Source organism: Pedobacter jaeyakensis (genome assembly GCF_054461315.1).
Window position 1 is genome coordinate 518,381 of the sequence record NZ_CM136921.1, and the last position, 57,671, is coordinate 576,051.

The 57,671-nt window shown below is 42.2% G+C and carries 51 protein-coding genes and 1 pseudogene (2 of these 52 running past the window's edge); 26 read left to right on the forward strand and 26 right to left on the reverse strand.

Annotated features, from left to right (window positions below):
* From ACXZ1K_RS02405 to ACXZ1K_RS02420, 4 genes are all read right to left on the reverse strand, one after another.
* Window positions 1-3,172: the 5' portion of a TonB-dependent receptor gene (locus tag ACXZ1K_RS02405; RefSeq protein WP_458971788.1), read on the reverse strand. 230 nt of this gene lie to the left of the window's left edge; 3,172 of the gene's 3,402 nt are visible here — the first part of the coding sequence; it begins with the start codon at window positions 3,170-3,172; the stop codon falls past the left edge of the window.
* Between the two features lie 125 nt (window positions 3,173-3,297).
* Window positions 3,298-4,425 carry a FecR family protein gene (locus ACXZ1K_RS02410; RefSeq protein ID WP_458971789.1) on the reverse strand — a complete coding sequence of 376 codons (1,128 nt, stop codon included), beginning with the start codon at window positions 4,423-4,425 and terminating at the stop codon, window positions 3,298-3,300.
* Between the two features lie 75 nt (window positions 4,426-4,500).
* The gene (locus ACXZ1K_RS02415; protein WP_458971790.1) at window positions 4,501-5,052 is read right to left on the reverse strand and encodes an RNA polymerase sigma factor; all 552 of its coding nucleotides are present in this window, start codon (window positions 5,050-5,052) and stop codon (window positions 4,501-4,503) included.
* 340 nt (window positions 5,053-5,392) lie between these two features.
* Window positions 5,393-5,758: a DUF3127 domain-containing protein gene (locus tag ACXZ1K_RS02420; protein WP_458971791.1), complete on the reverse strand. Its 366-nt coding sequence runs from the start codon at window positions 5,756-5,758 to the stop codon at window positions 5,393-5,395.
* 71 nt (window positions 5,759-5,829) lie between these two features.
* Between ACXZ1K_RS02420 and ACXZ1K_RS02425 the strand changes: the two genes are divergently transcribed.
* From ACXZ1K_RS02425 to ACXZ1K_RS02460, 8 genes are all read left to right on the forward strand, one after another.
* Window positions 5,830-7,005 carry a THUMP domain-containing class I SAM-dependent RNA methyltransferase gene (locus tag ACXZ1K_RS02425; protein WP_458971792.1) on the forward strand — a complete coding sequence of 392 codons (1,176 nt, stop codon included), beginning with the start codon at window positions 5,830-5,832 and terminating at the stop codon, window positions 7,003-7,005.
* A gap of 208 nt (window positions 7,006-7,213) precedes the next feature.
* On the forward strand, window positions 7,214-7,477 hold the full coding sequence (locus tag ACXZ1K_RS02430; RefSeq protein WP_458971793.1) for a helix-turn-helix domain-containing protein: 264 nt from the start codon (window positions 7,214-7,216) through the stop codon (window positions 7,475-7,477).
* Window positions 7,461-8,120: an HD domain-containing protein gene (locus ACXZ1K_RS02435; protein ID WP_458971794.1), complete on the forward strand. Its 660-nt coding sequence runs from the start codon at window positions 7,461-7,463 to the stop codon at window positions 8,118-8,120. The genes ACXZ1K_RS02430 and ACXZ1K_RS02435 overlap by 17 nt, the downstream gene beginning before the upstream one ends.
* Before the next feature lie 68 nt (window positions 8,121-8,188).
* Complete coding sequence (locus tag ACXZ1K_RS02440) at window positions 8,189-9,445, forward strand: putative DNA modification/repair radical SAM protein (protein ID WP_458971795.1); 1,257 nt, start codon at window positions 8,189-8,191, stop codon at window positions 9,443-9,445.
* A gap of 10 nt (window positions 9,446-9,455) precedes the next feature.
* Window positions 9,456-10,220 carry a TIGR03915 family putative DNA repair protein gene (locus tag ACXZ1K_RS02445; protein ID WP_458971796.1) on the forward strand — a complete coding sequence of 255 codons (765 nt, stop codon included), beginning with the start codon at window positions 9,456-9,458 and terminating at the stop codon, window positions 10,218-10,220.
* 24 nt (window positions 10,221-10,244) lie between these two features.
* Window positions 10,245-11,270 (forward strand): sensor histidine kinase, encoded by a 1,026-nt coding sequence (locus ACXZ1K_RS02450; RefSeq protein WP_458971797.1) that lies wholly within the window; start codon window positions 10,245-10,247, stop codon window positions 11,268-11,270.
* 87 nt (window positions 11,271-11,357) lie between these two features.
* Entirely contained in the window at window positions 11,358-11,999 is a 642-nt protein-coding gene (locus tag ACXZ1K_RS02455; RefSeq protein ID WP_458971798.1) for a DUF47 domain-containing protein, read from the forward strand.
* A gap of 12 nt (window positions 12,000-12,011) precedes the next feature.
* Complete coding sequence (locus ACXZ1K_RS02460; protein WP_458971799.1) at window positions 12,012-13,022, forward strand: inorganic phosphate transporter; 1,011 nt, start codon at window positions 12,012-12,014, stop codon at window positions 13,020-13,022.
* On the opposite strand, the gene ACXZ1K_RS02465 is transcribed toward ACXZ1K_RS02460, so the two are convergent.
* Window positions 13,019-14,419, reverse strand: coding sequence for a carboxypeptidase-like regulatory domain-containing protein (locus tag ACXZ1K_RS02465; RefSeq protein ID WP_458971800.1), 1,401 nt, complete (start codon window positions 14,417-14,419; stop codon window positions 13,019-13,021). The genes ACXZ1K_RS02460 and ACXZ1K_RS02465 overlap by 4 nt on opposite strands.
* Window positions 14,412-14,990, reverse strand: coding sequence for an RNA polymerase sigma factor (locus ACXZ1K_RS02470; RefSeq protein WP_458971801.1), 579 nt, complete (start codon window positions 14,988-14,990; stop codon window positions 14,412-14,414). The genes ACXZ1K_RS02465 and ACXZ1K_RS02470 overlap by 8 nt, the downstream gene beginning before the upstream one ends.
* A 98-nt stretch (window positions 14,991-15,088) precedes the next feature.
* Between ACXZ1K_RS02470 and ACXZ1K_RS02475 the strand changes: the two genes are divergently transcribed.
* From ACXZ1K_RS02475 to ACXZ1K_RS02505, 7 genes are read left to right on the forward strand one after another with little or no spacing between them, the layout of a single operon-like run.
* Window positions 15,089-17,086: a YfbK domain-containing protein gene (locus tag ACXZ1K_RS02475; protein ID WP_458971802.1), complete on the forward strand. Its 1,998-nt coding sequence runs from the start codon at window positions 15,089-15,091 to the stop codon at window positions 17,084-17,086.
* Entirely contained in the window at window positions 17,073-17,810 is a 738-nt protein-coding gene (locus ACXZ1K_RS02480) for a DUF4197 domain-containing protein (protein ID WP_458971803.1), read from the forward strand. The genes ACXZ1K_RS02475 and ACXZ1K_RS02480 overlap by 14 nt, the downstream gene beginning before the upstream one ends.
* Window positions 17,811-17,851: 41 nt before the next feature.
* Window positions 17,852-19,099, forward strand: a complete 1,248-nt coding sequence (locus ACXZ1K_RS02485) for a DEAD/DEAH box helicase (RefSeq protein WP_458971804.1) — start codon at window positions 17,852-17,854, stop codon at window positions 19,097-19,099.
* A 21-nt stretch (window positions 19,100-19,120) separates the two neighbouring features.
* Window positions 19,121-20,401, forward strand: coding sequence for a replication-associated recombination protein A (locus ACXZ1K_RS02490; protein WP_458971805.1), 1,281 nt, complete (start codon window positions 19,121-19,123; stop codon window positions 20,399-20,401).
* A 58-nt stretch (window positions 20,402-20,459) separates the two neighbouring features.
* Window positions 20,460-21,932, forward strand: a complete 1,473-nt coding sequence (locus tag ACXZ1K_RS02495; protein ID WP_458971806.1) for a DUF5687 family protein — start codon at window positions 20,460-20,462, stop codon at window positions 21,930-21,932.
* Window positions 21,933-21,934: 2 nt separating this feature from the next.
* A complete protein-coding gene (locus tag ACXZ1K_RS02500) occupies window positions 21,935-22,633 on the forward strand; it encodes an ABC transporter ATP-binding protein (RefSeq protein WP_458971807.1) in 699 nt (232 codons plus the stop codon).
* Window positions 22,634-22,690: 57 nt separating this feature from the next.
* Window positions 22,691-23,371 carry an OmpA family protein gene (locus ACXZ1K_RS02505; RefSeq protein WP_458971808.1) on the forward strand — a complete coding sequence of 227 codons (681 nt, stop codon included), beginning with the start codon at window positions 22,691-22,693 and terminating at the stop codon, window positions 23,369-23,371.
* A 64-nt stretch (window positions 23,372-23,435) separates the two neighbouring features.
* On the opposite strand, the gene ACXZ1K_RS02510 is transcribed toward ACXZ1K_RS02505, so the two are convergent.
* The gene (locus ACXZ1K_RS02510; RefSeq protein ID WP_458973224.1) at window positions 23,436-23,780 is read right to left on the reverse strand and encodes a hypothetical protein; all 345 of its coding nucleotides are present in this window, start codon (window positions 23,778-23,780) and stop codon (window positions 23,436-23,438) included.
* Between the two features lie 81 nt (window positions 23,781-23,861).
* Between ACXZ1K_RS02510 and ACXZ1K_RS02515 the strand changes: the two genes are divergently transcribed.
* Complete coding sequence (locus tag ACXZ1K_RS02515; RefSeq protein WP_458971809.1) at window positions 23,862-24,878, forward strand: Gfo/Idh/MocA family oxidoreductase; 1,017 nt, start codon at window positions 23,862-23,864, stop codon at window positions 24,876-24,878.
* On the opposite strand, the gene ACXZ1K_RS02520 is transcribed toward ACXZ1K_RS02515, so the two are convergent.
* From ACXZ1K_RS02520 to ACXZ1K_RS02530, 3 genes are all read right to left on the reverse strand, one after another.
* Entirely contained in the window at window positions 24,864-25,865 is a 1,002-nt protein-coding gene (locus ACXZ1K_RS02520) for an alpha/beta fold hydrolase (RefSeq protein ID WP_458971810.1), read from the reverse strand. The two genes, ACXZ1K_RS02515 and ACXZ1K_RS02520, sit on opposite strands and share 15 nt — an antisense overlap.
* Window positions 25,866-25,980: 115 nt before the next feature.
* Window positions 25,981-28,317, reverse strand: coding sequence for a TonB-dependent receptor (locus ACXZ1K_RS02525; protein ID WP_458971811.1), 2,337 nt, complete (start codon window positions 28,315-28,317; stop codon window positions 25,981-25,983).
* A gap of 88 nt (window positions 28,318-28,405) precedes the next feature.
* Window positions 28,406-28,747 (reverse strand): hypothetical protein, encoded by a 342-nt coding sequence (locus tag ACXZ1K_RS02530; protein WP_458971812.1) that lies wholly within the window; start codon window positions 28,745-28,747, stop codon window positions 28,406-28,408.
* Between the two features lie 128 nt (window positions 28,748-28,875).
* Here ACXZ1K_RS02530 and ACXZ1K_RS02535 point away from each other — a divergent pair, with 128 nt between their 5' ends.
* From ACXZ1K_RS02535 to ACXZ1K_RS02545, 3 genes are all read left to right on the forward strand, one after another.
* The gene (locus ACXZ1K_RS02535) at window positions 28,876-29,526 is read left to right on the forward strand and encodes a TetR family transcriptional regulator C-terminal domain-containing protein (RefSeq protein WP_458971813.1); all 651 of its coding nucleotides are present in this window, start codon (window positions 28,876-28,878) and stop codon (window positions 29,524-29,526) included.
* A 3-nt stretch (window positions 29,527-29,529) separates the two neighbouring features.
* A complete protein-coding gene (locus ACXZ1K_RS02540) occupies window positions 29,530-30,828 on the forward strand; it encodes an ABC1 kinase family protein (RefSeq protein WP_458971814.1) in 1,299 nt (432 codons plus the stop codon).
* Between the two features lie 211 nt (window positions 30,829-31,039).
* The gene (locus ACXZ1K_RS02545) at window positions 31,040-31,432 is read left to right on the forward strand and encodes a response regulator transcription factor (RefSeq protein WP_458971815.1); all 393 of its coding nucleotides are present in this window, start codon (window positions 31,040-31,042) and stop codon (window positions 31,430-31,432) included.
* 75 nt (window positions 31,433-31,507) lie between these two features.
* Here ACXZ1K_RS02545 and ku read toward each other — a convergent pair whose 3' ends face one another.
* The gene (ku, locus tag ACXZ1K_RS02550; RefSeq protein WP_458971816.1) at window positions 31,508-32,203 is read right to left on the reverse strand and encodes a non-homologous end joining protein Ku; all 696 of its coding nucleotides are present in this window, start codon (window positions 32,201-32,203) and stop codon (window positions 31,508-31,510) included.
* Window positions 32,204-32,295: 92 nt separating this feature from the next.
* Here ku and ACXZ1K_RS02555 point away from each other — a divergent pair, with 92 nt between their 5' ends.
* Window positions 32,296-32,763: a nuclear transport factor 2 family protein gene (locus ACXZ1K_RS02555; protein WP_458971817.1), complete on the forward strand. Its 468-nt coding sequence runs from the start codon at window positions 32,296-32,298 to the stop codon at window positions 32,761-32,763.
* Here ACXZ1K_RS02555 and hisS read toward each other — a convergent pair.
* The 3 genes and pseudogenes from hisS to pdhA all read right to left on the reverse strand — a co-directional run bounded on the left by hisS (window position 32,753) and on the right by pdhA (window position 36,916).
* Window positions 32,753-34,143 (reverse strand): annotated as a pseudogene (hisS, locus tag ACXZ1K_RS02560) (histidine--tRNA ligase). The gene ACXZ1K_RS02555 and the pseudogene hisS sit on opposite strands and share 11 nt — an antisense overlap.
* A gap of 85 nt (window positions 34,144-34,228) precedes the next feature.
* Entirely contained in the window at window positions 34,229-35,890 is a 1,662-nt protein-coding gene (locus ACXZ1K_RS02565; protein ID WP_458971818.1) for a pyruvate dehydrogenase complex dihydrolipoamide acetyltransferase, read from the reverse strand.
* 30 nt (window positions 35,891-35,920) lie between these two features.
* Complete coding sequence (gene pdhA, locus ACXZ1K_RS02570) at window positions 35,921-36,916, reverse strand: pyruvate dehydrogenase (acetyl-transferring) E1 component subunit alpha (RefSeq protein WP_458971819.1); 996 nt, start codon at window positions 36,914-36,916, stop codon at window positions 35,921-35,923.
* 325 nt (window positions 36,917-37,241) lie between these two features.
* Here pdhA and ACXZ1K_RS02575 point away from each other — a divergent pair, with 325 nt between their 5' ends.
* Complete coding sequence (locus ACXZ1K_RS02575; RefSeq protein WP_458971820.1) at window positions 37,242-37,796, forward strand: C40 family peptidase; 555 nt, start codon at window positions 37,242-37,244, stop codon at window positions 37,794-37,796.
* Window positions 37,783-38,892 carry a CapA family protein gene (locus tag ACXZ1K_RS02580; protein WP_458971821.1) on the forward strand — a complete coding sequence of 370 codons (1,110 nt, stop codon included), beginning with the start codon at window positions 37,783-37,785 and terminating at the stop codon, window positions 38,890-38,892. The genes ACXZ1K_RS02575 and ACXZ1K_RS02580 overlap by 14 nt, the downstream gene beginning before the upstream one ends.
* Here ACXZ1K_RS02580 and ACXZ1K_RS02585 read toward each other — a convergent pair.
* Window positions 38,889-39,074, reverse strand: a complete 186-nt coding sequence (locus tag ACXZ1K_RS02585) for a hypothetical protein (protein WP_458971822.1) — start codon at window positions 39,072-39,074, stop codon at window positions 38,889-38,891. The genes ACXZ1K_RS02580 and ACXZ1K_RS02585 overlap by 4 nt on opposite strands.
* A 99-nt stretch (window positions 39,075-39,173) precedes the next feature.
* Here ACXZ1K_RS02585 and ACXZ1K_RS02590 point away from each other — a divergent pair, with 99 nt between their 5' ends.
* Window positions 39,174-40,097 (forward strand): SPFH domain-containing protein, encoded by a 924-nt coding sequence (locus ACXZ1K_RS02590; protein ID WP_458971823.1) that lies wholly within the window; start codon window positions 39,174-39,176, stop codon window positions 40,095-40,097.
* Window positions 40,098-40,128: 31 nt separating this feature from the next.
* Here the strand turns inward: ACXZ1K_RS02590 and ACXZ1K_RS02595 are convergent, their stop codons facing one another.
* The 4 genes from ACXZ1K_RS02595 to ACXZ1K_RS02610 all read right to left on the reverse strand — a co-directional run bounded on the left by ACXZ1K_RS02595 (window position 40,129) and on the right by ACXZ1K_RS02610 (window position 44,807).
* Window positions 40,129-42,282: a carboxy terminal-processing peptidase gene (locus ACXZ1K_RS02595; RefSeq protein WP_458971824.1), complete on the reverse strand. Its 2,154-nt coding sequence runs from the start codon at window positions 42,280-42,282 to the stop codon at window positions 40,129-40,131.
* 104 nt (window positions 42,283-42,386) lie between these two features.
* Window positions 42,387-43,064, reverse strand: coding sequence for a tetratricopeptide repeat protein (locus tag ACXZ1K_RS02600; RefSeq protein ID WP_458971825.1), 678 nt, complete (start codon window positions 43,062-43,064; stop codon window positions 42,387-42,389).
* A gap of 22 nt (window positions 43,065-43,086) precedes the next feature.
* A complete protein-coding gene (locus ACXZ1K_RS02605) occupies window positions 43,087-43,929 on the reverse strand; it encodes an isoaspartyl peptidase/L-asparaginase (RefSeq protein ID WP_458971826.1) in 843 nt (280 codons plus the stop codon).
* Window positions 43,930-43,931: 2 nt separating this feature from the next.
* Window positions 43,932-44,807 carry a cyanophycinase gene (locus ACXZ1K_RS02610; RefSeq protein WP_458971827.1) on the reverse strand — a complete coding sequence of 292 codons (876 nt, stop codon included), beginning with the start codon at window positions 44,805-44,807 and terminating at the stop codon, window positions 43,932-43,934.
* Window positions 44,808-45,008: 201 nt separating this feature from the next.
* Between ACXZ1K_RS02610 and cphA the strand changes: the two genes are divergently transcribed.
* Window positions 45,009-47,624, forward strand: a complete 2,616-nt coding sequence (gene cphA, locus ACXZ1K_RS02615; protein WP_458971828.1) for a cyanophycin synthetase — start codon at window positions 45,009-45,011, stop codon at window positions 47,622-47,624.
* 16 nt (window positions 47,625-47,640) lie between these two features.
* On the opposite strand, the gene ACXZ1K_RS02620 is transcribed toward cphA, so the two are convergent.
* The 3 genes from ACXZ1K_RS02620 to fumC all read right to left on the reverse strand — a co-directional run bounded on the left by ACXZ1K_RS02620 (window position 47,641) and on the right by fumC (window position 50,340).
* Window positions 47,641-48,429: a S1/P1 nuclease gene (locus ACXZ1K_RS02620; RefSeq protein ID WP_458971829.1), complete on the reverse strand. Its 789-nt coding sequence runs from the start codon at window positions 48,427-48,429 to the stop codon at window positions 47,641-47,643.
* 9 nt (window positions 48,430-48,438) lie between these two features.
* Entirely contained in the window at window positions 48,439-48,792 is a 354-nt protein-coding gene (locus ACXZ1K_RS02625; RefSeq protein WP_458971830.1) for a fumarate hydratase, read from the reverse strand.
* A gap of 150 nt (window positions 48,793-48,942) precedes the next feature.
* Window positions 48,943-50,340, reverse strand: a complete 1,398-nt coding sequence (gene fumC / locus ACXZ1K_RS02630; protein ID WP_458971831.1) for a class II fumarate hydratase — start codon at window positions 50,338-50,340, stop codon at window positions 48,943-48,945.
* 192 nt (window positions 50,341-50,532) lie between these two features.
* On the opposite strand from fumC, the gene ACXZ1K_RS02635 reads away from it, so the two are divergent.
* Window positions 50,533-51,753 carry a serine hydrolase domain-containing protein gene (locus tag ACXZ1K_RS02635; RefSeq protein WP_458971832.1) on the forward strand — a complete coding sequence of 407 codons (1,221 nt, stop codon included), beginning with the start codon at window positions 50,533-50,535 and terminating at the stop codon, window positions 51,751-51,753.
* Here the strand turns inward: ACXZ1K_RS02635 and recG are convergent, their stop codons facing one another.
* The 4 genes from recG to ACXZ1K_RS02655 form a co-directional block, all read right to left on the reverse strand.
* On the reverse strand, window positions 51,754-53,859 hold the full coding sequence (gene recG / locus ACXZ1K_RS02640; RefSeq protein ID WP_458971833.1) for an ATP-dependent DNA helicase RecG: 2,106 nt from the start codon (window positions 53,857-53,859) through the stop codon (window positions 51,754-51,756).
* A 4-nt stretch (window positions 53,860-53,863) separates the two neighbouring features.
* Window positions 53,864-54,775, reverse strand: a complete 912-nt coding sequence (locus tag ACXZ1K_RS02645) for an EamA family transporter (RefSeq protein WP_458971834.1) — start codon at window positions 54,773-54,775, stop codon at window positions 53,864-53,866.
* Between the two features lie 2 nt (window positions 54,776-54,777).
* The gene (locus tag ACXZ1K_RS02650) at window positions 54,778-55,158 is read right to left on the reverse strand and encodes a RidA family protein (protein ID WP_458971835.1); all 381 of its coding nucleotides are present in this window, start codon (window positions 55,156-55,158) and stop codon (window positions 54,778-54,780) included.
* A 94-nt stretch (window positions 55,159-55,252) separates the two neighbouring features.
* Window positions 55,253-56,587, reverse strand: a complete 1,335-nt coding sequence (locus tag ACXZ1K_RS02655) for an OmpA family protein (protein ID WP_458973225.1) — start codon at window positions 56,585-56,587, stop codon at window positions 55,253-55,255.
* A gap of 303 nt (window positions 56,588-56,890) precedes the next feature.
* Between ACXZ1K_RS02655 and ACXZ1K_RS02660 the strand changes: the two genes are divergently transcribed.
* Window positions 56,891-57,671, forward strand: the 5' portion of a protein-coding gene (locus ACXZ1K_RS02660) for a glycosyltransferase (protein ID WP_458971836.1). 746 nt of this gene lie beyond the right edge of the window; 781 of the gene's 1,527 nt are visible here — the first part of the coding sequence; its start codon is at window positions 56,891-56,893; its stop codon lies beyond the right edge, outside the window.

Here is a 57,671-nt window from a genome sequence, read left to right on the forward strand (position 1 = left end):
GTACAAACGAAGCATCTTCAATCACCCGGCTCGAATACGCATAAGGACCCCAACCGCCTGTTCTAAAGTATTTATTGTTCTGGTTTTCCGGTGTCCACCTGTCGGCATACGTGGCAAACATATTTTGTGAGGCCCTTCCATGCCCCTCAAATACATACCGGTTCGCGTTGAGCACGTCGTTACCTACCGACCACTGGAAAAACACATTCAGGTCGAAACCTTTGTAGGAAAAGTTGTTGGACAAACCACCGATAAAATCCGGGTTTGGATTACCGATGATGGTGTAGTCGTTCGTATTGGTGATCCCATCGCCATTCAAGTCACGGTATTTGATATCCCCCGGTTTAATATCCGTCCTGTCGTTACCATTTGACGGCACATCTGCTTTCAGCAGGTATTTTCCTGAAGGGAGCAGGTTGAAATCCGACAACTGGTAATTCCCTTCCCAGATCAAACCATAGAACATCCCGATAGGCTCACCGATCTTTGCCATAAAGGCCGGTAAGTTCCTGTAGTTGGTGTCCCAGTTGATCTGGCTGACCAGCGCCTGCTGGTTTTCCGTAAGGGCAAGGACTTGATTTCGGTTAAACGCAATATTGAAATTGGTAGACCAGCTAAAGGCCTTGTTCCTGATATTATAGGTTTCCAGTGTAAATTCCAATCCGTCGTTTCTCACTTTACCTATGTTTTTATAAGAGCGTGAAAAGCCCAGTGTGGGCGGGAGACTCGCATTCAGCAATAAGTCCTTTGTAATTTTACGGTAGACATCTACGTTGAGGTTGGCGCGGCCATTGAATAAACCCAGCTCTAAGCCCAAATCTGTCTGTACTGTAGTTTCCCAGGTCAATTCCTCGTTACCTAGGGCAGTGGGCACCAGTCCCCGCACAATTCCGTTGTTGAATGCATAAATGGCACTGTTGGATAGGTTTAAGGTAGACATATAGGCAAAATCATTTACCCGGTTGTTCCCTGTTGCCCCGATAGTTGCTTTCAGTTTAGCATCAGATACCACCGCCTGCAAAGATTTCATAAACTTTTCTTTGCTGAAGCGCCATGCCAGTCCCCCTGCCGGAAAATAACCCCATTTGTTGCCCGGGGCAAACTTGGAGGAACCATCTGCACGCATAGAAAATGTAGCCAGGTATTTCGATCCGTAGTTGTATTGCACCCTACCTAAAAAGGAGGAAAGCGCAGAGCCGGATGAGGCCGAAGAGATGCTGTTTGGAATACCCTCATCCAATCCGGAAACGCCCAGCAATTCATTGGGCACAAAATTCGCGAATGCCCCAAAAGCATTGGAGGTTTTTCCCTGTATGGTGAAACCCGCCACCGCATTGATCTGATGATAGCCATTAAATTTTTTGTTGTACGTCAGTGTGTTCTCATTCAAATAATCGTTGACTTCCGTAAAGGATACCCCTCCACTCACACCGTTGGCCTGACCTTGTGGAGTGAGCGGACTCCCTGCGCGGGTATTTGAACCATCGAAGGAATTAAACTTGAGCAAATTCCTGGTGATACCTCCGGATACACGAAGGGTAAAATCACTCAATTTGTATTCCCCATAACCGTTTGCGGTCAGCACACTCCCCAACTGGTCGCGCTGCATGTTCTCATAATTCTTTAGCGGGTTGAAGCGCTGGTCATTTTGAATATCAATCGAAAGATCAATATCATCTTCTCCCACATCAATTCCTGGATTTCCATTTACAGGCCTGTATCCCCAAACACTGTACATCAATGCTTCTGACAGGAAGGACCCCGCTGCCGGAATTGGTGAACTTCCGAACCGCTTGGTGGCGCTGTAGTTCACATTTCCACTCAGGGTGAAATGATCGTTTACAGCTTGCGTTACGCGCAACCGGCCCTGATAGCGGTTAAATCCTGAGGAAACCATAATTCCCTGCTGGTCTAAATAATTTCCTGAGAAGGCATATTTGGTGCCTTTGTTCCCACCGTTTATAGATAGACTGTGACTTTGCTGCGGAGCATCCTCAAACATCCTGTCCTGCCAAATTACCGGCGTAACACTACGATAGGCTTCCAGGTTTGGTCGTGCAGGATTGAAATACAAGGTATCTGCCAAAACCGGCCCCAATCTTTCCACCTGGTATTTCACAAACTCATAGGAATCAAAGACTGCGATGCGCTGCGTAACCCTTTGGTTGCCATAACTGCCATCGTACGCAATTACCGGTGATCCGATTTTCCCGGATTTGGTGGTCACGATAATTACCCCATTGGAACCTCTTGCACCATAAATCGCAGTTGCAGCCGCGTCCTTTAGCGTCTCAATCGATTCAATATCATTCATGTTGATGGTATTGTTATCGGGATTCTCAATAGGAAAACCGTCGATGACATAAAGCGGCGCATTGGTGCCGGTAATGGAGTTTGCACCCCTGATCACAATGTTAATGGCAGAGCCAGGCTGACCGTCAACCGAGGTCACCTGCACCCCGGCAACGCGACCGGCCAGCGCCTCTTCGAACGAGCGTACCGGAGCCTTTTTGATGTCGTCCATATTTACTGAACCTACAGAACCTACCAGGTCCCTTTTCGCGCTCGAACCATAACCGATCACTACCATTTCTTCCAGTTGCGACACCGCTTCTTTCAATATGATATCGAAATTTTTCTTCCCGGCCAGGCTGAGCTCTCTTGTTTCATAGCCAATGAAACTAAATACCAATATATCGTCTTCACCAGGAACGGTGATCGTGTATTTACCCTCTCCGTTGGAGGATACTGCATATACACTTCCTTTGATTTGTATTTTAACACCGGGTATGGGCCTTCCGGCAGTATCGGTAACCATCCCTTTAATTTCAGCCGGTGGCAATGCCGTTACTTTTTTCTCTTTGATAATCACTGTTTTTTCATCAATGATGAAGCTGTAAGGCTGATTCTTAAAGCATTTATCCAGCACCTCTGTGATGGTGCTGTTCTTTACCTCAATATCTACAAGACTGGCTTTTTCCAGCATCTTAATGTTGTAGATGAAATGGTATCCTGTTTGCTTTCTGATATCGGTTAAAATGGTACCCAGCGAAGCTTGTTTATGGGATAATGTTACCTTTTGCGCAAAGCCTGCTGCGGAAACCTGCATGAGACAAACGATGACGAACAGGAATGTTAATTTAATGCGCATAATTTCTCTATGAAAATTCATACTTTTGATATGTTTTGTCTGGTTTAAAATTGTTATGATGGCAATATTTAGGGCTTCCAAAGCATTTGCCGGGGGTGGGTCCAATCACTTCCGGCTATTTTTTTGGTAAGCAGTCTGGTGTAGCACTACGGCATAACTGTTACCCTCCTTCCATTGGTATTAAAGTGTACGGTACCAGTAAATTCCAGCATGCGAAGAACTTTTGAAGCCTCCTCAAACCGGGATACGGATCCTGAAAAGCGCTGGTCCACAAAGTTTTTGGTATAAGTAACATCCAGGTCATACCAGCGGGATAGTTTCCGCATGATGCTCCTGATGTCTTCGTTGTTAAATTGGAAATACCCTTGCCTCCAGGCCAGCACATCATCTGCATCAAAGTTCCTCAAACTGATTTCCTTGCTGCTATGGTTAAGTACAGTCTCCTGTCCGGGCACAATGACCACTGTCTTTTTTGCACCAATTACCTTTACTGAGCCTTCCAGCAGGGAAGTCCTTGTCAGTTGTTCGTCGGGATACGCAGTCACATTGAAATGGGTACCCAAAACAACGATGGTTTGTCCCGCACTTTCAACTTTAAAGGGCTTGTGCTTATCTACCGCCACCTCAAAATAGACTTCTCCCGAAACTTCCACTTTTCTTTCCGTACCATTAAAGGCCGTAGGATAAGTTAAAGACGAAGCTGCATTTAACCATGCCCTGGTTCCATCGGGGAGATCTACCTGATACTGTCCGCCTTTTGGCGTCCTCAACGTATTGAACCTCACGACAGCTTCCGGTTTGGAATGCGAGGCATCGTAGCTTAACCCTCCACCGGATAATTTGGTGATGGCAACGCCACCCTGCTTAGTGAGCATTCCGGAGGTGGTATCGACAAGCGGAACCACAGAACCATCTTCCAGTACCAACTCTGCTTTGTTACTTCCCGGAAGGATCCGAGCTGCGCTAAGTTCTGCTGCCTTATGTATGGCGCTATCCGTACTTATGCGGTTTGTGTAGTAAAATACAGAACAAACGACAATCAGCACCGCAGCGGCAGTCATGGCCGGCCAGTTTATCCTTTTAGGTGGAACTGTGGAAGATTTGAGTTGGGCCCAAACATCCGTTTCAATTTCGCTGTAATCAGGTGCTCCAGCAGGATTTTGAGCATCACCGGCCTGTTGGTTATACCAGGATTCCAGCAGCGCCCGCTCCTCGGGTGTGCAAGTATTATTCAGGTATTTCTTAATTAATTCTTCTGGCTTACTGCTGCTCATATCCTGTTCGCGTTGCTGCGTTTATGGATAAGTGGGTTTCCTAAATGAAAAGTGGTAGATGAAAAAGTATTTTTTTTAAATACTTCCAAATTTTAGGCGCAGAATTTTCACGGCATTATAGATTTGCTTCTTTACCGTCTGATCGGAAATCTTCATTTGCCGACTGATTTGCTGGTAGCTCAGGTGAGATTTCCGGCTGAGCTCAAATACTTCACGCATTTTTGCCGGCAGCACTGCAATTTCCCGTTCAATCAGCCTGCTCAATTCATTTTCCCTAACCGTATTGTCCGTAGTGCACTCCGCATGCTCCAGAAATGTGCCAAGCGATTGGATGTGTTTTTCGCGCACTTTACGCTTATCAAAAAGGTTAAATACCTTATAACGTACGCTCCCATACAAATAAGCAGACAATGAACCTTGTATGTTAAGGTCTGCCGACTTCTGCCAGAGGTTTACAAACAAATCCTGCAGCAAGTCTTTTGCCTCCTCATCGCTAGAGAGCATCTTCCTGGCGTGGCAAAAAATAATTCCCCAGTAGCGTTTGTAAATCTCTTCGAATGCAGCATGATCACCGAATTTAAGCAATTCCAGCAAGTCCTCATCCAGAAGATCTCTATAAGCAGTCATAACTATCAACTTAGCCCTTTGTGTATGCTAACAAAGATAATTTGGCTATGTTAAGTTATAATTAACATGATGTGACGCGATCGTTTATAAAATAATCGTCTTTGCAATGCGATTTTTTATTCGATCAAAAGATAGGGTTGGTTAGTCCTTGATAGGTCCTTGGTAGGTCCTTGGTTAATCCTATGTTCGATGATTATCGAAGCAAAGTCTTACTAAGGACTAGACAATGTTGGTAAATATCAGGATATAATTTAGGTAGTGATTTAGTGGAGATCCATAAAAAAAGCCGCCTTCTTTTGGAAGGCGGCTTAGCTACAATTTGTTTATTTAAAAAAGATCTTTAGAACGGCAAATCGTCATCTTCTCCAGGAGCACTGCTCAAATCTGCAGGAGGTGCGTATTGTGGTGTAGCTGCTGCGGCCGCACTGGTCAATGCATTGATACGCCATACCACAAGGCTGTTGAAATAAGAAGTTTTACCTGTTTTATCTGTCCATGGACGACCACGAAGATTAAATGAAACTTCAACATCATCACCTTGCTTTAAGCTATCGAACAAAGCTGTTTTATCTTGTAAAGCCTCGAACCTGATGTACTCAGGGTAAGTTGGGTTTTCTGCGTATTCTATAATAAGATCGCGTTTCTTGAAAGTCTCACTCACCTGTTGTAATGCACCAATTTCATGCACTTTTCCTTTAATTTCCATATCAAATACTATTTTATTCTACTACGAAGTTCAAATCTCTATATTTTTATTGATAACTTCGCAAAATTACTATGCAAGTTTTCCACACAAAAAGTAAGGTGATCATCACCTGTAATAAACGTCTTTCACCTTATTTACAGGATGAAGTTTCTGCCCTGGGCTATACCATAGTACGGGATTTCCCGACCGGTGTGGAACTGAATATCACCCTTTCTGAATGTATAAAACTTAACCTCAACTTGAGGTGTGCTAGTCAGATCCTCTACTGTATCAAAAGCTTCAAAGCAGCCGATCCTGAGGAACTTTACCGCGAACTGGTGGAAATGCCATGGGAAGAGCTGATCGACTTCTCCGGCTATTTTTCTGTAACTTCCAATGTAGATAACCCAACCATTACCACCCCCCTTTTTGCCAACCTAAAGGTTAAGGATGCGATAGTGGACCGCATCAAGGATAAAAAAGGGATCAGGCCAAATTCTGGCGCTGATGCCAATAAAGCCGTCGTGCATTTGTATTGGAAAGACAGTGAGGCTGATGTATTCCTGGATACCTCCGGAGAAACACTGGCTAAACACGGTTACCGCAAAATACCGGGAAAAGCCCCGATGCTGGAAGCCCTTGCTGCAAGCGTAGTGATGAGCAGTCGCTGGGACCGCAAATCACCTTTCATTAATCCCATGTGTGGTTCCGGGACACTTGCCATAGAGGCTGCTTTACTGGCCACAAACCGCAGACCTGGATTGTTCCGCATGAATTATGGTTTTATGCACATTCTTGGCTATGACGAAGAGGTATTCTTTGCAGAAAGAAGGATCCTGAAAGATCAGGTGATCAAAAATATCGACCTGCAGATCATCGCAACCGATATTTCTGAAGACGCAGTTGATGTGAGTCGCAAAAATGCTAAAACAGCTGGTGTAGATACCCTGATTACATTTGAGGTATGCGATTTTGCAGATACGCCGGTGCCGGAAGGCGGTCAAGGTGTAGTGATGTTCAACCCTGAATATGGAGAGCGGTTAGGTGTACATTCTAAACTGGAGCTGACCTATAAAAGAATCGGCGATTTCATGAAGCAGCGCACCAAAGGTTACTTTGGTTACATCTTTACCGGAAACCCGGACCTGGCTAAAAAAATCGGGCTGAAAGCCACACGCAAGATTGAATTCTATAACGGAAAACTGGATTGCAGGATGCTGGAGTACGAGCTGTACGATGGTACCAGAAGGCCAGATCCAAAACCTTAAACCATTTGGTTGTACCAACCTCTTCCACAACTTTTTAGAATGCTTTCTTCTAAAGGTTTTTACACAGTTATCGAGATTAACATTTAATTTTCCGCTGTAAATCGAATACGCATTTGTTTACTGACTCCCCCCGGGTTAGGATTGGATTAAAATCCAACATTTTGAATATTTCGTTTATTAAAAACAAAGAGGGACTAAAACAGAGGATATGGTTGACCAGCAGGCGTCGAGGACAAAAACAGTAGCGGGGAATATTAGAAAAATTAGGGAGTTTAGAAACTACACGCAGGATTACCTTGCAGCGAAACTCGGGATTTCGCAAAATGCTTACAGCAAAATTGAACTGGGCTATAGTAAGCTCACCCTGGAAAGAGTTTTCCAGATCGCTATCATTCTTGAAGTAGAAGTGATGGAGATTATTACTCCTTCTGGCGAGATCAATGTATCTTCGCTGCATGAAGGACATCGTTGATCAAACCATACAATTTGTAAAGGCCAAACTTGCTGAAGCAGAAGCCGGGCACGACTGGTTTCATATAGACCGGGTGTATAAAAATGCATTGAAGATCAATGCAGAGGAACATGGGGATTTGCTCATCGTTTCTTTAGCCGCTTTACTACATGATATTGCCGATAGTAAATTCAATAATGGCGACGAAGAAATCGGACCTAAAATAGCAGGCGACTTTTTATCATCGGCCGGTCTTGAGAAAGCGCAGGTGCTTCATGTTCAGGAAATCATCCGGAACATGAGTTTCAAAGCTTCCTTTAACCCAATTGATTTTGCATCAAAGGAACTGGACATTGTGCAGGACGCCGACAGGCTGGATGCGATTGGTGCAATCGGCATTGCCAGGGCCTTTACGTATGGAGGTTATAAAAACAGGGTGATGTATGACCCGGAAATCAAGCCGGCTTTGAACCAGAGCAAAGAGGAATACAAAAATTCAGTTGCCCCGACCATCAATCATTTTTACGAAAAACTACTTTTGCTCAAAGACCTGATGAAAACTGCTGCGGGCAGCGCAATGGCCTTAAAGCGGCATGAGTTTATGCTCAGCTACCTGGAGCATTTTTATGAAGAGGCGGGACAGCCTCCTTTTCTATTTTCATAGCCAGAAGGAATATTCATTTAGCTAATATGATTAGTTTATTTACTATTTTTGTTAGTAAATAAATTGAGATGTCTGAACGCCTGAGAGAGAAATTAAATATTTTAGCGGATGCCGCCAAGTACGATGTATCCTGTTCTTCGAGCGGCGGAAAGAGGAAAAACGACAATAAAGGCCTGGGCGACAGTCACTCTTCAGGCATCTGCCACACTTATACAGAAGATGGTCGCTGCGTTTCCTTATTAAAGATCCTGCTAACCAACCACTGTATTTTTGATTGTGCTTTTTGTGTTTCGCGCAAAAGCAATGACATAGAGCGGGCTGCATTTACGGTAGAAGAAGTGGTGTCTCTGACGATGAACTTTTACCGCAGAAACTATATTGAAGGTTTATTTCTAAGTTCGGGCATATTTAAGAATGCGGACTTTACCATGGAGCGCTTGTTGAAAGTGGTAAAGAAACTTCGCTTGGAAGAACGGTTTAATGGCTACATCCACTTGAAAACCATCCCGGGCGCAAGTGAGGAATTGATCATGGAAGCCGGATTGTATGCCGACAGGATGAGCATTAACCTGGAAATGCCCACAGAATCCGGCCTGAAGTTATTGGCACCGGAAAAGAACCATTTGGAGGTGATCAAGCCATTGGATTTTGTACAAAACCAGATCGTTAAATTTAAGGACGAGAAAAAACTAATTAAAAGCGTACCGCAATTTGTGCCTGCCGGGCAAAGCACCCAGATGGTGATTGGTGCAACCCCGGAAACCGATAAAGAAATCATGCACACGGCAGCGGCGTTTTATAAAAACTATTCCCTGAAGCGTGTATACTATTCGGGCTACATCCCGATCAGCAACGACAGCCGCTTACCGATTATTGGCTCACAACCTCCGCTGATCCGGGAAAACAGGTTGTATCAAACAGACTGGCTGATGCGTTTCTACGGCTTTCATGTCAACGAATTGCTGAACGATGCCAATCCACATCTGGACATTGACATCGATCCAAAATTGAGCTGGGCATTGAGGAACCTGCAATTCTTTCCGGTCGACATCAATGTTGCGGCCTACAAAATGATCCTGCGCATTCCCGGAATTGGCGTGACTTCGGCACTCAAAATCGTTCAGGCCAGGAAGTTTGGAAAATTGCGGATCGACCAGCTTAAAAAAATTGGCGTAGCCTACAACCGCGCCAAATATTTTATCACCTGCGCAGATACCCCTTTCCAGTTAAAGGACTATCAGAACACACAAATCAAGTCGTTTATTTTAGCGGGTAGCCAGGGTAAGTTCTCAAAATCGGGCAATACCCAAATGGCATTGTTTTGAAATTGCAAATATGATTTACATTATAGATGGTAGTTTAGAAGGCCTGCTCTGTGCGGTATTTGAATGGTTTGAAAGAAAACCCGGCAAAATATTACTACAACTGGAAAAACGATACCAGCCCGATGCCTTTACGGAAACACTGTCGATTTTCAATGATCCGGCTAAGGCCGACCGGGTTTGGAAAGGCTTGCAGCAGCGATTGGACAAGGCATGGATGCGGAGGTATTATTGTGCCTTTCTATCGGAAAGGCCGGAAGCCTTTAGCCATTTATTTGAATTCACCTGTTACCTGTTTGTGAATGGTGCAGGTGCCGAAACCAATTACGGAAATGAACATGTACTGGCCGTAGCACAGCTGGCCCGTAAAGTGGAGCGGGAAAAACACCGGATGGAAGCATTTATCAGGTTTAAGGAATCGGCCGACGGACTTTTTTATTGCGGCATTGACCCGGACTTCAACGTGATCCCTTTGATCATGAAGCACTTCAAAGACAGGTATGCGGACCAGAAATGGATCATTTACGACCTGACCAGGCATTATGGAATTTACTATGACCTGGAAAAAGTGGAGGAAGTGTACTTCGACATGGAGACACAAAAGAACCTGAATAAACCGGTAAGCGGACAAATCCCGGAAAAGGAAAACCAATATGCCACACTATGGTCGGATTACTTTACAAGCACCAACATTGTGGCCCGGAAAAATATGAAATTACACGTTCGGCATGTACCAAAAAGATATTGGAAATATCTCACTGAAAAACAGGGTAAATAGCAATTAATCCCGTATTTTGGGGACATGAAATTAAGTGTACTGGTCCTCATCACCTCCCTCGCCGTTGCCCTTTCTATTGGCCTGGTGAACTTTTATTTCCAGCAGAGCTGGTACTACATGCTCATCTCCTTCGGGGTTTCTTTTTTCACCTGCTTTATTGTATTCTATTACCTGCTGGAAAAGTACATCTATTCCAAAATTGTATTGATCTATAAAATGATCCACAACCTGAAGCTGGGCAAGGATTTGAAAGATGCACTCGGAGAATATGTTAGCGCAGATCCGATCAATGATGTGGAGCATGAAGTAAAAGAATGGGCAGGCGCTAAAAAACGGGAAATAGAGCTTTTGAAAAAGCAGGAACAGTTTAGAAGAGAATTCCTGTCGAACGTTTCCCACGAGTTTAAAACACCATTATTTGCCATACAGGGATATATAGACACGCTGCAGGATTGCATGGAGGATGACCCGGAAACGGCAAGCAAGTTTTTGAAAAAAGCGGCCAACAATGTAGAGCGGTTGAGTTACCTGATCAACGATCTGGATTCGATATCAAAACTGGAGTCGGGCGAGATTCCGATCAATTACCAAAAATTTGATTTTGTGACCCTGACCAGGGAAGTCATGGAAGGCCTGGAAGACAATGCCAGGATGAAGGGCATTAAGCTGTCGTTCAAAGAAAAGTACACTTCCCCTGCATTGGTCAATGCCGACCGGGAAAAAATACGCCAGGTGATGATCAACCTGATCCAGAACTCATTGAAATATGGCAAGAATAACGGCTCTACCGCGATAAAGATCTTTGAACTCCACGACCAGTATTTAATAGAAGTGACGGATGACGGAATTGGCATTGACGAGAAACACCTGCCAAGGTTATTTGAACGTTTCTACCGCATAGACACCCACAGATCGAGAGAAGAGGGCGGGACCGGATTAGGCCTGGCCATCGTTAAACACATTTTAGAAGCGCACCAGCAGATCATTTCGGTAAGAAGTACCCTGCAAATCGGGACTACTTTTGCTTTCACCCTGCAAAAGAGCAATTAAGCCGTATTAAGAAAAGCCAAAAAAATTAACACTTAACATTAAGTTAACATTGTACTCATACTTTTGCATGATATTATATTTAACAAGATGAACAGTATTTTCAACTTCTTTACTCCTAAGGATAAAAAATTCCAACCATTATTTGAACAGGCAGGCAGTAATGTTTTAAAGATCTCAGAGGCGTTGCTTTCGGCATTGACCGCAACTGATGCTGAGAGAAGAAAAGAGCAAATCAAAGAAATTGAGCGCCTGGAGCATGTTGGTGATGACATTACCCATTCGATCTTCCTGGAATTGAGCAAGAATTTCATTACCCCGTTTGACAGGGAAGACATCCATGCATTGGCAAGTGCGGTAGATGACATTGCCGATTACATCCATGCTTCTGCAACCAACATCGAGTTGTATAATATTACCAACATCAACGACGCCATGATCAAACTGGCAGAATTGCTGGTAGAAATGTGTACTGACCTTGAAAAAGCCATCAAAGAATTGAGAAGCTTTAAAAATATCCGCGTAATTGCTGATGCTTGTGTACGCATCAACAGCGGTGAAAACCAGGCTGATTATGTTTGTAACCTGGCTATTGCGCGCTTATTTGAATTTGAAACAAACGCGATCGAACTGATCAAACAAAAAGAACTGCTTCAAACGCTGGAAATGGCAACAGACAAATGTGAAGACGCAGCAAATGTGCTGGAATCTATTTTGGTAAAGAACGCTTAAACCGCTAAAAAAATGGTAACTACCTTACTGGTTGTTGTAATTGTTCTCGCCATTGCCTTTGATTATATCAATGGTTTTCATGATGCTGCGAACTCAATTGCGACAATTGTATCTACAAAAGTGCTCTCTCCTTTTCAGGCCGTACTTTGGGCCGCCCTTTTTAATTTTGCTGCTTACTTCTACTTTACAGACCATAAAGTTGCAAACACGATTGCTAAAACCGTAGTAGAGAATTTCATTACGCTGGAGGTGATCCTATCCGGGCTAATCGCCGCTATTACCTGGAATTTATTTACCTGGTGGTTTGGTATCCCTTCCAGTTCATCCCATACGCTGATTGGCGGTTTTGCGGGTGCCGGAATGGCAAAAGCAGCTTCTTTAGGAGTAAATGTGATGTCGGCCATTAACCTGGCCCCGATCCTGAAAGTAGTGGCATTCATTGTGCTTGCCCCGGTGATCGGTATGTTCATCTCTGTGATCATATCCATTATCATCCTCCACATCTCGAAAAATGCCAGACCTTCTGTTGCGGAAAAATGGTTTAAACGCCTACAGCTGATCTCATCTGCTGCCTTGAGCTTTACCCATGGTGGTAACGATGCACAGAAAGTAATGGGTATCATCTATGTGGCCATGGTGGCTTCCAATGTACTGCATACCGGCGATGCCATGCCGGAATGGATTCCAATTTCCTGCTACGCAGCGATTGCATTGGGTACCATGAGCGGGGGCTGGAAAATTGTTAAGACCATGGGCTCCAAAATTACTAAAGTAAATGCCTTTGAAGGTGTTGCTGCAGAATCGGCAGGTGCGGTTACTTTAGGTATCACAGAACACTTCGGAATTCCTGTTTCTACTACACATACCATTACCGGCTCTATCGTTGGTGTAGGCTTGCTGAAAAGGGTATCTGCAGTGAGATGGGGTGTAACCGTAAGCTTGTTATGGGCATGGGTGTTGACCATCCCGGTATCTGCTACATTAGCTGGGATCGTTTATGCGATCGTTCACCTTTTCTTTTAGAAATTTACAGTAAAAATATTGGCCGGGGAGTCTGGTTTATCCGGACTCCATTTAGGTCCTTCAGCAATCAGCCTGATCGCTTCATTATTGTATTTCTTAGCAATCCCTTTAAGCACTTTGATTTTTACAGGCGTACCATCTTCAGCAACTTTGAAAGATAGTTGTACCGCCTTGCCTAGCCTGGGCTCTTCTTTGAATTTATTGTTATTGGTGATGTACATGTACAGGTGGTCCCAGCCGTCTACAGGGTGACTGGTCAATGTATCCAAACCCCGTTTATTGACACTGGCTCTTTTTCCCGGCGCACCAGTATTGTTCTGGATGTTTAAACCCGCAACCTTACCTTGCAACAGCTGCTCGGCCTTGCCAACCGGAACATCCTGCACTTCTTTTCCACTTACGACATAGCTGGCCCCAGCGGAATCCTTCTTTGCCCTTTTTACGTAACCCCGCACGACAACTTCATCACTCAGCTGGTTTTTAGTTTCTGTCAGCACTACATTTCTAATATTTCCCGCGGCGGCGAAGACTGCATTCTCATAAGAGATATAGCTGACGGTGAGCTCCTTTCCAAGGATGGTACTGTCTTTCTTTATCTCATACTGACCTAACTTATTAGTAGTCGCGATAACCTTAAGTATCCCATCGGCGTTCTTAACAGAAATATAGGCGCCCGCCAAAGGTTGTTTGGTCGTGGCGTCAATTATTGAGCCCCTGAGGAATGCAGAAGTATCAGCCGTGCTACTTGTCGTCATTTTGCTCAGCTGCACTTCGCTTAGAGCCGCATTGGCCGGTGCAGAAAATGCGGTAGCGGCAGTTGCGACATTCTGGTCGCCCGAGGCAACAACTGTACCTGGCACAGTGCGCGCACGCATTCTTGCCTTTTTTATACTGTTGTTGACGGCCAAATCCTGACTGCCGGCAATGATGGCTGCTTCTACCGAATTTGAAGCAGGGGTTTCTTTTTTATCAGCAAGCACTTCAGCTTCCGGCGCTGGTAGTGGAGCCGTTGTTTTAGGCGCTGGCTTTGGTGCCAGCACGACCTGAACCTCTTTATTTTTATCTTTTAACTGCTGGTAATTGGCTTGCTTCATCCAGAATACGATCCCTGCAGTAATGAACATCACCGCAGCGGCAGAGCCAATACTTAGTCGCTGCCAGGTAATGACCGAACGCTTTTTAGTACTTTGCTGCGCTGCAATCCTTTCCTGCAGCTGTCGCTGCAAGATGGAAATAGAATCCAGAGAGCGGCGCGGCGAATTGCTGAGCCCCGCCAATGCTTCTGCCACAAACGGATCCTCCAGCGCTTCGCGCTCCACCCTGTTCATGGTTTTGGCATCAAGCTTACCATCCAGGTAGTCTTCTAAAACCGCTATATCTAACCAATCGTTATTCACCACTATTCTTTTCTATACAAATCTTCAAGTTCCTTTTCCCGTTCTGGATGTAGCTCTTTACTTTGAGCATGTCATAGCCCGTCATATCAGCCACTTCCTTATAGCATTTCTCCTGTAAATAAAAGAGATCTACCGTTACCCTTTGCTCCTCCGGAAGCTTTTCCATGCACTTTTCCATAACGGAAAGTTTCTGCTCCTTTGTATCATCAAGATCAAGATGCACAAAATCCGTATTTTCCACAAAAGTTTCTTCTAATGAGACCGTTTCATTTTTGGATTGCTTGCGGATGGCCATCAGGCAATGGTTGCGTGTGAGCACGTGCAGCCAGCTTTTAAAATTCTGCACTTCATGTACCTTGACTTTTATGATCAGCTCTTCAAAGATCTGCATGACGGCATCCTTGCTCTGCTCCTCGTCTTTCAGGTAATTGATGCACACCCCAAACACCAGGTGCATGTACTTATTGTACAACTGGCCCAATACATCCAGACTGCCACTTTTTTTGTAGCTGGCGATCAGTTCTGCATCGTCCTGTTCCTGGATCCGGGAGTTGTTCTTAATAAATTTCAAGCCTGCCTAAGGGGATATTTGCCCAAGTATAAAAATATTTTCTGACACTCTTATGGAAATTAAGCAAAGCCGACATCCTCTTAGCAAATATAACTCGTATGAAAAATCTCAAACTATCGCTATTCATCTTCCTGCTGATCAGCAGTTTTACCGTATCGGCACAGGACAGAACAATTACCGGAACCATAACCGATAAAAAAACCGGCGCCGCCATGACAGGTGCTTACGTATCCGCAGCAGAACCGGGCAGTCCGTTGAAAGTCAGGGCAACCGCAGATGCTAAAGGCAGGTATAGTGTAACTGTTGGCCCCTCCATAAAAGAGCTGGTGTTCTCCTACATCTCTTACAACAACGTTAGGGTGCAGCTTAAAAAGCAAAAGGTAATTGATGTGCAGCTGGAAGAAACGCCAAACCAGTTGAATGAGGAGATTGTGGTAAGGGGTTACGTAAAAAGGGACAAGCAGGCCCTAACCGGTTCCAGCTATGTGGTAAGTGGCAAGGAAGTACAGGATGTGCCTGTTGGGCAGGTACAACAGTTGTTGCAAGGAAAGGTAGCAGGGTTGAACATCCAGAACAACACCGGTTCACCGGGCATGCGCGGCTCCGTTAATATAAGAGGGCTGGAAAGCGGAGAAAGCTACGCAGCCAGCAAGGAAAATAAATTTAAGAATGCGGTGGACAACCCGCTATCGACCTTCTCCATCGATGTGGACGCGGCATCCTACAGTAACCTGAGAAGATTTATCAATAATGGCGTCTTGCCTCCGGCGGATGCCGTTCGGATTGAAGAGATGGTCAACTATTTTGATTACGACTACGAGCAGCCGAAAGGTGAAGACCCAATTCATATCAGCACAGAAATTGCTGACGCTCCATGGAATACAAACCACAAACTGGTAAAGATCGGATTGCAGGGCAGGAAGGTGTCGACAGATAAGCTTCCTGCATCCAATCTTGTGTTCCTGATAGACGTATCCGGCTCGATGAGCGACGCCAACAAATTACCGCTACTGGTCTCCTCATTAAAAATGCTGGTAGACCAGCTTAGGGAAACTGACCATGTTGCCATTGTGGTATACGCCGGAAATGCAGGTCTGGTCCTGCCATCTACCCCAGGCAATGAACGTGCAAAAATTAAGGAAGCACTAAACGAACTAAGTGCCGGGGGCTCCACTGCGGGCGGACAAGGTATAGAACTGGCTTATAAAGTAGCCGGAGAAAACTTTATAAAAGGCGGCAAGAACCGGGTGATCCTGGCCACCGATGGCGATTTTAATGTGGGCGCATCCAGCGACAGCGATATGGAAAGCCTAATTGAACAGAAAAGGAAAAGCGGCATTTTTTTAACGGTACTGGGATATGGCATGGGAAACCTGAAGGACAGTAAAATGGAAAAACTGGCCGACAAAGGCAACGGAAACTATGCCTATATCGACAACATCAGCGAAGCCAGAAAAGTGCTGATCAATGAATTTGGAGGTACGCTTTTCACCATTGCCAAAGATGTAAAACTACAGGTAGAATTTAATCCGGCCAAGGTACAATCCTACCGCCTGATTGGTTACGAGAACAGGATGCTAAAGGCCCGTGATTTTAATGACGATTTGAAAGATGCAGGAGAGCTGGGGGCAGGACATACCGTGACCGCTTTGTACGAGGTGATACCCGTTGGTGTTAAAAGCATTTTCGATGGAAATATAGACGAACTTAAATACCAGCAGCAGCCGGCAAAAGCACCTGTACTGAAAGGTAACGGACAAGAATTGATGACGGTAAAACTCAGGTACAAACAACCAGATGGAGCGCTGAGTAAACTGATCTCGACCCCGGTGCTGGACAAAAAAGTAGCATTTGACCAGACCTCAGACAATTTTAGGTTTAGCGCTGCAGTTGTAGAATTCGGCATGCTGTTGAGGCAATCAGATTACAAACAGCAGTCGAGCTATGCACACCTGATTGGTGTGGCAGAAAAAGCAAAGGGCGAAGACAAGGAAGGATATCGCTCCGAATTTATCAAGTTGGCAAAATCTGCAAGATTATTGGCCAAAGATTTGCTTACTATTGAGCAGACAAATAAACTCAATGAGAAGAATTAACTTTTTTATAGCCATTATCATCATCGCGACCCTGAACAGCTGTGATGTACAGAGTCAGGCGCAACTTGGAAATATATTGAAACAAATTCCAATGGGCAATCCAACCACAACAGAGATTGGCCTGGGATTAAAACAAGCATTAGAGATCGGCACCACAAATGGTGCCGATCTGCTTTCTGCAAAAGACGGCTTTTTAGGTAACCTGGCGGTGAAGATCCTGTTTCCGCCGGAAGCACAGAAGGTAGAAAAAACCTTGAGGAGCATAGGGCTTTCCTCGCTGGCCGACAATGTGATTCTGACCATTAACCGCGCGGCAGAGGATGCGGCGAAAGAAGCAAAACCCATATTTATATCTGCCATTAAGCAGATGACCATTGCGGATGCGACCAATATCCTGCTGGGTAATAAAGATGCGGCAACCACCTATTTTAAAAGAGTGACTACAGCGCAGCTGATGGAGAAATTCAGGCCGGTAATTTCCAATAGTCTGAGTAAAGTTGGCGCTACCAAATACTGGGGCGATGCTGCAAATGCGTACAATAAAATTCCGCTGGTGAGTCCGATCTCTACTGATCTTTCTTCTTATGTGGCACAAAAAGCGATAGATGGCATGTTTATACAAGTGGCACAGGAAGAACTAAAGATAAGGGAAAACATCGGTGCAAGAAGCTCTACCCTGCTTCAAAAAGTGTTCGGTTATGCGGATAAGTATAAAGCGAAATAAAAAGGTTACTTTTATCGCATAAAACTAACAATAAAAGTAGATTGGATTTTAAAGATTTTAATTTCAACCCCGACCTTTACGAGGGGTTACTGGCAATGGGATTTCGCAATGCCACACCTATACAAGAACAGGCTATCCCACTTATTCTGAATAAAAAAGACCTGATTGCCTGTGCACAAACAGGGACCGGAAAAACAGGAGCTTACCTGTTGCCGATCATGAACATGATCAGTGAAACCCCCGAACGACATAACAATACGCTGATACTGGCCCCGACAAGGGAACTGGCACAGCAAATAGACCTGCAAGTAGAGGCCTTATCTTATTTCACCAATATCAGTTCCTTAACTGTTTATGGAGGAGGTGATGGCATTGCCTACGAACAGCAAAAACGCTCCATGCGCGAAGGAGTGGATATCATTATTGCGACCCCTGGCCGACTCATCTCGCATCTTTCATCCGGGGTATTGAAACTGGACCAGCTTAAACACCTGGTACTGGACGAAGCCGACAGGATGCTGGATATGGGATTCTATGATGATATCATGAAAATAGTGGGCTATTTGCCGAAAGTAAGACAAACGGTACTCTTCTCTGCAACGATGCCGCCAAAGATCAGGAAACTGGCCTCCACCTTACTGTTGAACCCGGAGCAGATCAGTTTGGCGATTTCCAAACCGGCGGAGGGAATCAATCAGCAAATCTATATGGCGCATGACGATCAGAAAGTGCCATTGCTGACACAGATCCTTAAATCAGGCGATTATAAAAGTATTATCGTTTTTGCCTCCACCAAGGACAAGGTAAAGAACCTGGGTAAAGTATTTAGAAACCTGGGCTTAAAAGCGGAGGCTTTCCACTCTGACCTGACGCAGAAAGAAAGAGAAGCAGCACTGCTTAAGTTTAAGAACAAAGCACTTCCGATCTTAATAGGTACAGATGTACTGAGCAGGGGAATTGATGTGGAAGGAATTGACCTGGTAGTGAATTTTGATGTACCGCATGATGCAGAAGACTATGTACACCGCATCGGAAGGACTGCAAGGGCATCTACTAAGGGCACCGCGATCACTTTGGTTAACCAAAAAGATAAGAGAAAACTGGAGAACATTGAAAAGCTGATCGAGAAAAAGATAGAGCGCATGCCGATGCCTGAAGGGCTGGGAACAGCTCCGGTGGAAACAGCAGCTACGACAACCGCTGACAGGCCAAAACCTGCAGGTGCACCTAAGAAAAAATTCTGGAAGAAAAAGCCAAAAACAGCAGGAGGCGCCCCGAAGACAGAATAAATATTCTGTATATTTACTTTCATGCAAAATTTGCCTCCATTAGCAGAACGGATGCGTCCACAGAACCTGGATGAATATGTTGGGCAAAAACATATTGTTGGTCCGGATGCCGTGTTGCGCAAGGCCATACAAAGCGGGCAACTGCCATCCATGATTTTTTGGGGGCCGCCCGGCGTGGGCAAGACCACACTGGCTTATATCATTTCGCAAACGCTGGACCGCCCTTTCTTCAATTTAAGCGCAATTAACTCCGGGGTTAAAGACATCCGTGAGGTGATTGATAAAGCAGCGCAGCTGAAGGACAGTTTCCTGGGTTTGCCCATCTTGTTTATTGATGAGATTCACCGTTTTAGTAAGTCGCAACAAGACAGCCTGCTGGGTGCAGTAGAACGCGGGCTGGTGACCCTGATTGGTGCAACTACTGAAAATCCTTCATTTGAAGTGATCTCCGCTTTACTTTCCCGATCGCAAGTCTACATCTTAAAATCGCTTACTGAAGAAGAACTTTCGGGTTTACTGGACACTGCCATTAAACAGGATGTGATCCTGAAACAAAAAAAGATCACCATCAAGGAGCATGAAGCATTGATACGGCTTTCTGGCGGTGACGCGAGAAAATTACTGAATGTGCTGGAAATTGCTGTGAACGGCATTGGCGGAGATCAAGTGGTGCTGACCAACGAAACCGTGTTGGCACATGCCCAGCAGAACCTGGCCATGTACGATAAGGCAGGAGAACAACATTACGACATCATTTCGGCCTTTATAAAATCCATTCGCGGAAGCGATCCAAATGCTGCAGTGTATTGGCTGGCAAGGATGATTGCTGGTGGTGAAGACCCGTTATTTATTGCGAGGAGACTGGTGATCCTTTCTTCAGAAGACATAGGAAACGCCAACCCGAATGCGCTGCTGATGGCAAACAACTGTTTTTCGGCAGTGAATGTAATCGGCTTTCCGGAATCACGGATCATCCTTTCGCAATGCGTAACTTACCTGGCCAGTTCTGTGAAAAGCAACGCCGCTTATGAAGCCATCAACGCGGCGCAGGCATTGGTTTCGAAGACGGGCGACCTGCCTGTTCCACTACACATCAGGAATGCACCGACCAAATTGATGAAGAACATAGGCTATGGAAAAGATTACCAGTACAGCCATGGCTATGAAGGGAATTTCTCTGCGCAGGAGTACTTTCCGGATGAACTGAGCGGTACAAAATTATACGATCCGGGTAAGAATCCGGCAGAAGAAAAAATGCGGGAAAAATTAAGATCGAACTGGAAAGAGAAATACAATTACTGATGTAACAATACCCGTAAAAGTAAATCTATTATATATTGAAGAATAACTACTAAACTATATGCTAAGCACCTTTTTAAGTCACCAGTGGAAATCATTTTGGCGGTCTAGAAACAAAAACGGCAGTATTGCCGCACAATTAGTTCTGGGCTTCTTTATGCTCTACTTTTTAGCAATTGCCATTTCCATAGGCATATTCATGTCGCAATTTCTGGAGCAGGTTTTTCCCGGCAAGAATGCGCTAAACAGCTTTAACGGACTGATCCTTTATTATTTTGCGCTGGACTTTGTGATGAGGTTCCAATTGCAGGAGCTGCCGACACTGAGTATTGTGCCCTACCTGCATTTGAATGTGACCAAAAACCAGATCATCAAATTTTTGAATGTAAAGGCACTTTTTTCGGCCTTTAACCTTTGGCCATTCTTTATTTTCTTCCCTTTTTGTTTTATCAAGGTGATGCCGGCATATGGAGGATTCGCTACCTTAATGTACATTGTATCCATCCTGTCGCTATCCTTTTTTAACAATTACCTGGTGCTGTATTTAAAAAGGAAGTCGATCTCCAATGTGCTCTACACAGTTGTGGGATTGGTCATTGTTGCTGCATTTGCGGCACTGGAATACTATAAGATCATTTCTATTATGGCAGGCTCTGACTTTATTTTCAGGGGAATAGCCAAATACCCATACCTGGGTTTTCTTTTTACTTTGGCCGGAATACTGGTCTTCTTCGTGAATTCAGGATACCTGCGCAGGAACCTGTATGTAGAAGAACTAAGCAGTGCCCAGGAGAAAAAAGTGAGTACCGATTATGCCTTTTTAAACAGGTTTGGCAAGGTGGGAGAATTGGCTGCACTGGAGCTAAAACTAATCTTGCGCCATAAAAGATCACGATCGGCGGTGATTATGGGTTTCTTCTTTTTATTCTACGGCTTCCTGTTTTACAAAGAAAAGCCACTTGAAAAAGACGCGTTTGGGCAGATGATGTTCGGCGCAATATTTATGACCGGCATATCGATCATTATTTATGGGCAATTCATGTTTGCATGGCAGAGCGCGCACTTTGACGGACTGTTGGTGAGCAAGATCAATTTTAAGGATTTCATCAAAGCAAAATTCCTGCTGTTTACCATTGGCTGTACGATAGTGACCTTGCTGGCTAGTTTTTACGGGTTCTTGAGTCCGAAATTACTGTTGCTGCACCTGGCCGCTTACCTGTACAACATTGGCTTTGGAACGGTAGTAGTATTGTACCTGGCCACCCTGAATTACAAAAGACTGGACATTACCAAAGCTGCCACTTTTAATTACCAGGGTACAGGGGCCACACAATGGTTGCTGATGTTTCCATACGCGTTGACGCCCATTTTGATTTACGTGCCTTTTGGGATATGGAACAAGCCATATGTAGGATTGCTGGCGGTATCTATATTTGGATTGGTGATGCTGGTGATGCGTGGATTTTGGGTGAATTACATTACAAAAAGGTTTGAAAAACAGAGATATAAAATTGCTGAGGGCTTTAGAGAATAATTATGATTTTAGAAATTAAGAATTTAAAAAAGGTTTATGGCGATAAAACCGTTGTAAACATTGCAGATTTGCAAATCCAGGAAGGTGAAACAGTTGGCCTTGTTGGAAACAACGGAGCCGGTAAAACAACTTTTTTCAGAATGCTGCTGGACCTGATCAGACCAACTGAAGGCGAAGTGATTTCTAAAAATGAAAATGTAATGAGCAGTTCCAACTGGAAGAACTATACGGCTTCATACCTGGATGAGGGATTCCTGATCGACTATCTTACCCCTGAAGAATACTTTGTATTTATTGGTAGTTTGAACAACCTGAGTGTAGCGGATGTGACCGCCTACCTGGAAAAATACAAGGAGTTCTTTAACGGGGAGATCCTGAATAGCGGAAAATACATCCGCGATTTTAGCAAGGGAAACCAAAATAAGATTGGTATTGCCGCAGCGCTGATGCAAAACCCGGAACTGCTGGTATTGGATGAGCCGTTTGCCAACCTGGACCCTACCACACAAATTAGGCTGAAGACCATCTTGAAATCCTTAAAAAGCGAAAGAAAGATGACCACTTTTATTTCGAGCCATGACCTGAACCATGTTACCGACGTGTGCGACCGAATTGTCCTGGTGGAAAAAGGCTTAATAATTAAAGATTTCCATACCGACGAAAATTCGTTGAAGGAGCTGGAAGAATATTTTTCTGAGTAAAAACTAAAACTGGCATTACGTTTGAGTTACTGACTTTGAAAATAAACTTATATTATTATGATGACTTCAAAATTTAAAATAGCAACGTTCAGTATAGCATTATCAATGAGTGCAATGGCATTTCAGGGATGTGACAGTTTAACAAAAACACAAAAAGGTGCAGGTATTGGTGCAGCAGCGGGTGGTGTGATTGGCGCTATTATAGGCAAGAAGGCTGGTAACACTGCAGTTGGAGCTGTGATTGGTGCCGCAGTAGGTGGTACTGCCGGTGGTTTTATAGGAAAAAGAATGGATAAGCAGGCTGCAGAAATACAGAATGCGATCCCAAATGCAGAAGTGATCCGCGAAGGTGAAGGTATTATTGTGAAATTTGACAGTGGTATTCTTTTTGGATTTGATAAGGCAGAATTAACTGCACAAGCAAAAACGAATGTGAAATCTTTAGCAGGTTCATTAAACCAATATCCAGGAACAGACATTAAAGTAATTGGCCATACGGATAATAAAGGTACTGAGGCTTATAACATGAGTCTTTCTGAAAGACGTGCTGCAGCTGTAAAAGCCTATGCAGTTTCTCAGGGAGTTCCATCTTCACGTTTGTTGACGATCGGTAAAGGATTTTCTGAGCCAATAGCTGACAATTCTACTGACGAAGGCAGAGCTGCAAACCGTAGGGTTGAGGTAGTAATTGTTGCCAACGATGCTTTGAAGAAGGAAGCACAAACACAAGGAAAATAATACCTACCTATAATTTAGAAAGTCTGGCTGAGCGATCTGCCAGACTTTTTTTATGGGAAAAATTTTACTGGTAGATGTCGTCAAAATACTGGATGGCGAGCGACTTGAGCAACAATTCCTGCTCCATCATCGCAAAGGATGGCACCGGTTTTACGAGCGTCCAGTGCGGCCAGCCATCCTGGTCCAGCCCTTCTAATTCATAAAAACCCATCTCGCTCAGCAGTCGGCAAGTAGCGATGTGCATCAATTCTTCTTTTTGTCGCTTGCTGTATTTACCAGGACCTTTACCCAGCTCCTGAACCCCGATCAGAAAAAGTATGACCTTGAGATCAGGAATATCGGAATCAAACTCGGTTGCGATTTTGGTTTGCAATAACTTCCATCTCGCATGTACTTCTGCAGGTTTCATAGCACAAAGATACAATTAGAGGGGCATCTTTATTGAAATTAGTTGTAGGCTTTAGTCAAGTGTTTTAGTATTTTTATCGGTATGAATAAAGAAATTATCACCGGTATATTGGCCTACGGAATGTCTGGCAAGGTTTTTCATGCCCCATTCATCAACGCACACCCCGGCTTTAAGCTGCATGCGATAACAGAACGCAACCACAAACAAGCTGCAACTGATTATCCAGGCATTATCAGTTATGACACCATTGACGAAAATATTAATGATCCGGCAACAGAGCTGATCATTATCAATACACCAAACTTTACCCATTACGATTATGCTGCCAAGGCGTTAAGAGCTGGAAAACATATCCTGGTAGAAAAACCATTGTGTGCCACTGTTGAAGAAGCAAAAGAATTGTTTAAGCTATCGGCCGAGACCGGTAAAAAAATATTTTTTTACCAGAACAGGCGTTGGGACAGTGATTTCTCTGCCGTACGCAATGTGATCCAGAGCGGGAGACTAGGAAAATTGAACGAAGTACACTTTAGGTATGACCGTTACCGCACGGCAATAGGCCCAAAAACATTTAAAGAAGAACCTTATGCAGCCAGTGGTTTAATGTATGACCTTGGTCCGCATTTGCTTGACCAGGCCATCAGCATATTTGGAAAACCAGATACTTTCCATAAAATATTAGGGAAAAACAGGAAGGGCACTAAAGTGGACGACTACTTTTCCATCCACCTCGGATATCCAAACAGTGTAAATGTTTTCGTACATGCCAACTTGTTATTGGTTGATCCGCTACCTGCCTTCGTATTGCATGGCGAAAATGGATCATTACATAAAAAAAGATCAGATATACAAGAAGAACAACTGTTGAAAGGCATGAAGCTGACTGACGAAGGCTATGGTATTGAATTGCCGGGCAACGAAGGGAAGCTAACCTTAATTGATGCAGAAGGCAACCGCACTGTTGAAGAGATCCCTTCCTTGGAAGGAAGCTATTTACCGCTGTTTGATGCGGTATATGACAGCATTGTGAACGATGCGAGCTATCCTGTTAGTCAGGAACAAGTACTGATCCAATTAGAAATTCTAGAGGCTCCCTAAAAGGGCCACTGTAAACTCTGTTGGTACCTCGATATGAGGTATGTGTCCGCATGCCTCAAATTCGATCAGCTTTGCCCCAGGTATCTTGGCGGCTGTTTGCTTACCAAGCAGCTTATACTGCCCATGGAGCGCTTGCTGATCAGGACTTAGCAATGCCTTGCCAATGATTGTTTTATCTTCCTTACCAATAAACAATACGGTAGGCACTTTTAAATTGTAAAATTCGTAGACCACAGGCTGCTCATAGATCATGCTGTACGTCATGGCCGCTACCTTTGCTGCCCTTGGATAATCACCGCTATTGGTCATTCCGCCAGCGATACGCACCAATTCTTCGTATTCTGGCTTCCAAACTGTAAAGTAGGAAGTTTGGTAATACTTACGGATGCTTTCGGGCGTAGACCTAAGTTCAGTACGGTATTGTTCTTCTGTAGTGATGTAAGGAACAAAACCCCTGTAATCTTCCAGTCCAATCGGATTTTCCAATAAGAGTTTTTCAGTGGTTTCAGGATATAATAGGGCAAACCTGGTGGCCAGCATGCCACCCATAGAGTGGCCAAGAATACTGGCTTTTTTAATCCCAAGGGTATCTAAAAGTGCCTTATTCCATTTGGCCAGCTGATGAAAACTGTAGTGGATGATGGCTTTGGACGACTTGCCAAAACCAATCTGATCTGGTACGACCACCCTAAAGCCGCGACTGGTTAGTGCTTTGATCACGTTTGTCCAATAGTAGCCAGCGAAATTTTTTCCATGGAAAAGGACTAAGGTTCTGCCATTGGCGAGCTGGGTAGGCAGGATGTCCATATAGGCCATTCTGAGGTCCTGTCCCTCTGCACGTACCGGGTAATACTTAACCGGATAGGCATATTTAACCCCTTCTAAAGTGGTGGATATGGTATCTGCTTTTTGGGCAAACGAAGTAGAAGCTAAGGTAAAAGAAAGCGATATGGCGAGCGATAACTGGAATAAATTTTTCCTAAACATGAAATAATGACTTTAATTTAAAACAAAGACAAGGCACTAAAGTTCTAAGCTAACCATTATTTAATACAAATCCCGCCCTGATGATGGGCGGGATTTGTGTGTAGCAACGATGTGACTATTTTTTAACCGTAAATGGGATATTGAGCCCAAATGTGATGGATCTGCCTTGGTTATAAATGCCAAGAGTTGGATCCTCATCGCTCAGACGACCAGGTTTGAACCGGCTAAGGTGATCGTAATAAGCTTTATCTAGCAGGTTACGACCAGCAACGTATACGGTAATGTTTTGAGATTTCCCCAAGCGGAGTGTGCTACCTAAGGACGCATTTAACAAAGTATAACCACTGGAGGTGCTTTCAAAGCTATCAATCTTATCCTGTTTGAAAAAATTGTCTATACCTACAGCCACATAAGAATTATTGGTACCCTTTATCTTCGGTTCAAATCGCAGTTCATTCCTTAAGGTTGCTGCGGGAATGAAAGGTAAAGAGGTTTTGGTGCTGCGGTTGGTAGCCCTCGTGTAAGAAAACCCATTTTCGAAATGAATAAAACTAACCGGATGCAGGGTTAACGAAGCTTCTATACCACGAAGGAAAGCATTGTCCTGCACAAAATTATAGACCGGGAAATCCCTGGAACTGCCATCTTCATTATCTACGGTGATCGTGGTACCATCCGTATTGTAGTAAATATAATTGTTGATGAGGTTAGCGAAGCCGCCCAGTGTAGCGCTGATGTATTGGTTCTGATAATCAAACGATGCATCGAGCTGATAACTTTGCTCTGGCTTTAGCGAAGGATTTCCTACTTCGTAGCGGAAGGCACCTTCATGCACGCCGTTAGAAGAAAGTTCTGCAATGTTTGGTGCCCGGAATGCGCTTCCAACATTTGATTTAAAACTCAATGCATCATTAAACTCATGGGTATAACCCAGGGCTCCTGTAACGTGTGAGAATTTATTGGAAAAGGCAGAGAATTCAGAATCGCCACTGAATGCTTTACCATCCATTTTCCGGTAGTCTACCCTTGCACCTGCATTAAAGCTGTCGTTTTCCCAGGATTTCTTGATGAATACAAATCCTCCCAGAGCACTGGAAGTGTAGTCGGGTATGAGCTGCTCTGCTCCAGTAGTATTATCGCTATTGATGAACTCACCGGAAACACCTATAACAGGCGCCCATCCGTTGAATTCCTTTAATGAATACTTAAGATCGTAACTGTAAGTATGGCTGTTTAAAAATAAGGCTAGTCCGTCGGCCCCCGCAGCTTCCAATTCCCGGCGGAGGTTATGCTGATAGCCAAGTGTGGCTTTAAGGCTGCCTTCGCCAATAAGGATATTGCTGTTTAAGGCAATTTTGTAATGGCGAACATCCTGTTGAGGATAAGCCAGGGAGCGGTTTTGGTTTTGTGCATCAGTGAAGAGATTGCCGTCCTCATCGGTAAGTTGTCCGCCGGCGTTCCGCAAAGGCTCATAAAATCCGATGTTGTTCCGGAAACTTGAGGCATCTAAATGGGCGTAACCCCATTTGCGGTTGATACCTACCTGTGCTTCGAAATTGGTTTCATTGAAACCGGAATTGGGCACGTATTCTGTTGGCGTTTGGTAGGAATAGGCATTTTTGTAGGTGCCGCGAACCTTGTAGATAAAGCCGTTCTCATTGCCCTGTAACATCAGGGAATTGCCCGTTAAACCGTTATTGGTGGCATAGTTGGTCAGAAATTCTCCTCTTAAGGTACCTTCCGGGGCAGGCAAACCGTCAAGAATATTGATAACGCCACCCAGGGCATCAGAACCATACATTAAACTGGCAGGCCCTCTTAATACCTCTACATGATCTGCACTGTACTGATCGATCTCTATACCGTGCTCATCGCCCCATTGCTGTCCCTGTTGCTTAACACCGTTGTTTAAGGTAACTACACGATTATAGCTTAAGCCCCTGATTACGGGCTTAGAAATTGAAGGGCCTGTAGTGATTTGCGCTACCCCCGGTAACCTGGAAATGGCATCCATCAGGTTGGTAGAGGGGTGCGATAACAATTGAGATTTGTTTAAGGTAGCTACAGAAGTGCTGTTCTTCCGGTTGTCGGAGCTTGAGGCCGATCCGGTAATGACCACTTCCTGACCTTCAATAACACTTGGCTGCAGGGCGAAATTCAGTTCGGCAGGGATTGCAAAATCTACCATTTTGGTAATGGTCTTGTAGCCAACATAACTTACCTGCACCAGGAGTTTACCGCGGACCGGGAGGTTTTTGATGATGAATTCGCCATTTTCATTTGTTAAGGCGGATTTGCGAAGATCAGGAATGGCAACTGTAGCACCCGCCAGCGCGGTATTGCTTTGTGCATCTGTAACTTTACCGGTAACATCTGCCAGTGATGCGGCAAATCCAGTACCTGAAAATAATATATAGAGTAAAAGAACCAGTGAAAATTGTATCTGTTTCATAAAATGAATTAAATAAATAGCCGGACAGGGCATTGCCCCTCCATAAAAAATTGAGTGAAGAATGCGGCATTTGAGCCGCGACGGGAAATTAACTTAGTGGCGGACCACGAAGTGAGGTACCAATGAGTTCTGTGTAAGAACCGGCAAGCTCATAAAAATGGGGGGTGTGCTGCTTGTTTTGCAGGAAAACATGAAAATAGTAATCGTTGTGGCAATAGGTTTTTTCGAAATGAAGTGCACAGATAACGCAGTTGTCAGCTCCGCTTTTTACGTGCTCTTTATGCATGCATTTTACCTCGCCACTGGCACAGCTTGCCTTGGTTTCTGAATGGTGGTTATGGAATATACTTAACGGAGTAAGCGCAAACATAAATACTGCGAGCAGTAAGTATGCAGATACTTGTTTGATATGTTTCCATTTGTGTTTCAATGCAGGGCAAAATTATAGATTTCTTTGACAAATCGGGCTTAAGTCGCGAATTAATGACAGAAGATTGCGTTAACTTTACATTTAATCAGAACTAAGTATTTCATTATTACGTTCATAAAACAAAAAGAATGGCAACTGCAGAACAAATCAAAACCGGGTACATCAATTACTTGCTGACGAATGGAGAACAGCCTAAGTCGGTTTATAGTTTCTCTAAAAAACTAAAAATAGAGGAGGCTGATTTTTATGATTTTTACGCGTCGTTTGACAGTATTGAAAAGTTGATATGGGTGGATCTTACTGTTGAAACTATTGACACCCTGCAACAACAGGAGGTTTGGCAGCAGTACAGCTCCAGAGAAAAGATACTGGCCTTTTTTTACAGCTATGTAGAAGTGCTGAAGAAGCAGAGGAGCTTTATTCTTTTTAGTTTGAAATCTTCAGGAACTGGCTTTTCTACACCGTCGATCTTATCCGGCGTAAAGCCGATTTTTGAAAACTTTGCAGAAGACATCATCAATAATGGTATTGAAAGTGGTGAACTTGCGGAAAGAAAGTTTTTAAGTAAAAGATATAAAGACGCGCTGTGGTTGCAATTTGCATTTATAGTGAAGTTTTGGGTGAAAGATGAGAGTGCAGGCTTTGAGAAAACTGACGAGGCGATTGAAAAAGGCATTAATGTTACGTTTGATCTGTTTCAGCACTCCCCACTTGATAACCTGATTGACTATGGGAAGTTTTTGTCCAGAAATGGATTTAAAGAAAAGATGAGGTTTTAATAAATGAAGGAACAAGAAAGTATTCCGGTTTCAAAAACACAACGCTCTGCAAAATTTGTAAAGACGGGAATCCAGATAGGCGGAAATTACCTGAAGCATTATTCAAAGAAATTGTTCAATCCGGACCTGAACAGGGATGAGTTGAACGAAGACAATGCAACGGACATTTATAAGTCATTAAGTGAGTTGAAAGGCAGTGCCTTGAAAATTGCACAGATGCTGAGTATGGACAAGAATATCCTGCCAAAATCTTATGTAGACAAATTCTCACAATCGCAATACAATGCCCCGCCGTTATCAGGTCCACTGATTGTACGGACTTTTACCAAGAATTTTGGAAAGACGCCTGAACAGATCTATGATCAGTTTAACCTAAAATCTAACAATGCCGCATCCATCGGCCAGGTACACCAGGCAGAGTTGGGCGGGAAAAAACTGGCGGTGAAGATTCAATATCCGGGAGTTGGCGACAGCATTTCTTCGGACTTAAAGCTGGTAAAGCCCTTTGCTTTCCGGTTACTTGGAATGAGCGAAAAAGAACTGAACATTTACATTAAAGAAGTAGAAGAAAGGTTGTTGGAGGAAACAGATTATGAGCTGGAAGTGAAACGCTCTATCGCTTTCTCTGAGGCCTGCAAAAACATTCCGAACGTAGTGTTCCCCAAATATTATCCGGAACTGTCTGGCAGGCGAATCATTTCCATGGATTGGATAGATGGTTTGCATCTGAAAGAATTTTTAAAGACCAACCCTTCTCAGGAGTTGAGGAATAAAATTGGTCAGGCGCTTTGGGATTTCTATAACTTTCAGCAACATGAGCTGAGGGCAGTGCATGCTGATCCGCATCCGGGGAATTTTCTGATTACCCCTGATGAAATGCTGGGAGTGATTGACTTTGGATGTATAAAAGAATTGCCAGATGACTTTTATGTTCCTTTCTTCTCCCTGGTATCAAGCGACGTCATGTTAGATAAAGAGAAAACCATTGATGCCTTTAGAAAGCTGGACATGATTCATAAAGAAGACACCGAGCGGCAAGTTGAGTTTTATTATAAAGCCTACCTGGAAATGATCAAGTTGTTTGCCATGCCTTATACCAGTAAAACCTTCAACTTCGACAATCCGGAGTTTTTCCAGGAATTATATAACTATGGGGAGAAAATAGCGAAGATGCCGGAGTTTAAACAGGCCAGGGGCGTAAAGCATTTTATCTATGTAAACCGTACCAATTTTGGCTTATACACGATACTGCAGGACCTAAAGGCTGTTGTGGATACGACCACGTATCAGCCTCAAATATAAAAGGGTACGATCGCCACAATCATACCCTTTTAACCTAAAACTAAAACTACTATTAAGACTATATTAAATTGAAAAGGTTTCATCAAAGTGTGATTATTTTTTCACTACCCTCTAAAACCACTTAATTGTAAAAATCTGTTTATAAATTTTAAAAAATGTATGAACAAATCAAACTACTTAAATATATTTGCACTCTACAAAGCATTCTATTTTGACAAAAGGCGCAGCGGTTTATAAAAACATACTTGTTATAGAGGATAATCACGCCATACTTGATGTGATCACTTTGATTTTACAAAGTGAGGCCTATAAGGTAACTGGTCTTAACAAGAGCGCAGACATGATGCAACATGTAGAGTCTTTTAACCCGGATTTGATTATTCTTGACATCATGCTTCCAGACGCAGATGGAAGAGAATTGTTAAAGCAATTGAGATCTGACGTTAAGACTGCCGACATCCCGGTATTGATGATCTCAGCAAGATACACTGCTGAAAATGTAGAACATGGGGAATTTAAGCCAAACGGATTCCTTGCCAAACCCTTTGATATAGATGAGCTGTTAGACAGAATTGAAGGTATACTGGCAGGAAAAGTATACTAATTTAGGCCCCCTTCTTGCTGGACAAGCTTTTCATCAGCTGACCGTACAAATCATCACTCAATTCTTCTCTAGGTTTTAATTTCTTGACAACAGCACGCTTGCCTTTGGCTTTTGCCTTGATGATCCGTAGCAATTCTTTGCTGTACTCATCATGAAAACCATTAATATCAAATGCCGAGGCATATTGTTTGATGAGGGCCATACCCACATCGATCTCTTTTTCCCAATGGCATCACCGTTAGGTATATCCAAATCTGAATGGCTTCTCACTTCCTCTGCAAACCTGATCTTGGTGACCACAAGAATATTATCTAAAGGGTGAATAAGACAGAGGTTTTCTGTACTTCGTAAAACAAACCTGGCGAGACCGGCCTTTTTGGACTTGACCAATGCTTTTTGAAGCAAAGCATAAGCTTTTTTACCTTGTTTTTCAGGCTCTGCATAGTAGGAGGTTTCATAGTAGATTGGGTTTACCTCACTGATATCTACAAAGTTCTCCAACTCTATCATTTTCGTTTTTTCGGGACTGGCATCCTGAAAATCAGTATCTTCTAGAATAACATAATGCTCGTTTAGCTGGTATCCCTTAACAATCTTTTCGTAAGGTACTTCTTTGCCGGTGGTTTCGTTTACCCGCTTGAACCTGATTTTTGAATGGTCTTTCTCATCAAGCATATCAAAATCCAGTCCGCTGTTCTGCACCGCAGAAAAAAGCCTGACCGGAATATTTACCAGTCCGAAACCTATTGAACCCTTCCAGATTGCCCTCATGTTTTGTAGTTTATAGCTACTTAACAGTTCATCTGTTTTATTTGTTTTTTATATATATTAGAAGCTAATTGGCTTAACCAATGCCGGAAAAAATGAACGCGAACGAAAACCTGATCAACAAATTTTACACTGCTTTTAAAAATAAGGATTGGGCAATGATGCAAACGTGCTATGCTGACGATGCCACCTTTACTGATGCGGTATTTAACAATTTAAATGCCCTGGAAGTAAGAAAGATGTGGGAGATGCTGGTGAAGAACGGTAAAGATATGGAGCTGATCTTTAAGGATGTTTGGGCGGATGACGATAAGGGCGGGGCCTACTGGGAAGCTACCTATACCTTTTCGCGTACAGGCAATACAGTGGTCAACAAGATCAACGCTTCATTTACCTTTAAAGACGGGAAGATTACTTCCCATCGTGATGCGTTTGATTTTTACAGCTGGGCCAAGCAAGCATTTGGAATTACAGGCCTGCTAATGGGGTGGACGCCGTACTTTAAGCGCAAGATTAGAAAAGTTGCTGCAGATAATTTAGCTAAATTTATGGCTACGCATTAACGAAAAGCAACTCTATGATGCCGGCAACTGACAGTTTCTGTTGATCGCCCGACTTCATGTTCTTCAGCGTCAACTCGCCACTTTGCATTTCATCACTACCAATCAAGATTACATAAGGGATAGCTTTTACATCGGCATAAGCCATTTGTTTCTTCAGTTTTGCGGAAGAAGGATAAAGCTCAGCAGCGATTCCGGCATTACGCAATTGTTGCAAAACGGGAAGGGCATACTTTTCTGCTTCCTGGTCAAAATTACTGATGAGCACGATGGTACCTGCGACAGCTGAATCAGGGAAAAGCTTCAATTCCTGGAGCACGTCGTATATCCTGTCGGCCCCAAAAGAAATACCTACACCCGTCAATCCTTTTAAGCCGAACATGCCGGTCAGGTCATCATAACGACCTCCCCCCCGATACTGCCCATAGCTACTTCATTGGTTTTCACTTCGAAGATACAGCCAGTATAGTAATTTAGTCCGCGTGCCAGTGTAATATCCAGTTCCAGATCAGGTGTAACTGATCCATCAGGGCCAAGCATTCCGGACACATAGGAGAAAACAGATTCAATTTCCTCAACACCGGCAAGTCCAGTAGCCGAGCTGGAAAGTACAGTCTTAAGACTTTTTAACTTTTGCTCATTAGTGCCCTGCAGGAGGATTACCGGCTTGAGCATATCCACATCAGCAGCAGTGAATCCGCGTTCAATAAGTTCATTGGTAACACCCTCCAGTCCGATTTTATCCAATTTGTCAATTGCCACTGTCATGTCGATGATCAATTCCGGTTTACCGATCACCTCGGCAATACCCGTAAGAATTTTGCGGTTATTGATTTTGATGGTAAAATCCTTTAGGCCCAGGTTACTTAATGCTTCCTGGTAAATGAGGACAAATTCAGCTTCGTTAAGCAGGCTTGGCGAACCAACTACATCTGCATCGCACTGATAAAACTCCCGGTAACGACCTTTTTGAGGCCTGTCTGCCCGCCACACAGGCTGTACCTGGAAGCGTTTAAATGGCAAGGTAATGTCGTTCTGGTGCATGACCACATACCTTGCAAAAGGGACAGTAAGGTCATATCGCAAAGCCTTCTCGCTAATTGAGCTGGTTAAAGCATTAGAATTTAAAGCGGCCAGATGAGTGGAATTGGCTTTAGAAAGGTAATCTCCGGAATTCAGAATTTTGAAGATCAGTTTATCCCCTTCATCACCATATTTCCCGGTTAGGGTAGATAAGTTTTCCATGGCCGGAGTTTGTATCTCTGAGTAACCATATTTTTTAAAGACTGCTTTGATGGTATCAAAAATATAATTGCGCCTGATCATCTCCTGCGGAGAAAAATCCCTGGTTCCTTTAGCTAATGAAGGCTTAATATTCGACATGGGTGCAAAAGTACGAAACTAACGGGCATAAAAAAAGGATGCCTGCAGTTGAGCAGGCATCCTTTTATCAATATGATATGGGCTGTTAGATTAATAACCTTACAGGCTCCTCTAATAGCGCTTTAAGCGTTTGAAGGAAAGCCGATCCGGTAGCGCCATCAACAACACGGTGATCACAACTTAATGTAACTTTCATCACGTTACCTGGTACCACTGCACCGTTCTTAACAACTGGTACTTGAGAAATACCGCCTACCGCAAGAATACATGCATCAGGAGGATTAATAATGGCTGTAAATTCATCGATGCCGAACATACCAAGGTTGGATATGGTAAAGGTTGAACCTTCCCAATCAGCCTGCTGTAGTTTTTTGGCTTTAGCACGTTGTGCAAAATCCTTTACTTCTGCCGAGATCCTGGAAAGTGATTTACCATCAGCAAAGCGCACAACAGGAACAAGTAGACCATCTTCTACCGCTACTGCCACACCGATGTTCACATGCTCATTGTAACGAATTTTATCACCTAACCAAGACGAGTTTACGTTAGGATGCTGTTTAAGCGCAATGGCTACTGCTTTTAATACAAGATCATTAAACGATATTTTAACCGATGCGAACTCGTTCATTTTGGTACGGGCAGCGATAGCGCCGTCCATATCGATACTCATGGTTAGGTAGAAATGAGGAGCTGTAAACAAGCTTTCAGATAAGCGTTTGGCGATTACCTTACGCATCTGGGTTACTGGTTTCTCAGTAAATTTCTCTTCTCCTACATAGACAGGAAGCGGAGCAGCGGTTTTCTCTGCTGTTGCAGCAGGTGCGCCTTTAGCTTCTGCTGCGGCCGGAGCGGCAGGCTTATAGTTTTCGATATCTTTTTTAATGATACGGCCACCATCGGCACTTCCGGAAACCTGACTTAGGTCTATCCCTTTATCTTTAGCTATTTTCTTTGCCAGTGGAGAGGCTTTAACACGATCACCTGAGGCAGAAGATTCTTCTTCTTTCGCTGGGGCAGCTTCTTCTTTAGCCTGGGTTTTTTCTGCTACAGGCGCATCAGCACTTTTATCTGAAACTGCTTTTGCAGGAGCATCACCCTGATTTAATATTCCGCTAATATCTGTTCCTTCCGGACCAACGATTGCGATAATACCATTAACCTTTGCGGCTTGTCCCTTTTCAACACCAATGTGCAATAAAGTACCTTCAGCATAACCCATCACTTCCATGGTTGCTTTATCGGTCTCTACATCGGCAAGGATATCATCGTTTTTAACTTTATCACCAACCTTTTTGTGCCACTCTGCAATAACACCTTCGGTCATGGTATCGCTTAATAGCGGCATACGAACGACAGTGACACCGAGCTTCTCGATATCGGCATCTGTAAGCGCTGCGCCTTTAGGTGCCTCTTCTTTCGTTTCAGCAGGTTTACTTTCTGCTTTGTCTTCCTTTGCAGGAGCCGGAGCAGCACCACCTTCAGCATCTAAAGCAGCTTTATAGTCTTCGCCTTCTTTTCCGACTACAGCAATAATTGCGTCAACAGGAACTGCCTTACCTTCTTCAACACCAATGTATAATACGGTACCGTCCCAATAAGATTCAAGATCCATGGTAGCTTTGTCGGTCTCAACCTCAGCCATCACGTCACCGCTTTTTACTTTATCGCCAACTTTTTTATGCCACTTTGCCATCACCCCTTCGGTCATGGTATCGCTCATTTTGGGCATTCTAACTATTTCAGCCATTCTATATACTATCTATTGAATACGTTCAAATTAATCTTTAACATATGGGTAGTCCTGCTGCACGTATACATCAGTATACAATTCTGAAGCTTCCGGCCATGGAGATTCCTCTGCAAATTTCACAGAGTCATCAACGATTTGCTTTACCTTGGCCTCGATTTCCTCGATCCAGGACTGCTCTGCATATTTTTCTTTCAAAATGATTTCTCTAACCATTTCGATTGGGTCTTTTGCTTTGTATTCTTCTAATTCATCTTTGGTGCGGTACTTAGCCGGATCAGACATGGAATGTCCTCTGTAACGGTAGGTACGCATTTCAAGGAAAGTTGGTCCCTCGCCTTTTCTTGCACGTTGTGCAGCTTCATCCATCGCATTATGAACAGCTACAGGATCCATACCATCAACCGGTGCACATGGCATATCAAAACCTAAACCGATTTTATAGATATCCTTCATGTTGGTGGTACGCTCAACAGAAGTACCCATTGCATAACCATTGTTCTCGCAAACAAAGATGACAGGCAGCTTCCAAAGCATCGCCATGTTAAATGCTTCGTTTAAAGCACCCTGACGAACTGCGCCATCACCCATATAGCAAACATTAAGATTGGTAGTACCCTTGTATTTTTCTGCGAAAGCAATACCAGCACCCAATGGAATCTGACCGCCTACAATACCGTGGCCTCCATAAAAATGATGCTCTTTGCTAAACATGTGCATAGAACCACCTTTTCCTTTGGAACATCCGGTTGCTTTACCATACATTTCTGCCATGATCTCATTAGCACTAACACCTAAAGCCAAAGCATGCGCATGATCACGATATGCAGTAATCATGGAATCACCTTTCTGCATTACAGAAATCGCTCCGGCAACTACAGCCTCCTGACCAATATATAAATGACAGAACCCACGGATTTTTTGCTGTCCGTAAAGCTGTCCTGTTTTCTCTTCGAATTTGCGCATCAGCAACATCGACTCAAACCACTTCAGATAGGTATCTTTATTAATTTCTACTGCACTCATTGTTGGGGTGTTGATTTTATTTATGAGAGCAAATCTACTTTTTTATTGTAATATATCGAAGAAAATGATGGAAAATGAACAGTAAGGTTACAGAGCCCAACAAAGTACTGAGCTTGTACCTGAACACCTTATATTATTTTACTTTTTTGACCAGTGTTAACATGTGTTTATGATCCTTTTTTATACAAAATGTTAATAAGTATTGATAATGACCCCTGTACATTTGCATAAAATGACTAAAATACATATGTTTGCTTCTCAAACAATAAGCCACGGTGGCGTACGTTTAAGTGTAAGTCTTATCACCCAAACTTAACAGTATAACATGATTAAAAAGTTTTTGTTGTCTACTTTGATTGTATTATGCAGCCTTGCTGCTTTAAACGCACAAACCAAAGCAAAAGAAACCAGTAAACTGGAAGATCCTGACAACTTAGCATCACAATACTTTTCCCAGGTTATGGGAGTTGCAGTGGACGCGACATCTAATATTAAACTTTATAAATTTATATATGAGTGGATTGGAACTCCATATAGATTTGGGGGGAATACTAAGAAAGGCATTGATTGTTCTGCTTTTACCAAAGCGATTTACGATAAAGTTTTCAACACCACGATCTTAAGAAATTCGCGCGATATTTTTAGCATGGTCAACCCGCTTCCAAAGGATGAACTTAAAGAAGGCGACCTTGTATTTTTTAAGATCAAAAGCAGAAGCATTACCCATATTGGAATTTACCTTGGCGACAACCGTTTTGCTCATGCATCATCCACACGCGGTGTAGTGATCAGCAACCTGAACGAACCCTATTACTCCCGTTATTTTTACAAGGGCGGCAGAATAATGGAAGGACTTAAAGAAGAGCTTGTCGAAGAATAAATACCTGATCTATGTAGTTCTTTTACTACTGGTCTTCCTCAGCTGTACAATTGGCAACAGCGCCGAAACTACGTTGCAGAAAACATTACCTGATACGCCTTTCAGCAGAACTAAAAGCACAGATACGCTTTCCATCACAGCAGTTGGCGACATCATGCTGGGTTCAGCCTACCCTTCAAAATCAAACCTGCCAAAAGATGATGCCATCCATAGTTTTAGCAGCGTTATCGATCATCTAAAAGGTGATATCGTATTTGGAAATTTAGAAGGCTGCCTCTTAGATACCGGCAAATCTACGAAATGTAAAGATACCTTGAGCAACAGCTGTTTCGCGTTTCGAATGCCTGAACGCTACGCAAAAATTATTAAAGACGCGGGTTTCAATGTTTTGAGCATTGCAAACAATCATATTGGAGATTTTGATAACACCGGCAGAAAACGGACTATTCAGATACTTGACTCCCTTGACATCAAGTTTGCCGGACAGCAGTCACACCCTTACAGTATTTTTGAGAAGGATAGCATTAAATATGCATTTTGTGCGTTTGCGCCCAATGAGAACACCCTTCAAATTACAGACATCGCCGCAGCAACAACACTCGTTAGCAAATTAAAAACACAGGCAGATGTTGTAATTGTATCATTCCATGGTGGAGCCGAAGGGTCCAAATTTGAACATGTACTTAAAAAAGATGAAATCTTTTATAAAGAGAACAGGGGTAATGTATACCAATTTGCACATGCGGTGATTGACGCAGGTGCCGATGTAGTACTAGGCCATGGTCCTCATGTTACGCGTGCTGTGGAAGTCTATAAAAACAGGTTCATAGCCTACAGTCTGGGGAACTTCTGTACGTATGGAATGTTTAACTTAAGTGGCCCGAACGGAATTGCTCCTTTATTGAAGTTAAAGATTAAACCAAATGGCGAGTTCATTGATGCTTTTGTTGTCTCGGTAAAACAAGATAAAATCAACAGGCTAACTGTTGATCCAACCCATGCAGCATTTAGAAAAATAAAACTGCTAACAGGGCTGGATTTTCCAGGCAATCGCCTGGTATTTGAAGGAACAACAATTAAAGAAAGAAAAGACTAAGCTTCGTCTTTCGTATTTCTTACCAAGCCTACTCCTGTAAAAAAGAATATTGCCCCTATTATACCAAATACAATTAATTGTCTGGTTGCAGCGTCATGCTGTGTAAAGCCATAACCGGCATAGATTAGTCCTATTACTCCCAATACAGTTAAGATGGTTCCGAAGGTGCGTTTTACATTCATAAGTCAATTTTTATTAGATGTAAATTGTTAATACAATATCTGTGCCTAATACAAATTAGTTTGTACCTTCAATGTTTATCACTATAAACATTAACGATCATGGGATACTTTCTCTACGCTTTATTATTCTTTGCACTGGTAGTGCTATTCAGTTCTTTCGTAACGGTAAAACAAGGCACCATTGCTGTTGTAACCATTTTTGGAAAATACCGAAGGCAGATGGGGCCAGGGCTAAACCTAAAAATACCTTTGATTGAAAATATTCATTCCAGGATATCCATACAAAACCGGTCAGTAGAATTATCTTTTCAAGCTGTAACCTTAGATCAGGCAAACGTTTATTTTAAAGCGATGCTCCTTTATTCTGTACTTAACCATGATGAGGAGACCATAAAAAATGTCGCCTTCAAATTTGTTGATTCTACCAATCTTATGCAGGCACTTATCAGAACGATTGAAGGCTCTATCCGGGCGTATGTAGCAACGCAAAAACAGGCGAACGTATTGGCTCAGCGAAACGAGATCGTATTGCACGTAAAAGAGCAAATTGACATCGTACTTGAAAGCTGGGGATATCACCTGCAAGATCTTCAGCTCAACGACATCACTTTTGATGAGGAAATTATGCGGTCAATGAGCCGGGTTGTAGCATCAAATAACCTGAAAGCCGCAGCGGAAAACGAAGGACAGGCTTTGTTGATTACCAAAACCAAAGGAGCAGAAGCTGATGGTAATGCCATTAAAATTGCTGCCGCAGCTGAACGGGAAGCTGCCCAGTTAAGAGGTCAGGGTATCGCCTTATTCAGGGCAGAGGTTGCTCATGGTATGTCGAAAGCAGCACAGGAAATGGAACAGGCAAACCTGGACATCTCTGTTATACTATTTACCATGTGGACGGAATCCATCAAGCATTTTGCGGAGAACAGCGATGGAAACGTAGTCTTCCTTGATGGATCTACTGAGGGAATGAATAAGACAATGAAAGAAATGATGTCGATGCAAATCGGCAAAAAACAGCAATAAAGAAAGGGGGCTAATCAGCCCCCTTTCTTTATTATTTAGTTTTTAACGCCTTTAGCTGCATCAGATCTGCCATGACTTTCATGCTCTCATCCTGAACAAAATCGAAGCTTTCCTCTTTCGTTATCTTATCACCTTTCTTTACAGGGGCTAAGCCTCTAGAGGCCCTAAGCATATTTGTTTTCGCCAACGCTTTAGCTTCCAGGCTATCTCGCTCCTTTTTAAGCTTTACCTCATTCAGGCTAACAGAATTCTCTGTATCCCTTTTCTTTACATCAGCAAGATCTTGTTGAAGAATTTTGTAATCTAACGAAGACGCCATTCTCTGATCATGCAATTTGATCAATTCTGCCTTGGTAGCCGAAAGGTCTGACACCGGGGTAAAATTTGATTTATCTACCGTATCCCATGGCAATGCAGATTTTTCAGTATCCTCTCCAATCTTGTCCATTGGATAAAGTGAAGGAAATTTAATATCGGGCATTACACCTTTATGCTGCGTGCTACTACCATTGATACGATAGAATTTCGCCATCGTTAAATTGATGATACCCAACTGTGGCTGCTCCGGTGTATCTTTACCGGCAGCTTTTCCGGTTTTACCAACCAAAGCGGCTAAGCGCTGCAGAATTGAAGGATTAACCAGATCGTCCATCTTAATGGAAGATTGCACAGTTCCTTTACCGTAGGTTTGAGTTCCAAAGATAATTCCGCGACCATAATCCTGAATTGCTCCGGCAAATATTTCAGAGGCCGAGGCACTCAGCCTATCCACCATTACACCGAAAGGACCGTCCCATGCTACACCAGGATTGGTATCTTCATTCACTTCAACCTCATTTCTAAGATCTTTAATTTGAACAACGGGCCCCTTATCAATAAACAGACCTGTGAGGTTAATTGCTTCTGGCAACGACCCCCCGCCATTTGAGCGCAGATCCATCATAATTGCATCAACCTTATCTTTATTTTTAAGCGTATCAATCAAAAGTGCTACATCCCTTGTGGTACTTTTATAATTTTTATCTCCTTGCTTGGCCGCAGCAAAATCTGCGTAAAAGGCCGGAAGGGTGATGATTCCTATTTTATAGGTATTGCCATTGGATTTAACGGTTTCTACCTTCTTTTTTGCCGACTGATCTTCCATGATGATCTTTTCTCTCACAAGAGCAATCACAACCGGTTTTGCAGAAAGTTCCTGGCCAACAGGAATAATCTTCAACCTTACTGTAGTGCCTTTCGGTCCTTTGATCTTAGATACAGAGTTTTCAATTCTCCAGCCTGTGATGTCTTCAAACTCAGCATTGCCCTGAGCAACGCCAATGATCCTATCGCCAGTATTGAGTAATTTACTTTTAAATGCTGGTCCTCCAGGTATAATTTCACCGATTTTAAGGACTTCGTTTTCCAATTGTAACCTTGCTCCGATACCTTCAAAGGACCTGGCCATATCTTCACTAAATGCCTGGGCATTAGATGGATTAAAATAATTAGTATGTGGATCAATGCTCTCGGTAAATGCATCCATAATGGTTTGGAATACATCCTGATTGTTGATTTTAGAAACTTGTGATTTTAAGTTTGCATAACGCTTATCCAATACTTCTACATTCTTAGCATCAGTACTGCCTGCAATTTTCAAATTCACTAGTTCATACTTAACCCTTTTTTGCCAAAGTGAGTTCAATTCAGTTGAAGATGCTGCCCAAGGCATTTTCTCGCGGTCGTACACGTACGTGTCATTACCGTTAAAATCGTACTTGGCTTTAATTTGAGCTACACTATAGTCGATCCATTCGTTATATCTTTTCAAATAAACATTAAAAATATAAAAAGGGGCACTCAGGTCGCCATTACGAAAATCATCGTCCAGTTTGAATCGAAATTTCTCAAAATCCTTGATGTCAGCTGATGTGAAATAGTTGCGAGAAGGATCAAGGTCCTTAATATATTTATCAAGCACTACAGAAGAGATAGAATCATTTACTTTAATTTTCTTGTAGTTATAATTCTCTATGAGGGTTACGATTTCCTTACATACCAGTGCCTGCTTGGCATCTGGCATAATGTTGCTAATCCCCTTCACCATTTCCTGAGGTTTAGGCGATGCCTGGCATGCGAGGACGGCGGCGGTAAACGTTACCATTAATATTCTTCTCAACATCTCTTTAACTGATTTAAAATTCATTTTATAATTACACACTAATATGATACCAATTTCAATAATAACCAGAAAGAGACAGTATTATTACTGTCTCTTTTCTGTAAACTTACCAAAGTTAACCAATTACATCACTTTTTTATTACCTTTTTAACAGGTATCAATGCCCTGGCTTCTCTTATTTTAGCTTTATACTGACTGGCGTTGGCACCGGAAGCGAGCAACTCTGCCCTGTCCAAATCCACCTTGGCCATCGCGTATTCTTTTTTACGGATTTTAACATTCGCAATACCTATTACAGAATCTATATAGGCCCGGCTACTTCCAATTTGTTTAGCCAGTATGCCCTGCTGCGTATAGAACCACATGGACTGGGTATATTTATTTACAGCCAGGTAAATCTTACCAAGTTGGCTGTAGCTGTCGATCAGTCCGTCTTTACTACCCAGCTTTGCATAATTTTTTATTGCTACGTTTAAAACAACTTGTTCAGCTTCTGTATAATGCTCTAATAGATAATGAGCATTGCTTAGGCGCAGGAGCGCAGTGCCGTAATGATTGAGCTGGTTGACGCTATTGTACTCGAAAGCAGCTTTACCGAAGAGCGTAATCGCCTCATTAAGTTCGCCTTTACGTTCGTTTCGCTCTGCTTCAGCGAAATAAGTATTTCCTTCGCTCTCATCCAAACTGGAAGAAACAATATTGATAGCAGCACCGCCTGGTGATGGCTGTGGCAAGAAATGGTTGGTTTGCGCATTTGCCCCTAATGCAAAACAAAGCATAACAAAAGCTAACAAACTCTTTCTCATGCCATAAAGATATGGAAAAATATTAATCAAAGACCTTTATCTCCCCGTCATTTGAGGCCCAAACCATATAAGGATAAGAGTCCATGGAAAATATCTCTCCTGTTTTCGATATGCCAATAACGCCAGCGAAACCATCAAAACGTTTCAATTCCTCAAAAGATTTTTTACAGGATTCACTAAGGGACATGCCATCCGTAACCCTGGTCACAATTTTTGCCGCTAGTGCCGCATTGACGATATCTTCGCCAACCCCGGTACAGGAGATCCCGGCAAAATCATTTGCAAAATTACCAGCTACAGTGGCCGAATCGCTAACGCGACAAGGAATTTCAAAACCTTTTCCTCCTGTTGACGTACCCGCTGCGATATCACCATTTGAGTCTAACGCAACACATCCAACTGTTCCTTTACGCGCTTGCTGATCTCGCTTCATTTCAAACTCGTTCTGCCGCTGTGGTGTAACGGGATTGAAGTACCCAAATCCTTGTTGCCTGGCAAAATTAAGGGCACCCTCTCCGCTAAGCACCCGATCATCATAGCTAAGCAGTTTTCCTGCAATTTGAATTGGGTTTTTAACATTTTCTATATTGATTACCCCACTAAACTTTTGGCTTTTGCCATCCATTAATGAAGCACTTAGCCTAACTTTACCGTCACTCTGTATTTGTGAGCCAAGACCGGCATTAAAGAGTTCATTGTCTTCCAGCAAACTCACTGCATATACTACAGTTTCGATCGCATTGTGGTGTTGTAAGTAATCAAAAGCTTTTGCTGCTACTTCAAGTAGTGCATCCTGCTTCGCCTTTTTCATTTCCTGATTAGTTGCCGATTCGCTAAAAAACCCGCCATGAATAATTATCTTCATTATTAATCTACTGAAATAACTTTTGGATGATGAATGGTTAGTTTGTGGTCCGACAGATCGTATATATCCCCGTCGCACATCACATGTACCACCATATTTTTAATAGATACAGGTTGTCCCATTTCTACATCAGTGAGATTGGTATCAGCCATGTCGCGCCCATCCACTAAAATGACCATCCCACTCCCGATAGCTTCCATTCTTGTTCCGTTAGAAATATATAAACCAGTATCTTCACCTAGTCCGATTCCGAGAATTCCTGGATTACTTGCTGCAGCATATAACAGGCGACCAATACGTCCACGCTGTACAAAGTGAGTATCTACAATAACGTCGTCAATAAATCCAAGTCCGCCCGTAATCTTCACTTCACCTTTCAACAATGCATCCTTACTGCTTCCCTGATAAATCATATTTTTAGAGCTCGCCGCCGCGCCAGCAGAGGTACCAGCAATTACGATCTCTTCGTTTTGATACTTGTCCAGCAGTATGCGATGGAAGCCTGTACCACCGAATATGGACGACAACCGCAATTGATCTCCACCAGTAAAGATGATGACATCGGCAGCCTTTGCGCGGTCACAAAATTCTTGTGAATTGGCTTGCTCACGACTGCTAATGGACAGCACACCAACATTATGTACGTCGAGCTGTGAAAATGCTTTGATGTATTCTTCGCCCACCTTTTCAGGTATTAAAGATGCAGTAGTGATAATCTCAAACCTGGACTCAGTATTTTTAACAGACTCGACGGTGATTTTCTTCAATATACCCCGCTCGAAAAAATTCATATTTTGAGGCAGGCCAAATTGAGTTTCTGTAAAACTTCCGGTATTTATGGCGCCACCTATAATAATTAACTTACCCTTTGGAGTCATTTTAAGCTTTTAAATTTCCAATTATGCCAAATATATAGTCATTAGTGTAATAATTAAGATTTTTTGTGAATATTACACCATAATTCGCAGGTACGGGGTCAATTGATATTTTTCTGATAATTATTGGCTTCATTGATCAAAATTGGCTGGTAATTTGTCTAAATTGAAACCTGAAAGCGCTGACTAGAAAAATCTGTTCCAATGAAAATTTTAAGCATTCAGGCCCTTAGAGGACCTAACATATGGTCTATTAACCGAAAAAAATTAATACAGATGAGGCTCGATTTGGAAGAGCTGGAATTGTTGCCAACAAATCTGATTGATGGTTTTAGAGAAAGAATAGAAAAACTGATTCCATCCTTACAAACGCACCGATGCTCAAAAGGTGCCCCCGGAGGCTTTTTAGCAAGGGTGGATGAAGGTACCTGGATGGGTCATGTGATTGAACATATTGCGCTGGAAATACAAACACTTGCAGGTATGGACACCGGATTTGGCAGAACAAGGCAAACCAAAACGGAAGGAATTTACAATGTTGTATTTAGCTACCTGGAAGAAAAGGTAGGTATGTTTGCTGCAGAATCTGCTGTGCGGATAGCCGATGCGCTAATCAACAATAAGGAATACGACCTGGAGGGGGACGTTCAAAAAATGCGTGAACTGAGGGAGCTAGAGCGCCTCGGGCCAAGTACCGGATCAATAGTTGATGAAGCAATTGCAAGGGATATCCCCTGGATAAGACTTAATAAAAGTTCACTTGTGCAATTGGGTTATGGCAAGAACCAGGTCAGGTTTAGGGCTACTATGACAGAGCGTACCAACAGCATTGCTGTAGACATTGCCTGCAATAAAGACGAGACTAAAAGGCTGTTACAAGATGCTGCGATTCCTGTAGCCAAGGGGGTTACCATATCGAACATCGAAGACCTGCCTGATGCAATAAGAAATGTAGGATATCCACTGGTATTTAAGCCACTTGACGGAAACCACGGCAAAGGTGCATCAATAAACGTAAAAACAGATGAGGCTGCCACAGCCGCTTTTGAATATGCAAAGACGTATTCCAGGAAAGTCATCATAGAAAAATTTATAACTGGATATGACTTTAGAGTGCTGGTCATAGATCATAAAATGGTGGCCGCTGCATTAAGGGTTCCTGCACATGTTACGGGCAATAGTGTCAATACCATACAAGAACTAATTGATAAAGAAAATGAGGACCCGAGACGCGGGTACGGCCATGAAAATGTACTTACTGAGATCAACGTAGACCGCGACACCCTTGACCTGCTGGAGAAAAAAGCTTACACGCTGGAAACTGTTCCACAAAAAGGTGAAGTCGTATACTTAAAATCTACTGCGAATTTAAGTACAGGCGGCACTTCCATTGATGTTACAGATTTGGTTCATCCACAAAATGTATTTATTGCCGAAAGGATATCCAGGGTAATTGGCTTGGACATTTGCGGAATAGATATTATGGCAGAAAACCTAACCCAACCACTACCTGAAAACGGTGGCGTGGTGCTGGAAGTGAATGCTGCACCTGGTTTTAGAATGCACCTTGCGCCGAGCGAAGGTTTGGCAAGAAACGTTGCAGCTCCTGTTATTGATATGTTATACCCGGTAGGTAAATCGGCCAGGATACCCATTATTGCCGTAACCGGAACAAACGGTAAAACAACAACGACCAGACTGATAGCACATATTGTAAAGAGTAATGGTACACGAGTTGGATTTACGACATCTGACGGGATTTATGTACAAAACACCAAACTGATGAAAGGTGACACTACCGGACCAGTTAGCACGGAATTTATCTTAAGGGACCCTACAGTCGAATTCGCGGTTTTGGAGACTGCACGAGGAGGTATCCTGAGAGCGGGGCTTGGATTTAACAGTTGTGATATAGGTGTTGTGACCAATATTCAGGAAGACCATCTGGGAATATCAGATATCAATACACTTGATGATCTTACTCGCGTGAAAGCTGTGGTAATTGGAGCGGTGAAACGATCAGGCTGGGCAGTGCTCAACGCTGACAACAAATACTGCGTAAGAATTGCTGAAAATACTGATTGTAATGTGGGCTATTTTAGCATGGATGAGAACAATCCTATAATTGTAGAACATGGCAAAAAAGGAGGAATCGCTGCTGTTTATGAAAATGGGTATATCACCATTAAAAAAGGGGAATGGAAAATAAGAGTTGAAAAAGTAACTCACATACCTTTGACATTTGGTGGAACGGTTGAGTTTATGATTCAGAACGTGCTTGCGGCAACTTTAGCAACCTTCTTGTATGGATATAAAATAGAGGACATAAAGATGTCACTGGAGACTTTTATCCCCTCTGCGGCACAAACACCTGGCAGGATGAACACATTTAAGTTTAAAGAGTTTAAAGTGCTGGTGGACTTTGCTCATAACCCTGACGGATTTAATGGAATTAAAGGCTTCCTACAATCTATTGAGGCTACTGAACATGTGGGTGTGATCTCGGGAACAGGTGACAGACGTGATGAAGACATTATTGAAACTGCTAAAATTGCGGCTCAGATGTTCGACCGAATTATCATTTGTCAGGAAAAGTATTTACGTGGCAGAACAAGACAGGAGTTGATTGACCTATTGCTGACCGGGATAAACCAGGTTGACCCGAATAAGGAAGTAATCATCAACAATGACGGGAATGATTGCTTTAAATACATAATGGCTACTGCAAAACCAGGTTCTTATATTACTATACTAAGTGATACTATTGATAATGCAATAGGTAAAGTAACAGAGTACCTTGACAAAGAATTTGGGGTTTAATAGCGTATTGGATGTGTTACTGGTAAATATCGTTTAGGATATTTGCCAGGCACACGCCTCCAGTAAGCAGTTGCCTGTTCAGGGTATCGACAAAATCAAAATTATATTTATAACTCAGTTTTGCTTCAGGCTTTGTATCAGCATAAATTTTACTGCAAACCTGATAGGAGTTGTAAACAAAATCCTTTAACGACTTCGATTTCCATGATATCATGTCTTGCGTAGTGGGGAAGTCGATTGCCTTTGCATACTCCGTATAGCTTAACCTCTGATAATCGATTAATTCATCATCCCAAACTTTATGCAAATTAGACTTTTCTCCAAACCAGGTAACATAAACTTTATTTCCACCTAAATCCTCTTTGTGCGCAGTGTGCATTGGCTGATTGAGATCTCCAATAAAGTGGATGAGCATTCTTAGCGCAAATCTTTTTTGCTCCGGGGTAGTCTGCTTGTTTTTTAAAGCATTGATGAGTTGTAGCGACTTGTTGTAAACATTAGGCTCTTTCTCAGTATCCAGGTAATTGAATAATTTTTGCTGATCAAGTCCTTCCGGAAGATTTACGAAATGCCAGTTATATAAAGAATCATAATTACTATCTGATTTAATAAAATCGCCCCAGTTACTAGCCATAGCTAAGCTTTCATTGCCTAAAATTAACTTTATTGCTTTCCTGGATTTTGAAGTTAGGTGGTTCTCGGCTATTTGGCCAACAATTCTATGCCCTAGCATACTCCATGCGCCTGCTTGCACTGGAATGTATACTGCAATGGTCACTAAAACTAATTTGATAAATCTTTTCATGTGTTCTGATTAAAGTGCCTTTGGCACACAAGTTATATGTTCTTTTAAAGCGAGATCAATAATTCTTTGATTGTCTGTACTTTCCAGCACCAATCTGTTTTTATAGGTCTTTAAAACTTTAAAAGACTTGATGTATTGTCCGATCTGATAGCAGCCTGATATTTTTTGCCGGTAATTCTCTTTTGTAAATGTTCCAGTTAGAAAAATGGTATCGTGTTTAAATTCATAAGTGCCTTTGGCATATTCCTTCCAAATCCCATTATTAAAACAGGAGTCTGAATAATAGTTAACTTTTGAATGCGTGGTCAAATCAACATAAAAAGAATCACAGGAGATCTTAAATTTATGCTGTGTATAGCTCAAAAGTTTATCGGAATTTGACACACTGTCCTGATTCCAAACCCCCTGAAAAAAAGGCTGACCGTTACCCTGGATATCGGGCAGCCTTTTACAAGATGTAATGGCACACAGTATAATTAGACAGAGAATTGGAAACAGGCGCATGATTAGCGATTACTTTAAACTACCAACCATATCTTCAGGACGAACCCATGAATCAAACTGATCAGCTGTGAGCAAACCTAATTCTATTGACGCTTCTTTTAACGTTTTGTTCTCTTTATGAGCTTTCTTAGCAATCTTTGCAGCATTTTCGTAGCCAACATGTGGGTTTAACGCGGTAACCAACATCAATGAATTTTGAAGATGTTTGTTAATTTCAGGCAGATTAGGTAAGATTCCCTCTGCGCACTTATCATTAAAGGACACGCAGGCATCACCTATAAGTCGGCCTGATTGCAAAACATTCGCTGCAATAACTGGCTTAAACACGTTTAATTCAAAATGCCCGTTGCTTCCTCCAATACCTACTGTTACATCATTTCCCATTACTTGTGCGCAAACCATAGTCATTGCTTCAGGTTGCGTTGGATTAACCTTTCCAGGCATAATTGACGAACCTGGTTCGTTATCTGGAATGATGATCTCACCGATTCCGCAACGCGGGCCGGAACTTAACATTCTTACATCATTAGCTATTTTCATCAGAGATACGGCCGTGCGTTTATAGGCAGCAGAAAGTTCAACCATGGCATCATGTGCCGCAAGTGCCTCAAACTTATTAGGCGCAGTTACGAATGGCAGGCCGGTAAGTTCTGCTATCTTTTTAGCAACAAGAACGTCATATCCTTTTGGCGTATTAAGGCCAGTTCCAACAGCCGTACCACCCAATGCAAGTTCGCATACCACAACCAAAGCATTTTTAATGGTTCTTAGGCTGTTATCAATTTGTTGTACGTAACCAGAAAATTCCTGACCCAAGGTTAAAGGTGTAGCATCCATGAAATGGGTTCTGCCTGTTTTAACAATATCTTTAAACTCCACAGCTTTAGCGTTCAATGTGTTGCGAAGTTTCTCCAGTCCCGGAATTGTTATTTCAACAGCTTGCTTGTAGGCAGCGATATGCATAGCTGTTGGATAGGTATCATTTGATGACTGGGATTTGTTTACGTCATCGTTAGGGTGTAAAATCTTGTGATCATCTGAAAGTAGTCCACCGTTTATAACATGTGCCCTGTTTGCAATAACTTCATTAGCGTTCATATTGCTTTGAGTACCAGAACCGGTCTGCCAAATTACAAGTGGGAATTCTGCGTCCAGCGTTCCATCAATTACCTCAGAACATGCCGCGGCTATTAAATCAGCTTTCTCTTTACTTAGTACGCCAAGTTCTGTATTGGCTAAAGCGGCGGCTTTTTTTAGGTAGCCGAAAGCGTGTATAATTTCCTTGGGCATTGACGCTTCAGGTCCAATTTTAAAATTATTTCTCGAACGTTCTGTTTGTGCACCCCAGTACTTATCTGACGGGACTTGAACTTCGCCCATCGTATCATGCTCTATTCTAAAACTCATAACTGCTATTTAATTATTTCGGTTCAAATTTAAAGCTTTTGAGATTTAAACTATTGGATTTATGTAAGATATTTAAGACGATTAAAGATTTTGACTTTCCATAAAAATGAAAAGATAAATGTTTAAAACTCTTTTGTTTTAAAAGGGTTTATATCCTTAATTTTCCGGCTTTATTTGAACACACCCTATTTCATGATATATCGCAATACCTTAGTAGTTGCCATGATGGCATCTTTTTTATTTTTTAGCTGTTCTTCTGACTCCAAAAAAACCGGGGAATTGAAAAAGCCAAGCAAAGAACGAACAGTGCAAGATGATAAAGCAGATAGTTTACTTCTGGCTTATAACCCGGCAAAAGGCGACAAATGGATAGCGGACTTTGTATATAATCTCCACAAAAAGTATGGTTTTAATGGGAATATGCTTGTGGCAAAAGACGGGAAAATCCTGTATGAAAAAGCAATTGGATGGGCAGATTATCTGCACAGGGACAGCCTAAAAATAAACTCAGAATTTGAACTTGCTTCTGTCACAAAGACCTTCACTGGAACAGCAATCATGCAACTTGTTGAGCAAAAAAAGCTTTCACTAAATGATGATGTAAAAAAGTTTTACCCAAACTTCCCTTATGATGGTGTTACTGTAAAGCTGCTGCTTTCTCATAGAAGCGGTATGATGAATTACGTGTATTTTACAGATGGCATCTGGAAGGACAAGAAAAAGCCAATGAGCAACGTAGATGTTATGAACCTAATTGCTGAGTATAAACCTAACCGGTATGCTAAACCTGACACGCGTTTCCACTACAACAACTCCAATTTTATGGTTCTGGCGGCTATTATAGAAAAGGTGACAGGCAAGAAGTATGCAGACTATATGATGGAAAACATATTTAAGCCAGCAGGAATGAAACATACCCATGTGTATTCAACAACAGTATATCCTAAAATTCCTGTTGATGTAGTTGGACATGACCGCACCTGGAGATATTCAGTAGTTCAAAACTTTCTTGATGGGCCAGTTGGCGATAAAGGAATCTACAGCACGCTTCACGACCTGGTACTTTATGACAAGTCCTTAAAAAATGGCAGGCTTCTTACCAAGCAGAGCCTGGATTCTGCATATAAAGGGCATAATAAACCTATAAACGGGCATTTTAATTATGGTTACGGCTGGAGGATTTTCGATGGTGATAATGGTAGGAAAGTTGTTTATCATACAGGTTGGTGGCACGGCTTCAGACACATTTATGTAAGAGATATTGATAAGAATATTGTGATTATTTTCCTTGGCAACCTGACCAATGGCAGTTTATTACATCTGGACGAACTTTATAAGTATATGAAAACTCCGATCATCAGAAAGGGCGCGTATTCAGGTACAGGTTCGTTGCCTGGAAGTGATGAAGAATAATTAAGAAATTTTATCCAACGCAATACCTCTGCTTCTCTTTTCAAGAAAAGTCTTGAAGAGAGAATTCTTTGGGTCAGACAAATGGGGATCTTCGGCGAGGACTCCAATAATTGTTTCCCTTGCTTGCTGCAGGATCAGCTGATCCGTGGCCAAGTCTGCTAGCTTTAGATCAAGAACTCCGCTTTGTTGGGTTCCTGAAATATCACCCGGCCCTCTTAATTGCAGATCAATCTCTGAAATCTCAAAACCGTTGTTAGTCTTAACCATAGTTTCCAAACGTAATTTCCCTTCTTTACTCAGTTTATTACCAGACATTAAAATACAAAATGACTGTTCTGCTCCCCGTCCGACTCTGCCTCGAAGTTGATGCAGTTGAGATAGCCCAAATCGCTCTGCATTTTCAATAATCATAACAGAAGCATTAGGAACATTGACCCCTACCTCGATTACTGTGGTTGCCACCATGATTTGGGTTTTACCTTCAACAAATCGGCGCATTTCAAACTCCTTGTCCGTATTATGCATTTTACCATGCACGATGCTAATCTGATACTCAGGAAGTGGAAACTGATATCTGATCTGTTCTATTCCCGCCTCGAGATGTAGAAGATCCAATTTCTCACTTTCCTTGATTAGTGGGTAGACAACATAAATCTGCCGACCTTTTGCAATCTCCTGCTTCATAAAACCAAACATCCTCAACCGCTGCCCCTCAAAAAGATGCAAGGTCTCAATAGGCTTTCTTCCGGCAGGGAGTTCGTCAATAACAGATACATCCAAGTCGCCATATAAAGTCATCGCCAACGTACGTGGAATAGGCGTAGCTGTCATTACCAGGATATGAGGCGGAATGGAATTCTTTCTCCATAGACGTGCTCTTTGCTCTACTCCAAAACGATGCTGCTCGTCAATAACAACCAAACCCAGATTTTTAAACACCACTTTATCTTCAATTACCGCATGAGTCCCTATAAGTATATCCAAGCTTCCGTCTTCCAGCTGCTGGTGGATCAAAACACGCTGCTTTTTTGTTGATGTTCCTGTCAATATTGCTACATTTACCAGATTACCATCTAGCAATGAGGTCACCGATTGATAATGCTGACGGGCCAATATTTCAGTTGGAGCCATCATACAAGCCTGGTAACCGTTGTCTTTTGCCAGAAGCATGCTAATAAGTGCCACAGCTGTTTTCCCACTCCCTACATCTCCCTGAACTAATCTATTCATCTGTATACCCCGTTGAGTATCGAGTCGAATTTCTTTGATTACGCGCTTTTGTGCGTTAGTAAATTCGAATGGCAGCAATTCGTTATAAAAAGTATTTACGGCTTCACCTACAACTTTAAATACATGCCCTTTGAATCTTAACTCACGCTGTTGTTTATTGTGAAGTAATTGCAACTGGATAAAGAGAAGCTCTTCAAATTTAAGACGTATTTCAGCTTGTTTTAAGCTCTTTAAATCTCTAGGGAAGTGGATGTTTAATAGTGCTTCCTTTTTGTAAGCCAAAGCATTCCGTTCCAGAATATAAGCGGGTATATTTTCTTTCACTTGATTTAAGAACTGCTCAAGAATTAGATGCTGCAGTTTCTGTATCCCCTTACTGTCCAATAGAAACTTTTTGAGCTTTTCTGAAGTATGATAAACAGGTTGCAAGGTCAAATTACCTGCAATATTTACAGGTCTTGGATAACTTTCCACTTCAGGGTGGGATATACTGAACGTTCCATTAAACAAATTAGGTTTACCAAATACAATATAAACCTTACCTTTCAAGATATGCTCGTCAACCCATTTTAAACTCTGGAACCAAACCAGCTCAAGAGATCCGGTTTCATCAGTAAACCTGGCAACTATTCTCTTTTTCTGTTTTTCGCCAACCTGTTCCTTGCTGGTTATTCTTCCAAGAATCTGTACATATGGAAGGTCAGCACTTAACTCATTAACCTTGTAAAATCTTGTTCGATCTATGTACCGAAAGGGGTAATGGGACAACAACTGTTCACAGGTGAATATACCCAGATCCTTCTGCAAGATTTCGGCACGCTTTGGACCAACGCCCTTAAGAAATTCTATTCCAGTATCTAAACTCTCAGCAAACAAAACACTACGCTCTATTACCCTTAAATGTAAAAATATCTTTTATAATACTCCAATTAAATACAATCACAGAGACTAGTAAAAGAACATACGAAAATAGTTTATGAGGATCAACTTTTTCGTCGAAATGTATTATGGCCACAGAAAACGCGATTATAGGATTTATATAGATAATAATCCCTAATGTGGAAGAAGGGATTCCAATGAGCGCGTAAAGGCTCAAAAACAAAGGGATAATGGTGAAAACTGAGGCGATTATAAATATGTTCCCCCAGAACCAAAGACTCTCTGGCGGCGCGTCATGACTTGATATATAAAAAGGCAGCATAATAGCTACAGCAACGCCGATTTGGACAGCCAGAACATTCAACTTATCGAGGTGTTGCATTTTCCGTTGGATAATAAGATAACCTGCGTAAAGTAGTGCTATTAAAACAGACCAACTTACTTCTAATAAGGAACCTGTTGCCAGTAGAATAATGCTTGTTAAAGCAATTGCTAATGATACAAGTTTAAGAGTAGACAACCGCTCTTTCAGTAGTAAAAAGCCTCCAAACGCAGTGAGCAAAGGACAGACCATATAAGCAAAGGCAGCAGATTGAAGGCTCACGTTATTTACGGCATAAATGAAGGTATACCAGTTTAAAACCAATAAAATTGTGGCCGAAATGATTTGGATAAATACAGTTACAACACGCTTCTTATTTAAAGAACGTAGGTATCTGTAGTCTGATTTTAATTCTTTCCTTCTAAAGATCAATATCGTAATCCATACTACAGCCAACGAAGTAAAGACTCTATAATATAGAATCTCAGAGGCAGGAAAATCTTTAAGATTTCTTAAAGGGATAGAAAAAAAACCCCATATGGCAAACGAAAGAATCCCTGAAAGAAAATACTTAATTTTTTGCTCAGGCAAGGTTAACTCTTAAATGCAGTGATAGAGATTTCAACGTTAACGCCTTTGGGTAAACCTTTAACAGCTATTGTTTCTCTTGCAGGAAAATTACGCTCAAAATAGGAACCATAAACTTCATTCACATTAGTAAACAAATTCATGTCTGATAGAAAAATAGTCGTTTTAACAATGTCATGAAACTCATAGGATGCCTCTATAAGTAAAGCCTTGATATTTCTCATCACCTGGTGTGTCTCTTCCTCTATGCTAGAACTCACCACTTCTCCACTTTCAGGATTAATCGCGATTTGTCCGGAAAGGAATAAAAAGCCATTTGCAATTACGGCTTGGCTATATGGACCAATTGGGGCAGGAGCATTTGTAGTATTAACTATTTTATTCATGATTGAAATGTATTGATGCTTGACTACAAATGTAAAAAATAAAAAGAGGGCCTCAATGATGAAGCCCTCTTTTTGTAAGTTATGTTAAGAAATACTAGTTTCTAGCAGTTTCAACACGACGGTTTTGGATACGACCTTCTTCAGTATCGTTAGAAGCAATTGGATTAGCTTCACCTAGACCTTTAGTAGAAACTTGACTAGCGTTAACACCAGAGTTAACTAAGTAAGTTTTAACAGAATTTGCTCTGTCTTTAGACAATTTCAAATTGTATGCAGCAGTACCTTCGCTAGAAGCGTAACCATTTACAGCTACTTTACCACCGTTTTCACGCAATACTGAAGATAATTTATCTAAAGTAGGGTAAGCTTCAGTTTTTAAAACTGATGAGTTAAATTCAAATTGGATAGTTTCGAAACCAGTTACTGAACTTGCTGGAGCAGCTTCAGTCATTTTTGGAAGTGGACATCCTGATCCATCAACAGCAGTACCAGCTGGAGTTCCAGGGCATTTGTCGAATTGATCAGAAACACCATCACCATCAGTATCTTTTTTCAAATCTTCGATAGATTTCTCTACGTTAGATACACGGTTTTTCAAAGCTTCAACTTCTTGACGTAAAGTTGGGTCTTTCAACTCATCATACATCAAAGCAAGTGGGTTAACCCAATCCAAGTTTGGTTTAGAACTAGATCCTAGAGAGAACTCAAGACCAGCATATCCATAAGAGAATTTATCTTTAGTTGTTGCTTTAGCGTAAACTCCATCAAAGTTATCAGAATCAATGAAGTGCATAGTATAACCTAAGTTAAATGATACACGCTCAGAAACTTTGAATTTGATACCAGCACCAACTGGGATATAAGCTTCCTTAACATACTTGTTGTTGTGATCATCTCCAGCTTTGTCTTTGAAATCAGTTGCAGGATTTGCAGTGTTAGGGTGTGGAGCATAAGCGATCAAACCATAACCAGCTGTTACGAAGAAATTAACTGAATTCTCACGACGTAAGAAATCAACAGTTGCAACGTTAACAACACCTCTTAAATCTGCAGAGTAACCAATTTCAGTTTCGAAATCTCTGATACCGCCAACGATACCACCTGGAGCATCTTGGTTAGTACCAGATACTTTTCCACGGAAGATGTTACCTTCTAAGCCAAATGCATGACCTAATTGTTTTCTCAATGAGATGCCGTAACCTAAAGTTGGATCCCAATTAGTAAAGTCGTTTGATCCACCGATAGCAATGAACGGTGACAATACACCTGCATTAACTCCGAAAGACCAAGTTCTGTACTGTCCTCTACCACCAAATACCTTGGCAGAAGAAGAAGTCATCGTAGAATCTTGAGCATTAGCTAGAGAAGTAACTCCCAGTAACGCTACAAAAGAAACTGCTAGACTCTTTTTTAAAGTAGAATAATTCATAATTTTCTTTTTTAAGGTTAAACAAATTTTAATTGTATAATTTTTTTGTGTAGCAAAATTAAACAAATTTTTAATTTCTCAAAACACTATACAAACTCCGTTCCAAACTCTGTAAAATGTAAGAATTAGCCAAATTTGATACTTATTACAGGCACAAATATAAAAACGTAACAATTTGCAAATTTTATTTAACTTATAAGAATAATCAGAAATGTATATTCTTATATAATTGCTAGTCTAGTTTTTTAGACACTTTCTGATCGTACTTATAATTTCAATACTTTTGCAGCATAAAAATTTACAATGTCTATTCCTAAAATTGTTCATCAGACTTTTAAATCTTCTGCATTACCCCCATTAACCAGATGGCATATCGCGAGGTTCAGAAAAAAAAACCCTGAGTATCTGTATGAATTCTATGATGACGCCAGAGTAGAGAATTTTATTGCGAAAGAATTTGATGCACATATTTTCCACCTCTATAAAAAAATCCAAATAGGTGCAGCAAAAGCAGATTTTTTCAGGTATGCGGTACTCTTAAAAAAAGGAGGCATATACCTTGACATAGATAGTGACATAAAAGGAAAGCTGTCAAACTTCATAAAATCAGACGATGTGGCAGTAATCTCTACAGAAAGAAATCCTAATCTGTATGTACAATGGGCACTTATATTCGAGCCCAATCATCCATTTATGAAAAAAACAATGGAGCTGGTTATAAAAAATCTTGAAGACAATACTTACCCGAACGACGTACACAGAATGACAGGGCCGAGTGTTTTCACAGATGCCATTTCTCTTTGTCTAAAAGAAGATCGAAATATTCCTTTCCGGATTGAAGGCATAGATTACAATGGCCATTTAAAATTCAAATATTTTCTGAATAAACTATTATACGAAAAAGGTGAGCATTGGAAAAAGGCTCAAACTACCACCACGGTTCTCCGAAAAAACATGAAGGTATCTGGATTTACTTTCATCAGAAATGCTGTTGTAAACGACTATCCAATTGTAGAGGCTATAAATTCTATACTCCCGATATGTGATGAATTTATTGTTGCCGTTGGGAAATCGACCGACCAAA

What these genes read in the sequence shown, in the direction of transcription:
- ACXZ1K_RS02410 (WP_458971789.1), bottom strand. Translation starts at nt 4,425, where the DNA reads ATGAGCAGCAGTAAGCCAGAAGAATTAATTAAGAAATACCTGAATAAT.
- ACXZ1K_RS02415 (WP_458971790.1), bottom strand. Translation starts at nt 5,052, where the DNA reads ATGACTGCTTATAGAGATCTTCTGGATGAGGACTTGCTGGAATTGCTT.
- ACXZ1K_RS02420 (WP_458971791.1), bottom strand. Translation starts at nt 5,758, where the DNA reads ATGGAAATTAAAGGAAAAGTGCATGAAATTGGTGCATTACAACAGGTG.
- ACXZ1K_RS02425 (WP_458971792.1), top strand. Translation starts at nt 5,830, where the DNA reads ATGCAAGTTTTCCACACAAAAAGTAAGGTGATCATCACCTGTAATAAA.
- ACXZ1K_RS02430 (WP_458971793.1), top strand. Translation starts at nt 7,214, where the DNA reads ATGGTTGACCAGCAGGCGTCGAGGACAAAAACAGTAGCGGGGAATATT.
- ACXZ1K_RS02435 (WP_458971794.1), top strand. Translation starts at nt 7,461, where the DNA reads ATGAAGGACATCGTTGATCAAACCATACAATTTGTAAAGGCCAAACTT.
- ACXZ1K_RS02440 (WP_458971795.1), top strand. Translation starts at nt 8,189, where the DNA reads ATGTCTGAACGCCTGAGAGAGAAATTAAATATTTTAGCGGATGCCGCC.
- ACXZ1K_RS02445 (WP_458971796.1), top strand. Translation starts at nt 9,456, where the DNA reads ATGATTTACATTATAGATGGTAGTTTAGAAGGCCTGCTCTGTGCGGTA.
- ACXZ1K_RS02450 (WP_458971797.1), top strand. Translation starts at nt 10,245, where the DNA reads ATGAAATTAAGTGTACTGGTCCTCATCACCTCCCTCGCCGTTGCCCTT.
- ACXZ1K_RS02455 (WP_458971798.1), top strand. Translation starts at nt 11,358, where the DNA reads ATGAACAGTATTTTCAACTTCTTTACTCCTAAGGATAAAAAATTCCAA.
- ACXZ1K_RS02460 (WP_458971799.1), top strand. Translation starts at nt 12,012, where the DNA reads ATGGTAACTACCTTACTGGTTGTTGTAATTGTTCTCGCCATTGCCTTT.
- ACXZ1K_RS02475 (WP_458971802.1), top strand. Translation starts at nt 15,089, where the DNA reads ATGAAAAATCTCAAACTATCGCTATTCATCTTCCTGCTGATCAGCAGT.
- ACXZ1K_RS02480 (WP_458971803.1), top strand. Translation starts at nt 17,073, where the DNA reads ATGAGAAGAATTAACTTTTTTATAGCCATTATCATCATCGCGACCCTG.
- ACXZ1K_RS02490 (WP_458971805.1), top strand. Translation starts at nt 19,121, where the DNA reads ATGCAAAATTTGCCTCCATTAGCAGAACGGATGCGTCCACAGAACCTG.
- ACXZ1K_RS02495 (WP_458971806.1), top strand. Translation starts at nt 20,460, where the DNA reads ATGCTAAGCACCTTTTTAAGTCACCAGTGGAAATCATTTTGGCGGTCT.
- ACXZ1K_RS02500 (WP_458971807.1), top strand. Translation starts at nt 21,935, where the DNA reads ATGATTTTAGAAATTAAGAATTTAAAAAAGGTTTATGGCGATAAAACC.
- ACXZ1K_RS02505 (WP_458971808.1), top strand. Translation starts at nt 22,691, where the DNA reads ATGATGACTTCAAAATTTAAAATAGCAACGTTCAGTATAGCATTATCA.
- ACXZ1K_RS02510 (WP_458973224.1), bottom strand. Translation starts at nt 23,780, where the DNA reads ATGAAACCTGCAGAAGTACATGCGAGATGGAAGTTATTGCAAACCAAA.
- ACXZ1K_RS02515 (WP_458971809.1), top strand. Translation starts at nt 23,862, where the DNA reads ATGAATAAAGAAATTATCACCGGTATATTGGCCTACGGAATGTCTGGC.
- ACXZ1K_RS02520 (WP_458971810.1), bottom strand. Translation starts at nt 25,865, where the DNA reads ATGTTTAGGAAAAATTTATTCCAGTTATCGCTCGCCATATCGCTTTCT.
- ACXZ1K_RS02525 (WP_458971811.1), bottom strand. Translation starts at nt 28,317, where the DNA reads ATGAAACAGATACAATTTTCACTGGTTCTTTTACTCTATATATTATTT.
- ACXZ1K_RS02535 (WP_458971813.1), top strand. Translation starts at nt 28,876, where the DNA reads ATGGCAACTGCAGAACAAATCAAAACCGGGTACATCAATTACTTGCTG.
- ACXZ1K_RS02540 (WP_458971814.1), top strand. Translation starts at nt 29,530, where the DNA reads ATGAAGGAACAAGAAAGTATTCCGGTTTCAAAAACACAACGCTCTGCA.
- ku (WP_458971816.1), bottom strand. Translation starts at nt 32,203, where the DNA reads ATGAGGGCAATCTGGAAGGGTTCAATAGGTTTCGGACTGGTAAATATT.
- ACXZ1K_RS02555 (WP_458971817.1), top strand. Translation starts at nt 32,296, where the DNA reads ATGAACGCGAACGAAAACCTGATCAACAAATTTTACACTGCTTTTAAA.
- ACXZ1K_RS02565 (WP_458971818.1), bottom strand. Translation starts at nt 35,890, where the DNA reads ATGGCTGAAATAGTTAGAATGCCCAAAATGAGCGATACCATGACCGAA.
- pdhA (WP_458971819.1), bottom strand. Translation starts at nt 36,916, where the DNA reads ATGAGTGCAGTAGAAATTAATAAAGATACCTATCTGAAGTGGTTTGAG.
- ACXZ1K_RS02575 (WP_458971820.1), top strand. Translation starts at nt 37,242, where the DNA reads ATGATTAAAAAGTTTTTGTTGTCTACTTTGATTGTATTATGCAGCCTT.
- ACXZ1K_RS02585 (WP_458971822.1), bottom strand. Translation starts at nt 39,074, where the DNA reads ATGAATGTAAAACGCACCTTCGGAACCATCTTAACTGTATTGGGAGTA.
- ACXZ1K_RS02590 (WP_458971823.1), top strand. Translation starts at nt 39,174, where the DNA reads ATGGGATACTTTCTCTACGCTTTATTATTCTTTGCACTGGTAGTGCTA.
- ACXZ1K_RS02595 (WP_458971824.1), bottom strand. Translation starts at nt 42,282, where the DNA reads ATGAATTTTAAATCAGTTAAAGAGATGTTGAGAAGAATATTAATGGTA.
- ACXZ1K_RS02600 (WP_458971825.1), bottom strand. Translation starts at nt 43,064, where the DNA reads ATGAGAAAGAGTTTGTTAGCTTTTGTTATGCTTTGTTTTGCATTAGGG.
- ACXZ1K_RS02605 (WP_458971826.1), bottom strand. Translation starts at nt 43,929, where the DNA reads ATGAAGATAATTATTCATGGCGGGTTTTTTAGCGAATCGGCAACTAAT.
- ACXZ1K_RS02610 (WP_458971827.1), bottom strand. Translation starts at nt 44,807, where the DNA reads ATGACTCCAAAGGGTAAGTTAATTATTATAGGTGGCGCCATAAATACC.
- cphA (WP_458971828.1), top strand. Translation starts at nt 45,009, where the DNA reads ATGAAAATTTTAAGCATTCAGGCCCTTAGAGGACCTAACATATGGTCT.
- ACXZ1K_RS02620 (WP_458971829.1), bottom strand. Translation starts at nt 48,429, where the DNA reads ATGAAAAGATTTATCAAATTAGTTTTAGTGACCATTGCAGTATACATT.
- fumC (WP_458971831.1), bottom strand. Translation starts at nt 50,340, where the DNA reads ATGAGTTTTAGAATAGAGCATGATACGATGGGCGAAGTTCAAGTCCCG.
- ACXZ1K_RS02635 (WP_458971832.1), top strand. Translation starts at nt 50,533, where the DNA reads ATGATATATCGCAATACCTTAGTAGTTGCCATGATGGCATCTTTTTTA.
- ACXZ1K_RS02650 (WP_458971835.1), bottom strand. Translation starts at nt 55,158, where the DNA reads ATGAATAAAATAGTTAATACTACAAATGCTCCTGCCCCAATTGGTCCA.
- ACXZ1K_RS02655 (WP_458973225.1), bottom strand. Translation starts at nt 56,587, where the DNA reads ATGAATTATTCTACTTTAAAAAAGAGTCTAGCAGTTTCTTTTGTAGCG.